At 73.7% G+C, this 56,844-nt stretch carries 51 protein-coding genes and 1 riboswitch (2 of these 52 running past the window's edge); of the genes, 30 read left to right on the top strand and 21 right to left on the bottom strand.

What is annotated here, in order from left to right; all coding sequences use genetic code 11:
- The 3 genes from A4V12_RS20795 to A4V12_RS20785 form a co-directional block, all read left to right on the top strand.
- On the top strand, window positions 1-1,397 hold the 3' portion of the coding sequence (locus tag A4V12_RS20795) for a DNA/RNA non-specific endonuclease (protein ID WP_064070834.1). 487 nt of this gene lie to the left of the window's left edge; only the last 1,397 of its 1,884 coding nucleotides appear in the window; its start codon lies off the left edge, out of view; the stop codon is at window positions 1,395-1,397.
- A 295-nt stretch (window positions 1,398-1,692) separates the two neighbouring features.
- On the top strand, window positions 1,693-1,959 hold the full coding sequence (locus tag A4V12_RS20790) for a peptidoglycan-binding domain-containing protein (protein ID WP_064070833.1): 267 nt from the start codon (window positions 1,693-1,695) through the stop codon (window positions 1,957-1,959).
- 13 nt (window positions 1,960-1,972) lie between these two features.
- Entirely contained in the window at window positions 1,973-3,064 is a 1,092-nt protein-coding gene (locus A4V12_RS20785; RefSeq protein ID WP_107415452.1) for a hypothetical protein, read from the top strand.
- Window positions 3,065-3,227: 163 nt separating this feature from the next.
- On the opposite strand, the gene A4V12_RS20780 is transcribed toward A4V12_RS20785, so the two are convergent.
- The gene (locus tag A4V12_RS20780) at window positions 3,228-3,575 is read right to left on the bottom strand and encodes a lytic transglycosylase (protein WP_079137192.1); all 348 of its coding nucleotides are present in this window, start codon (window positions 3,573-3,575) and stop codon (window positions 3,228-3,230) included.
- A gap of 254 nt (window positions 3,576-3,829) precedes the next feature.
- Between A4V12_RS20780 and A4V12_RS20775 the strand changes: the two genes are divergently transcribed.
- Window positions 3,830-4,687 (top strand): class I SAM-dependent methyltransferase, encoded by an 858-nt coding sequence (locus A4V12_RS20775; protein ID WP_079137191.1) that lies wholly within the window; start codon window positions 3,830-3,832, stop codon window positions 4,685-4,687.
- 130 nt (window positions 4,688-4,817) lie between these two features.
- Here the strand turns inward: A4V12_RS20775 and A4V12_RS20770 are convergent, their stop codons facing one another.
- Window positions 4,818-7,124 (bottom strand): ABC transporter permease, encoded by a 2,307-nt coding sequence (locus A4V12_RS20770; RefSeq protein ID WP_064070831.1) that lies wholly within the window; start codon window positions 7,122-7,124, stop codon window positions 4,818-4,820.
- Window positions 7,121-7,831: an ABC transporter ATP-binding protein gene (locus tag A4V12_RS20765; protein WP_064070830.1), complete on the bottom strand. Its 711-nt coding sequence runs from the start codon at window positions 7,829-7,831 to the stop codon at window positions 7,121-7,123. The genes A4V12_RS20770 and A4V12_RS20765 overlap by 4 nt, the downstream gene beginning before the upstream one ends.
- Before the next feature lie 154 nt (window positions 7,832-7,985).
- Between A4V12_RS20765 and A4V12_RS20760 the strand changes: the two genes are divergently transcribed.
- The gene (locus A4V12_RS20760) at window positions 7,986-8,813 is read left to right on the top strand and encodes a sensor histidine kinase (protein WP_064070829.1); all 828 of its coding nucleotides are present in this window, start codon (window positions 7,986-7,988) and stop codon (window positions 8,811-8,813) included.
- Window positions 8,810-9,520 (top strand): response regulator, encoded by a 711-nt coding sequence (locus A4V12_RS20755; RefSeq protein ID WP_064070828.1) that lies wholly within the window; start codon window positions 8,810-8,812, stop codon window positions 9,518-9,520. The genes A4V12_RS20760 and A4V12_RS20755 overlap by 4 nt, the downstream gene beginning before the upstream one ends.
- Before the next feature lie 77 nt (window positions 9,521-9,597).
- Here A4V12_RS20755 and A4V12_RS20750 read toward each other — a convergent pair whose 3' ends face one another.
- Window positions 9,598-10,713, bottom strand: a complete 1,116-nt coding sequence (locus A4V12_RS20750) for an AI-2E family transporter (RefSeq protein ID WP_064070827.1) — start codon at window positions 10,711-10,713, stop codon at window positions 9,598-9,600.
- A 56-nt stretch (window positions 10,714-10,769) separates the two neighbouring features.
- Complete coding sequence (locus A4V12_RS20745) at window positions 10,770-11,849, bottom strand: magnesium and cobalt transport protein CorA (RefSeq protein WP_199831339.1); 1,080 nt, start codon at window positions 11,847-11,849, stop codon at window positions 10,770-10,772.
- Between the two features lie 271 nt (window positions 11,850-12,120).
- On the opposite strand from A4V12_RS20745, the gene A4V12_RS38970 reads away from it, so the two are divergent.
- The 4 genes from A4V12_RS38970 to A4V12_RS20730 all read left to right on the top strand — a co-directional run bounded on the left by A4V12_RS38970 (window position 12,121) and on the right by A4V12_RS20730 (window position 15,892).
- A complete protein-coding gene (locus tag A4V12_RS38970; RefSeq protein WP_234372263.1) occupies window positions 12,121-12,591 on the top strand; it encodes a hypothetical protein in 471 nt (156 codons plus the stop codon).
- Window positions 12,592-12,708: 117 nt separating this feature from the next.
- A complete protein-coding gene (locus A4V12_RS20735; protein ID WP_064070826.1) occupies window positions 12,709-14,187 on the top strand; it encodes a hypothetical protein in 1,479 nt (492 codons plus the stop codon).
- 42 nt (window positions 14,188-14,229) lie between these two features.
- Window positions 14,230-14,367, top strand: a complete 138-nt coding sequence (locus A4V12_RS35380; protein ID WP_267893213.1) for a substrate-binding domain-containing protein — start codon at window positions 14,230-14,232, stop codon at window positions 14,365-14,367.
- Window positions 14,368-14,557: 190 nt separating this feature from the next.
- Window positions 14,558-15,892, top strand: coding sequence for an ABC transporter ATP-binding protein (locus A4V12_RS20730; protein WP_064070825.1), 1,335 nt, complete (start codon window positions 14,558-14,560; stop codon window positions 15,890-15,892).
- Between the two features lie 87 nt (window positions 15,893-15,979).
- Here the strand turns inward: A4V12_RS20730 and A4V12_RS20725 are convergent, their stop codons facing one another.
- Complete coding sequence (locus A4V12_RS20725; protein WP_064070824.1) at window positions 15,980-17,299, bottom strand: ROK family protein; 1,320 nt, start codon at window positions 17,297-17,299, stop codon at window positions 15,980-15,982.
- A gap of 187 nt (window positions 17,300-17,486) precedes the next feature.
- Here A4V12_RS20725 and A4V12_RS20720 point away from each other — a divergent pair, with 187 nt between their 5' ends.
- From A4V12_RS20720 to A4V12_RS20700, 5 genes are all read left to right on the top strand, one after another.
- Window positions 17,487-18,806 (top strand): ABC transporter substrate-binding protein, encoded by a 1,320-nt coding sequence (locus tag A4V12_RS20720; protein ID WP_064070823.1) that lies wholly within the window; start codon window positions 17,487-17,489, stop codon window positions 18,804-18,806.
- Between the two features lie 14 nt (window positions 18,807-18,820).
- Window positions 18,821-19,816, top strand: a complete 996-nt coding sequence (locus A4V12_RS20715; protein WP_064070822.1) for a carbohydrate ABC transporter permease — start codon at window positions 18,821-18,823, stop codon at window positions 19,814-19,816.
- 28 nt (window positions 19,817-19,844) lie between these two features.
- On the top strand, window positions 19,845-20,684 hold the full coding sequence (locus tag A4V12_RS20710) for a carbohydrate ABC transporter permease (protein WP_064070821.1): 840 nt from the start codon (window positions 19,845-19,847) through the stop codon (window positions 20,682-20,684).
- 50 nt (window positions 20,685-20,734) lie between these two features.
- Complete coding sequence (locus A4V12_RS20705; protein ID WP_064070820.1) at window positions 20,735-22,093, top strand: GH1 family beta-glucosidase; 1,359 nt, start codon at window positions 20,735-20,737, stop codon at window positions 22,091-22,093.
- Window positions 22,094-22,220: 127 nt separating this feature from the next.
- Window positions 22,221-22,607: a VOC family protein gene (locus tag A4V12_RS20700; protein WP_064070819.1), complete on the top strand. Its 387-nt coding sequence runs from the start codon at window positions 22,221-22,223 to the stop codon at window positions 22,605-22,607.
- 51 nt (window positions 22,608-22,658) lie between these two features.
- Here A4V12_RS20700 and A4V12_RS20695 read toward each other — a convergent pair whose 3' ends face one another.
- Window positions 22,659-25,964, bottom strand: coding sequence for an amidohydrolase family protein (locus A4V12_RS20695; RefSeq protein ID WP_079137190.1), 3,306 nt, complete (start codon window positions 25,962-25,964; stop codon window positions 22,659-22,661).
- A 193-nt stretch (window positions 25,965-26,157) separates the two neighbouring features.
- Between A4V12_RS20695 and A4V12_RS20690 the strand changes: the two genes are divergently transcribed.
- Window positions 26,158-26,871 carry a ribonuclease H family protein gene (locus A4V12_RS20690; protein ID WP_064070818.1) on the top strand — a complete coding sequence of 238 codons (714 nt, stop codon included), beginning with the start codon at window positions 26,158-26,160 and terminating at the stop codon, window positions 26,869-26,871.
- A 127-nt stretch (window positions 26,872-26,998) separates the two neighbouring features.
- Here A4V12_RS20690 and A4V12_RS20685 read toward each other — a convergent pair whose 3' ends face one another.
- The 4 genes from A4V12_RS20685 to A4V12_RS39810 all read right to left on the bottom strand — a co-directional run bounded on the left by A4V12_RS20685 (window position 26,999) and on the right by A4V12_RS39810 (window position 29,732).
- Window positions 26,999-28,231: a hypothetical protein gene (locus A4V12_RS20685; protein WP_064070817.1), complete on the bottom strand. Its 1,233-nt coding sequence runs from the start codon at window positions 28,229-28,231 to the stop codon at window positions 26,999-27,001.
- Between the two features lie 327 nt (window positions 28,232-28,558).
- Window positions 28,559-29,017 carry an RrF2 family transcriptional regulator gene (locus A4V12_RS20680; protein WP_064070816.1) on the bottom strand — a complete coding sequence of 153 codons (459 nt, stop codon included), beginning with the start codon at window positions 29,015-29,017 and terminating at the stop codon, window positions 28,559-28,561.
- A 7-nt stretch (window positions 29,018-29,024) separates the two neighbouring features.
- A complete protein-coding gene (locus tag A4V12_RS20675; RefSeq protein ID WP_064070815.1) occupies window positions 29,025-29,300 on the bottom strand; it encodes a hypothetical protein in 276 nt (91 codons plus the stop codon).
- Between the two features lie 81 nt (window positions 29,301-29,381).
- Window positions 29,382-29,732 carry a MerR family transcriptional regulator gene (locus A4V12_RS39810; RefSeq protein ID WP_064070814.1) on the bottom strand — a complete coding sequence of 117 codons (351 nt, stop codon included), beginning with the start codon at window positions 29,730-29,732 and terminating at the stop codon, window positions 29,382-29,384.
- Between the two features lie 61 nt (window positions 29,733-29,793).
- Here A4V12_RS39810 and A4V12_RS20665 point away from each other — a divergent pair, with 61 nt between their 5' ends.
- Window positions 29,794-30,360: an RBBP9/YdeN family alpha/beta hydrolase gene (locus A4V12_RS20665; protein WP_064070813.1), complete on the top strand. Its 567-nt coding sequence runs from the start codon at window positions 29,794-29,796 to the stop codon at window positions 30,358-30,360.
- An 88-nt stretch (window positions 30,361-30,448) separates the two neighbouring features.
- On the opposite strand, the gene A4V12_RS20660 is transcribed toward A4V12_RS20665, so the two are convergent.
- Window positions 30,449-30,631 (bottom strand): hypothetical protein, encoded by a 183-nt coding sequence (locus tag A4V12_RS20660; RefSeq protein ID WP_064070812.1) that lies wholly within the window; start codon window positions 30,629-30,631, stop codon window positions 30,449-30,451.
- Window positions 30,632-30,809: 178 nt separating this feature from the next.
- Between A4V12_RS20660 and A4V12_RS20655 the strand changes: the two genes are divergently transcribed.
- Entirely contained in the window at window positions 30,810-32,138 is a 1,329-nt protein-coding gene (locus tag A4V12_RS20655) for an ROK family transcriptional regulator (RefSeq protein ID WP_064070811.1), read from the top strand.
- Window positions 32,139-32,199: 61 nt separating this feature from the next.
- Here the strand turns inward: A4V12_RS20655 and A4V12_RS20650 are convergent, their stop codons facing one another.
- Window positions 32,200-34,398 carry a discoidin domain-containing protein gene (locus A4V12_RS20650; RefSeq protein ID WP_064070810.1) on the bottom strand — a complete coding sequence of 733 codons (2,199 nt, stop codon included), beginning with the start codon at window positions 34,396-34,398 and terminating at the stop codon, window positions 32,200-32,202.
- A 195-nt stretch (window positions 34,399-34,593) separates the two neighbouring features.
- On the opposite strand from A4V12_RS20650, the gene A4V12_RS20645 reads away from it, so the two are divergent.
- The 5 genes from A4V12_RS20645 to A4V12_RS20625 all read left to right on the top strand — a co-directional run bounded on the left by A4V12_RS20645 (window position 34,594) and on the right by A4V12_RS20625 (window position 38,272).
- The gene (locus A4V12_RS20645; RefSeq protein ID WP_064070809.1) at window positions 34,594-35,064 is read left to right on the top strand and encodes an MSMEG_6728 family protein; all 471 of its coding nucleotides are present in this window, start codon (window positions 34,594-34,596) and stop codon (window positions 35,062-35,064) included.
- A 171-nt stretch (window positions 35,065-35,235) separates the two neighbouring features.
- Window positions 35,236-35,730, top strand: a complete 495-nt coding sequence (locus tag A4V12_RS20640; protein WP_064070808.1) for a DUF2617 family protein — start codon at window positions 35,236-35,238, stop codon at window positions 35,728-35,730.
- Window positions 35,727-36,143, top strand: coding sequence for a DUF4247 domain-containing protein (locus tag A4V12_RS20635; RefSeq protein WP_064070807.1), 417 nt, complete (start codon window positions 35,727-35,729; stop codon window positions 36,141-36,143). Before A4V12_RS20640 ends, A4V12_RS20635 begins: the two co-directional genes overlap by 4 nt.
- A gap of 82 nt (window positions 36,144-36,225) precedes the next feature.
- Window positions 36,226-36,663 (top strand): DUF350 domain-containing protein, encoded by a 438-nt coding sequence (locus A4V12_RS20630; protein WP_064070806.1) that lies wholly within the window; start codon window positions 36,226-36,228, stop codon window positions 36,661-36,663.
- Between the two features lie 7 nt (window positions 36,664-36,670).
- Window positions 36,671-38,272, top strand: a complete 1,602-nt coding sequence (locus A4V12_RS20625) for a polyamine aminopropyltransferase (protein ID WP_079137189.1) — start codon at window positions 36,671-36,673, stop codon at window positions 38,270-38,272.
- 438 nt (window positions 38,273-38,710) lie between these two features.
- Here the strand turns inward: A4V12_RS20625 and A4V12_RS20620 are convergent, their stop codons facing one another.
- The 3 genes from A4V12_RS20620 to A4V12_RS20610 form a co-directional block, all read right to left on the bottom strand.
- Complete coding sequence (locus tag A4V12_RS20620; RefSeq protein ID WP_064070805.1) at window positions 38,711-39,493, bottom strand: LysM peptidoglycan-binding domain-containing protein; 783 nt, start codon at window positions 39,491-39,493, stop codon at window positions 38,711-38,713.
- 4 nt (window positions 39,494-39,497) lie between these two features.
- A riboswitch (cyclic di-AMP (ydaO/yuaA leader) is annotated at window positions 39,498-39,665 on the bottom strand.
- A 319-nt stretch (window positions 39,666-39,984) separates the two neighbouring features.
- Window positions 39,985-40,596 carry a cupin domain-containing protein gene (locus A4V12_RS20615; protein WP_107415468.1) on the bottom strand — a complete coding sequence of 204 codons (612 nt, stop codon included), beginning with the start codon at window positions 40,594-40,596 and terminating at the stop codon, window positions 39,985-39,987.
- A gap of 73 nt (window positions 40,597-40,669) precedes the next feature.
- A complete protein-coding gene (locus tag A4V12_RS20610; protein ID WP_064070803.1) occupies window positions 40,670-43,462 on the bottom strand; it encodes a SpoIIE family protein phosphatase in 2,793 nt (930 codons plus the stop codon).
- A 439-nt stretch (window positions 43,463-43,901) separates the two neighbouring features.
- Here A4V12_RS20610 and A4V12_RS20605 point away from each other — a divergent pair, with 439 nt between their 5' ends.
- Entirely contained in the window at window positions 43,902-45,014 is a 1,113-nt protein-coding gene (locus A4V12_RS20605; protein ID WP_079137187.1) for a S1 family peptidase, read from the top strand.
- 130 nt (window positions 45,015-45,144) lie between these two features.
- Here A4V12_RS20605 and A4V12_RS37620 read toward each other — a convergent pair whose 3' ends face one another.
- Window positions 45,145-45,321 carry a hypothetical protein gene (locus A4V12_RS37620; protein WP_159028905.1) on the bottom strand — a complete coding sequence of 59 codons (177 nt, stop codon included), beginning with the start codon at window positions 45,319-45,321 and terminating at the stop codon, window positions 45,145-45,147.
- 192 nt (window positions 45,322-45,513) lie between these two features.
- Here A4V12_RS37620 and A4V12_RS20600 point away from each other — a divergent pair, with 192 nt between their 5' ends.
- Together A4V12_RS20600 and A4V12_RS20595 are read left to right on the top strand one after the other, a co-directional pair.
- The gene (locus A4V12_RS20600; protein ID WP_079137186.1) at window positions 45,514-46,767 is read left to right on the top strand and encodes a DUF3419 family protein; all 1,254 of its coding nucleotides are present in this window, start codon (window positions 45,514-45,516) and stop codon (window positions 46,765-46,767) included.
- Between the two features lie 14 nt (window positions 46,768-46,781).
- Window positions 46,782-47,507, top strand: coding sequence for a class I SAM-dependent methyltransferase (locus A4V12_RS20595; protein WP_064070802.1), 726 nt, complete (start codon window positions 46,782-46,784; stop codon window positions 47,505-47,507).
- Here the strand turns inward: A4V12_RS20595 and A4V12_RS39540 are convergent.
- From A4V12_RS39540 to A4V12_RS20575, 4 genes are all read right to left on the bottom strand, one after another.
- A complete protein-coding gene (locus tag A4V12_RS39540; RefSeq protein WP_159028904.1) occupies window positions 47,480-49,708 on the bottom strand; it encodes an MMPL family transporter in 2,229 nt (742 codons plus the stop codon). The genes A4V12_RS20595 and A4V12_RS39540 overlap by 28 nt on opposite strands.
- Before the next feature lie 175 nt (window positions 49,709-49,883).
- Window positions 49,884-51,464 (bottom strand): glycosyltransferase, encoded by a 1,581-nt coding sequence (locus A4V12_RS35370; protein ID WP_079137185.1) that lies wholly within the window; start codon window positions 51,462-51,464, stop codon window positions 49,884-49,886.
- Complete coding sequence (locus A4V12_RS20580) at window positions 51,465-52,286, bottom strand: glycosyltransferase family 2 protein (RefSeq protein WP_064070800.1); 822 nt, start codon at window positions 52,284-52,286, stop codon at window positions 51,465-51,467.
- 38 nt (window positions 52,287-52,324) lie between these two features.
- The gene (locus tag A4V12_RS20575) at window positions 52,325-53,485 is read right to left on the bottom strand and encodes a hypothetical protein (RefSeq protein ID WP_064070799.1); all 1,161 of its coding nucleotides are present in this window, start codon (window positions 53,483-53,485) and stop codon (window positions 52,325-52,327) included.
- Window positions 53,486-53,821: 336 nt separating this feature from the next.
- Between A4V12_RS20575 and A4V12_RS20570 the strand changes: the two genes are divergently transcribed.
- From A4V12_RS20570 to A4V12_RS20555, 4 genes are all read left to right on the top strand, one after another.
- Window positions 53,822-54,502, top strand: a complete 681-nt coding sequence (locus tag A4V12_RS20570) for an ATP-binding cassette domain-containing protein (RefSeq protein WP_064070798.1) — start codon at window positions 53,822-53,824, stop codon at window positions 54,500-54,502.
- Window positions 54,499-55,188 carry an ABC transporter permease gene (locus A4V12_RS20565; protein WP_234372261.1) on the top strand — a complete coding sequence of 230 codons (690 nt, stop codon included), beginning with the start codon at window positions 54,499-54,501 and terminating at the stop codon, window positions 55,186-55,188. The genes A4V12_RS20570 and A4V12_RS20565 overlap by 4 nt, the downstream gene beginning before the upstream one ends.
- A gap of 238 nt (window positions 55,189-55,426) precedes the next feature.
- Complete coding sequence (locus A4V12_RS20560; RefSeq protein ID WP_064070797.1) at window positions 55,427-56,239, top strand: hypothetical protein; 813 nt, start codon at window positions 55,427-55,429, stop codon at window positions 56,237-56,239.
- A protein-coding gene (locus A4V12_RS20555) for a Moenomycin biosynthesis protein MoeN5 (protein WP_079137184.1) crosses the window boundary here: on the top strand, window positions 56,236-56,844 show its 5' portion. 252 nt of this gene lie beyond the right edge of the window; only the first 609 of its 861 coding nucleotides appear in the window; the start codon lies at window positions 56,236-56,238; its stop codon lies off the right edge, out of view. Before A4V12_RS20560 ends, A4V12_RS20555 begins: the two co-directional genes overlap by 4 nt.

The following is a 56,844-nucleotide window of genomic DNA, read 5'->3' as shown; positions in this document are numbered from 1 at the left end:
ACGTCCTCAACGGCCGAGGGGGCGAGCCCGGCGACGCGGTCGTCCAGCCGGGGACGGAGGACGACAGCCGCCTCGCGCTGAACCGCATCGGGACGCTCAAGCGCGCCCACCTCGGCAGGATCGGAGACTGCGCCGTGTCGACGATCACGGACCGCGACTTCACCACGGACATCCTCGGTCTGGACGTCACCCCGGCGAAGCTCGGTGAACCGCAGATCGACGACGCGGTGGTCAAGAGCGGCCGCACCACCGGGGTCACGCACGGTGTGGTGACCCGGCCGTTCGCCAAGGTGAGCGTCGACTACGGCGCGCAGGTCGGAGTGCGCGAGATCGAGTGCTTCGAGATAGGGCCCGACCCGAGGCATCCGGCCGACAACGACGAGATCAGCAAGCGCGGCGACTCCGGTTCGGTCTGGATGTTCACCACGCGCACCGGCAGGCCCACGGACGTCCTGGCCGGGCTGCACTTCGGCGGCGAGTCGGAGAACGACCCCGAGGAGCGGGCCCTGGCGTGCTTCCCGCAGGCGGTCTTCGGCGAACTCAAGATCACCCTCACCCGTCCCGACCCCGAGTCGATGGAGGCCGTGAGCGGGTACGACCCTGGCTTCCTCGGGGTCCCGGTCGGCACACCGCGGCTCAACCCCTCGATCAAGGAGGACGCCGTCCGCCTCGACGGGTCCGAGGTTGTCCCCTACACGCACTTCTCGCTCGCCCTGAGCGCGTCGCGGAGGTTCGCCCGCTGGGTGGCGTGGAACATCGACGGCGGCTCGATCAGGAAACTGGACCGCAAGGGCATCGACTTCGTCAAGGACCCGCGTCTGCCCGCCGCCGCGCAGGTCAGCAACGAGCTGTACAAGGGCCGCACCAACCGGCTCGACCGCGGGCACATCGCGCGCCGCGCCGACGTGGTGTGGGGCACGCCGGCCGAGGCGGAGAAGGCCAACCGGGACTCGTTCTTCTACACCAACATCACCCCGCAGATGGACGACTTCAACCAGAGCGCCCGCAACGGCATCTGGGGCCACCTGGAGGACGCGGTCTTCGAGGACGTCGAGGTCGACGACTTGAGGGTGAGCGTCTTCGGCGGCCCCGTCCTCCACGACGACGACCGCCTGTTCCGCGGGGTCAGGATCCCGCGCGAGTTCTGGAAGGTGCTCGTGTTCTCCGAGGGCGGCACGCTCAAGTGCAAGGCGTTCCTGCTGACCCAGAGCCTGGACGTGACCGAGGCGCTCGAACTGGACGAGTTCCGGGTGTTCCAGGTGGGACTGCCGGAGATCCAGAAGCGGACCCACCTGCGCTTCCCCACCGCCATGGTCGAGGCGGACACCCTGGTGGTGCCGGAGTCGCTGGAGGACAGGGCGCCGCTGGAGCGCCGGTCCGACATCGACTGGAGCTGATCCGTCTCCCGCCGGTCCGGCCCGGGCGGCAGGGCAGTCCCGCCCGGGCGCCCGGGCCCCAACTCCCGTACGAGCGGCGGGAGAAGATGCAAATCGTAAACCAGACATGTAGCATGAAAAGGAAGAATTGGCGCAGGCTCCGTGCCGCGCCGCCGGCGCAGGGCACCCTGTGACGGCCGTGTGCGCCGGACCCGTACGCCCCCACGCCCCCCACGCACGGTGCCGCACCGGGCGCCGTGCCCGGGCGTCCGCCCACCGAGATCCGCGGAGGACCGCTGCGAGACAGGAGCGCGCCATGCCCCCCGACATCTGCACCCACACCAAGACCCGGCCGACCATCAAGATCGGCTCCTCGGGAGTCGCCGTCAAACAGGCGCAGTGCTACCTCAACAGCTCGCTCACCGGTGAGGGCCTCGCCGTCGACGGCATCTTCGGGCCCCTCACGGACGCCGCGGTGCGGCGGTTCCAGGGGTGCGCGGACATCACGGTCGACGGCCTCTGCGGCGCACAGACCTGGTCCCACCTGACGTTCTGGGCCAACAGCCCGGACTTCGCCTGCTGAAGCCTGTTCCCGGATGGCAGGGCGAACGTGGTTCCGCGACCGCCGCGGGGCCGGCGCGTACGAGAAGGGTCTCTGGGAGCTGCGGGAAGGTCTGGCCTCCCGCATCAGTGAACTGGAGGCGCTGCTCCGCTCCAAGACGGCGCGCGACGGCATGCCGGCGGAGGGGCAGGCGCTCGCCGCCGAGGCGTTCAAGGAACTGGAGGAGGCGAGGAGCACCCTGCGCCACGATCACCGCAGGCGCCTCCCCGCGGCGCACCTGGCTGTCGCGCAGACCCGGTTCGACACGGCGCACACCCTGATGCTGCGCCTCTCCTCGCTCGACGAGGTCACGGCCATGATGCCGGGCCTCGTGGCCTACGTCCGTGAGCACCTGCCCGTGAACGACGAGCGCAGGGTGCAGGTCGAGGAGATCGCCCTCGCGATCCGCAGCGGCACCGCGCTGCAGGAGATACAACGCCAGGTGGTCGTCGACGCGGTCGCCGTGGCCCGCCAGTCCCACCTCCGGGAGAACCTGCGCGTCCGGAGCTTCACCTACGTCGTCTACGGGATGGCCGTCGCGCTGTCCGTCATCGTGGCTCTCGTCGCCCTCTTCGGCGCCCTGGCCCCGGACACGGTGCCGCTCTGCTTCCGCCCGGAGAAGATCGGGGTCGTCTGCCCCACCGCCAGCGACATGTCCTCCGCGAGCACCCAACCGGACGGGGACATCGACGACCTCTACGCGATGGTCGCCTCCCGGTGGGACTATCCCGTCGTCGTCTTCACCGGCATCGTGGCGGCCGCCGTCGCGGCCGCCACGTCGCTGCGCCGCATCAAGGGGACCTCGACCCCGTACAACGTGCCGGTGGCGCTGGCCCTGCTCAAGCTGCCGACCGGCGCGCTGACCGCCGTACTCGGCCTGCTGCTGATGCGCGGCGAGTTCGTCCCCGGCCTCCAGGCCCTGGACTCCTCCGCCCAGATCGTCGCCTGGGCCGTCATCTTCGGGTACGCCCAGCAGTTGTTCACCAAGCTCGTCGACAACCAGGCGCAGACGGTGCTCAACTCCGTCGGCGGGCCGCACAACGCGCCGGGGAAACCGGCCCGTGACCCCCAGGCGCCCGCCGGCTGACCCGGCCGAGATCCGCATCCGCCCCGAGCCGACCGACGGTCGAACGACGGCGTGCGTGCGTGCGTGGGGGCCGTGGTTCCCGGAGTGGAGAGGGAACCGCGGCCCCCACGGGCATGCGTTGTCGGGGTTGTCCTGTCGGGATCGGCGCCGCCTTCCTCCGTGCTCACACCGACGACACGAGCTCGGACCTGGCGACGACGAGCCGCTGGCCGACCTTGATGACGTCGGGGTTGCTGATCTTGTTCCACTTGACGAGGCGTTCGACCGTCGTCCCGTAGCGCGCGGCTATCGCGGTGAGGGTGTCACCGGGCCGGACCGTGTAGAAGGTCTCCTGGGGTGCGTCCGCCTTGGCGACGACGAGCCGTTGGCCGATCTTGATGACATCGGGATCCGGAATGCCGTTCCAGTGGACGAGCTGCGCCACCGTCGTCCCGAAGGCCGCGGCGATCGAGGTGAGGGTGTCGCCCGTCTTGACCGTGTAGAGCGTCACGTTTGTCTCTTGTGCAGTCATATTCCATATGATATGGCGTGTTGCGTCGTTCTGCCCGTCGAGCGCCGCACAACGACAGCCCGTTCCGGCTGTGTTCGGCGACGGATCGCCGCGACCCACCGGCGTACGCACGCCCTTCACGCGTCGGTGCCCGTCCCATCGGCCGGTCGGGCCCCCGACCGGCGTGCCTCGCCCGCCGGAGGGGCGGAGCGTGCAGGATCGATGCGGCGGCGGCCGTCCGCCGCCCCCGTCCGCCGCCCGTGAAGGGGACCATCGTGGAACCGCCCCACCCCCCGCCCTCCTCCCACGACGGCACCGGCGACACCGGCGACACCGGTGACACCGGTGAGGGCCGCTACGGCGAAGCGGTGTTCCCGCCGGAACGGGCCGGCGAGGACGAGCGCATCGACCTCGGCGCGCTCGCCTACGACGAGACCACCCTCGCCCGGCTCGAACGGCTCGGGGCCGGACCCGGCTGGCACTGCCTGGAGGTCGGCGCCGGAACGGGCACGGTGGCCCACCGCCTGCTGGACAGGACGGGTGTCGAGTCCGTACTCGCCGTCGACCGGGACGTACGGTTCCTCTCCGCGCGGCCCGCACCGGGGCTCACCGTCATGGAGGCCGACATCACCGCGCCGGACTTCGACCCGGGGCGCTTCCAGCTCGTCCACGCGCGGTTCGTCCTGATGCACCTGCCCGCGCGCCGCGAGCTCCTCGCGAGACTGGCCGGCCTGCTCGCCCCCGGAGGCGTACTCGTCCTCGGCGACGCCGTCGACCTGACCTCGGCCGTCGCGGCCGACACCCCGTACACCCGGACGATGCGCGCGATGTGGCAGGGCCTGAAGGACACCATCGGTACGGACGTCACCTGGGTGCCGGAGTACCCCCGCCTGCTGCGCGAGGCCGGGCTGGCCTCGGTGGCGGCGGAGATGTACGTCCCCCCGCTGCTGCCCGGCAGCGCGATCAGCCGGTTCTGGGCCGACACGTGGAGCCGGGCGCGGGAGTCGATGACCGCGACGGGGCTCGTCGACGACGCGACGGTCACGGAGGCGATCCGCTGCCTGGAGTCGCCGGACTGCGCCGAGTTGTCCGCCGGGCTGATCACCGCCTGGGGGCGCCGCCCCGGAGGGTGAGGAACCGGTTCCCGGTGCGCCCGGGGCATCTCGGCGCCCCGGTCACCGAAAAGCGCCTGCCGACGGCGCCGAACCGTACGCCCCCGACGAACGGCACGAGGACGCGGCGGTCAGCGCCGACGGGCAGGCGTCACTCGTTGTGCAGCACCTTGGCGATGGTGAGCCGTGCCGCGGACCTCGCCGGGACCAGTGCTCCGAGGACGGCGATCGTCACACCCGCCACGACCAGAGCGGCAAGCTGCGGGAGGTGCCAGACCTGCTTCATGGACTCCGGGAACGCAACCACTCCCACGTGGTCCACGACCAGCCGGTGGGCGACGATTCCGGGAGGAATTCCCAGCAGCCCGCCGATCACTCCCGGAACCATGACCGACGACACGGTCATCACCGTGACCTGGCGCGGTGTCATGCCTATCGACTTCAGCATGCCCAGGTCGCGCCGTCGCTCCCGGACGTTCAGCAGAACGGTGTTGAACACACCGAGCGCGGCGACGACGGTCAGCAGTACGGTGAACACCGAAGCGAAGCCGACGACGGTCGTGGTGGCGGCGTTGTCCGAGCGCAACAGTGCGGCGCGGAGGGACGGGTCGGCGGCCTTGACCGCCGCGATGTATTTCCGGGCGTCGGCGCCCGGTGCGAGCCGGACCGTGTACTCGGCGGCCTGCGCCGTCGGGTCGAGTCGGAACAGCGTCTGCCAGGTGGACTCCAGCGCCTGGGCGTTGCCCTCCATCGTCTTGCCCACGATGGTGACGGGTGCCTCCTTGCCGTTCAGCCGGACGGTGACGCGGTCGCCCACCGACACCCCGTGCTGGTGGAGGAACGCCGGACCGGCCGCGGCCTCCCCGGCACCGGCCGGCCAGCGCCCCTCGACGATCTCGGACGCGAGGGCCCGGGTGTCCCCGCGGTAGAAGTTGGCGAACACGGTCTGCGTGTGCCCGCCGAGGCTCACCTTGGTGAGCGCGCGAACGGTCACCTGATCCGCCCCGGGCAGTGAGCGCAGCAGTCGTTCGGTCCGCCGGTCGCTTCCCGCCGGAGCGGTCCGGCCGCGTGCGGACGAGCCGGCCTGTACGTCGATCCTGGGCGCACCGTCGCTCTTGCCGGCCTGTCCGTACGCGACCATGGTGCTGGTCAGACCGGTCGTCAGGGTCACGGTGGTGACCCCGAGGACGATGGCCGCCATGGTCAGCAGGGACCGGGCCGGCCGGGCCAACGGCTGCCCCATGCCCAAGCTCACGGCACGCGGCAGCCGGCTCCCGCCGAGCCGGCGCTGGACGCGCAGTCCGCGTCCGGTCCGCGGTGCGCTGCCCGCCGCGATCGCCCGGGCCGCGGACAGGCGGTGCGCCCGCGCGGCGGGGATCAGCGCGGCGACGGCGACGAGGGCGGGCATGCCGAGCAGGCAGACGACGGACGGCCACCGGCTGACGCCGACGGAGGCGCTGCCCGTCTCGACACCGGAGAAGGCCACCCGCAGCAGCGGTCCCGCCACGGCGTTGCCGCTCACGACGCCGAGAACGCAGCCGATGAGCGCGGGGACGGAAACCATCGTCAGGTAGACCGCGACCACCTGGTTCGGGGTGAAGCCCAGCGACTTGAGCACACCGATGTGCCGGTGCCCGGAGACGACCGCCCCGCTGACGACGTTCCCCACGATCAGTACGGAGACCAGAAGGCCGAGGACGCCGAAGAGGGTCATGAACGGCAGATACGCGTCGGCCTGGGCGGAGAAGGCCCGCTTGAGGGTGAGGTAGGACTGCGCGGTGCCCAGCGACCCGGCGGGAAGCCCGGCGGTGGCCGTGGTGAGGCCGGTGCGCAGCTCCCGCTCGGTCGCGGCGTTCGTGAAGCGGTACAGCATCTGGGCGGTGGTCGGGTGCATGCGGGCCATCTGCTCGGGCGAGACCCAGGCCCCGGCGGACTTGCTCATGCTGGTGGCGAAGCCGACGACGGTGAGCGGCGGGGCTCCGCGGGGCTCGAGCCGGGTGCCGAGCCGGCCGGGGCCCGGCGTGCCGTCGACCGGCCAGTTGACGACGATCTCACCGGGAGCGGTGGCCCAGCGGCCCTCGAGCAGACGGATGCGGTCCACCGGACCGTTCGGATCGGCCCGGCCCACGACACCGAGGGACCCGGCCGACATCCACAGCCAGTCGTCGGGCATCTCCAGGACGGTCTGCCCGAAGGGCCCGGCGGCGGCCTCGACACCGGGGCGGCGGGCCGTCCGCACCAACTGCTCGGGCGACGCCTTCGCCGGGTCGAAGGCCGCCACCGTGTGGGCCCCGCGCTGCTCGTCGAAGGCCCTGTCGAAGGGCGCCGAGGCCGCGGCGAGCAGCCCCAGGGCGAGCAGGACGGTCGTGGTCGAGCACAGGACCACGAGCCCGATGACGAAGGTCTGGAGCCGGCGGCGTTTCACGGCCGCTCGCGAGGCCCTCCACACGGCGCTCATGCGGTGGGCTCCAGCGTGCTCTCGCGGGCCACTCGGCCGTCGGCGACCTCGATCAGCCGGCTGGCGCAGCGGGTGGCCAGGTGCGGGTCGTGCGTGACGATCAGCAGGGTCTGCCCGATCTGGTTGAGGTCGATCAACAGGTCCATCACCTGCTCGCCCGAGCGGCTGTCCAGCGCGCCGGTCGGCTCGTCGGCCAGCAGCAGGGCCGGGCGGTTCATCAGCGCCCGGGCCACGGCCACTCGCTGGCGTTCACCCCCGCTCAACGCCGCCGGATAGGTGTCCTTGCGGCCGGCGATGCCCAGTTCGTCGAGGAGTTCCAGTGCCCGGCGGCGGGCCTGCCGGGCGGACGTGCCGGTCAGCTGGGCGGCCAGCGCGACGTTGTCCAGCGCGGGCAGGTCGTCGATCAGGTTGAAGAACTGGAAGATCATGCCGACGTGCCGTCGCCGGAACAGCGCCAGCCCCGTCTCGTTCAACCTGCCCAGGTCCTCACCGTGGACCCGGACCGTTCCGGACGTCGGGCGGTCCAGGCCGGCGACCATGTTGAGCAGGGTGGACTTGCCGCACCCGGACGGCCCCATCACGGCGACCGCTTCTCCGGCACGGATCTCCAGGCTGACGCCGTCCAGGGCCTTCGCGTCGCCGTAGTCCTTGTGGACGCCCTCCAGCCGGACGACGACCTGCCGGGAGCTGTCAGAATCAGTTGTCATGGCATGAACCTAGGAGCGGCACGACCGGTACGACGTCCCCCACCGGATGTAACCAGCCCCGCAGGTCATCCTGGGGATGTAGGGAACTGCGTCCGGAGCATGACGCGGGCGGGCATGCCGGGCTGCCATGCTTGTGCGGGTGGGGAGTTCGGGGTTGATCTGGCTGGTCGCGGCACTGGCGACGGCGTACACCGCGGTCGTCGTCCTGGGTGCGGCGCTCGTCCGGGCACGCCGGCGCCACCGGGCGGCCATCGACGAGCGCGGATGGCTGCTGGAGCGGGAGCGGGAGAGCGCGGCACGCACCGCGGTCGACGCCGAGCGGGCCAGGATCGCGGCCGAACTCCACGACATCGTCAGCCACAACGTGAGCCTCATGGTGGTCCAGGCCGGGGCTGCTCGTGAGGTGCTGGCCACCATGCCCGACGAGGCGGAGGCCGCACTGGGGGCCGTGGAGGGCGCCGGGCGGACCGCGATGACCGAACTACGGCACCTGCTCGGCCTGCTCGCCCCCGCGCAGAACGGTGATGAGGAGCCCCACGGCCAGGATCTGTCACCGCAGCCCAGCCTGAGCCGGCTCAGCCCGCTGATCGACCGGATCTCCTTCGCCGGCCTGCCCGTGGAGGTGCGCATCTCCGGAGAGCCCCGCCCGCTGCCGACCGGCATCGACGTCACCGCCTACCGGATCATCCAGGAGGCGCTGACCAACGCCCTCCGGCACAGCGACGGAGCCGGAGCCGAGGTGACGGTGCGGTACGCGGAGCACTGCCTGCGCGTCGAGGTCCTGAACAGCGGCCCGAGCGTCCTCACCGGCGACGCGGCCGGGCGCCGAAGCCGTCCGGCCGCGGCCCGGGCACACGGGGCGGGGCGGGGGCTGCTCGGCCTGCGCGAGCGGGTCGCCGTCTACGGCGGCGACCTGGACGCCCGGCGCCGCCTCGGCGGGGGCTTCCGCGTCCGCGCCCGTATCCCGCTGGACCGGCCGTGACCGCGCGCACCGACGCGGCCCCCCGCGTCGTGATCGCCGACGACCAGGAGCTGGTCCGCACCGGCTTCCGCCTGATCCTGACCGCACGCGGCATCGACGTGGTCGGCGAGGCCGCGGACGGGGCCGAGGCGGTGGAAGCCGTTTGCCGACTCCGCCCCGACGTCGTCCTCATGGACATCCGGATGCCGAACATGGACGGTCTGGAGGCCGCCCGCCGGATCCTCGCCCACGTCCCGGACTGCCGAGTGATCATGCTGACCACCTTCGACCTCGACTCCTACGTCTACGCCGCCCTCGCCGCCGGTGCCAGCGGCTTCCTGCTCAAGGACGTCACCCCCGCACATCTCGCAGCCGCCGTGCGCCTGGTCGACACCGGCGACGCCCTGCTCGCCCCCTCGATCACCCGACGCCTGGTGGAACGCCACGCCTCCGGCGCCGTACGGACCGCTCCGGCCTCCGCACATCCCGCCGTCCACCGCGACCTCGCGGCGCTGACACCCCGGGAGCGCGAGGTACTGACACTCATGGGCAAGGGCCTGTCCAACGCCGAACTCGCCCGGGAGCTGACGCTGAGCGAAGCGACGGTGAAGACCCATGTGGCCCGGATCTTCGCGAAGCTGACGCTGCGGGACCGGGCCCAGGCCGTCGTCCTGGCCTACGAGACGGGACTCGTCGCACCCGGTGGATCCGCCGGCCCGGATCACTGAGCCGGGGCCGGGCCACGGGCGGTGCCGTGGTCGGCGGGCATGGCGGCCGGGCCGTCACCCGCCGGCGCGGGGGACCACTACGACGGGACGGCGGCACCCGTGGGCGCGGCATCGGTTTCCGGTTCCCGCGGCGGCTCGGCGAGCTGCTCGCGCAGGTAGTTCCAGACCACCGCGATCAGCGCGGCGACGGGTACCGCGAGGAGGCTGCCGACGACGCCGGCCAGGCTGCCGCCGAGCGTCACCGCGAGCAGGACCACCGCCGCGTGCAGGCCCAGACCGCGGCTCTGGATCATGGGCTGGAACACATTGCCCTCGAGCTGCTGCACCACGACGATGATGGCCAGCACGATCAGTGCGTCGGTCAGGCCGTTGGACACCAGCGCGATGAGCACGGCGACGAGGCCCGCGAACAGCGCGCCCACGATGGGCACGAAGGCGGAGACGAAGGTCAGCACCGCCAGCGGCAGCACCAGCGGAACACCCAGGATCCACAGGCCGAGGCCGATGAACACCGCGTCGAGCAGGCCGACGACGGCCTGGGAGCGGACGAAGGCGCCCAGGGTGTCCCAGCAGCGGGCGGCCACGACCGGTACGTCGGTGGCCAGCCTGCCGGGCAGCTGGCGGGTCAGCCACGGCAGGAACCTCGGCCCGTCCTTGAGGAAGAAGAACATCAGGAACAGCGCCAGGACGGTGGTGACCACCCCGCTGAACACGGTGCTCATGCCGGTCACCACGGCGGTGACCATGCTGCCGACGCTGTTCTGGACGCGGTCGACACCCGCGTCGAAAGCACCCGATATCTGCTCGTCGCCGATGTTCAGCGGCGGCCCTGCGGCCCACTCGCGCAACGTCTGCACGCCCTCGGCCACCCCCTTGGCCAACTCGCCGGACTGGGAAGCGACCGGGACCGCGATGAGCGCCACGACGCCCGCGACGACGAGCAGGAACAGCACGGTCACCGTCGCCGCGGCCGGCGCCGGGCGCCACCCGTGCTGCCGCAGGAAGCGCGTCAGGGGCCAGGTCAGCGTGGTGAGCAGCAGCCCCACGACCAGGGGCCACACGATCGACCACATCCGGCCCAGGAACCACACGGCCACCGCCGCCATGACGAGGACCAGCAACAACTCGGCGGAGACACGCGCCGATGTGCGCAGCGCGGCGGCGGCTTTCGTGGCGTTCAACGAGGCAGACATGGGCGTCAGCCTACTGACACCGTTCACCCCCGGTGACCGGCGAGGCGGCGCCCCCGCTACAGCCAGCCGTTGCGGCGGAATCCCCGGTGGATCAGGAAACAGGCGACGGCGATGACGCCGAGGGCCAGCGGGTAGCCGTAGGTCCACCGCAGCTCGGGCATGTGGTCGAAGTTCATGCCGTAGACACCGCAGACCATGGTGGGTACGGCGATGATGGCCGCCCACGCGGTGATCCTGCGCATGTCCTCGTTCTGGGCGACGGTCAGCTGAGCGAGGTGCGCCTGGAGTATCGAGTCGAGCAGCGCGTCGTGGGCGGCGATCTGTTCGACGACCCGTGTCCGGTGGTCCGCCACGTCCCGGAAGTACGGCCGTACGTCGGGGGCCACCGGCGCGACCGGCGCGGTGGCGAGCGTGTGCAGGGGCCGGTCCAGGGGAGCCACGGCCCGCCTGAGCTCCAGCAGCTCCCGTTTGAGCTGGTAGATCATGCCCGACTCCCTGCGTGTCGCCGGCTCGGTGAAGACGACCGCCTCGACGTGGTCGACGTCGTCCTGGAGGGCGTCGGCCACGGTGAGGAAGTCGTCGACCAGCCGGTCGGCGACGGCGTGCAGTACGGCGGAGGGACCCTTCGCGAGCTGCTCGGGGGACTCCTCCAGCGCCTCCCGGAGCGGACCGAGCGAACCGTGCGGGCCGCGCCGGACGGTGATCACGAAGTCGGTCCCGGTGAGGACCAGGATCTCCCCGGTGTCCACCACCTCGCTGGTCGCCGTCAGTTCCGTGTGCTCGACGTAGCGGCACGTCTTGAAGACGGCCAGGAGCGTGTCGCCGTACGACTCGACCTTGGGCCGCCGGTGCGCGTGCGCGGCGTCCCGCCCGACCGGCGGGTCCAGCTCGAACAGCTCGGCGATCCCGCCGAACTCCTCCTCGGACGGCTCGTGCAGACCCAGCCACACGAACCCGCGGCCGGACCTGCGCACCCGGCGGACGGCCTGTTCCACGGAGCGCGGCCCCGGCTGCCGGACGCCGTCCTCGTACACCACGCAGTTCATCACCGAGGAGCCGAGCGGCGAGCGGGCCGGATGGCTCAGGTCCACGGTCCTGCGATACGCACGGCGCACGGCTCGGCGGATACTGCGCATCACGGGCACTGCGGAACTCCTTCGGACGACCGGCGGGCCAGTGTGCCACTGGAACGGCCGAGTCCGGTCCGCCGGTGAGCGTCCGCCCCGCTGCGACAAGCAGGTCTCATCCTCGGTGATGCCCGCGGGCCCGGGCAAGCCGCCGTGCGTCCCCGGCCGGGTCCCCCGCCGCCGGAACGGACGAACCGGACAAAAGCCACGTGCTGCCTCCGAGTTGACCCGATGGGACGGTGGCCGGAGTGAGTCGGGCGTGCCGGGGCACTCGGACGCCATGCAGGGACTCCGCGCGTTCGTCACGCCCACCGCAGCACCGTCGTCGGCCCGCCCCGCGGGGCCGAGCCGGGAGACCGTACGCCGACGTGCCCGGCACCGCCGCCCGAGCCGGCCCGGGAGCAGGTGGCACCGCCTGGTCGTCGCCTACCGCGACATCGACCTGGTGTCCGGACCCCGCGCCCCGGGCGCGGACGGCGGTGTGCAGGACCTGCTGCTGGTGCACGTCCGGAAGGTCGTGGGACGGGTGACGTTCCGGGTCTGCCCCGCCTGCGCCACCGGGACCATCACCGCCGTGGAGGTGGACGGCTCCCTGGTGAACACGGGGCTGCCCACCCGGGCCCTGGCGCACCTGCGCAGCCGGTACCCCGGCCTCGCCTGGAGCACCACCCTGCAGCGGCGCCTCACGCGGGACCTGTTCCGGCGCATGCGCGTCCTCACCGCCGCCGACAGCCGGTGCCCGCACGGGTGACCGGCCGGCGGGGCGGGGGCGGCCGGGACCGGCCGCCGGGGGCCTCGGTGGTGTGTGGCCGCCGGGAGTGGGAGGCTGGAGACGGAGATCCATGCCGAGGGCACTCGGGAGGGCCGCATGGGACGAGACGTCCCGGCGCTGGTGTTCACCCGTGACGACCGTCGCCGGTTCCGCGACAAGACCCACGCCTGCCTCGAAGCGTTCTCCCGCATGCTGCGGGAGTCGCGGTTCGACTTCGAGCGGCCCCAGGTCGGCCTGGAGATCGAGCTGAACCTCGTGGACGCCGCCGCCGAACCCGCCATGCGCAGCACCGACGTCCTGGAGGCGATCGCCGACCCGTCCTGGTCGAGCGAGCTGGGCCGGTTCAACCTGGAGATCAACGTCCTGCCCCGGCGGCTGACCGCAGGCGGACCCGACTCCTGGGAACGGGAGATCCGCGACGCGCTCAACCACGCCGAGGCGAAGGCCGCCGACGTCGGCGCGCACCTGGTCATGATCGGCATCCTGCCGACGCTGGAGCTGAAGGACGTGGGCCTGGCGGCGTTGTCCGAGAACCCCCGCTACCACCTGCTGAACGAGCAGATCTTCTCCGCGCGGGGGGAGGACCTGCTGATCGCGGTGGACGGGGTGGAGCGGTTGCGCACGTACGCGGACACGATCACTCCCGAGGCCGCGTGCACCAGCACCCAGTTCCACCTCCAGGTCTCGCCCGACGCCTTCGCGGACTACTGGAACGCGGCACAGGCCATCGCCGGGGTGCAGGTGGCGCTGGCGGCCAACGCGCCGTTCCTCTTCGGCAAGGAGCTGTGGCGCGAGACGCGCATCCCCCTGTTCGAGCAGGCCACCGACACCCGCTCGCAGGAGATCAAGGTGCAGGGGGTGCGGCCCCGGGTGTGGTTCGGCGAACGGTGGATCACCAGCGTCTTCGACCTCTTCGAGGAGAACGCGCGCTACTTCCCCGCCCTGCTGCCGCTGTGCGAGGACGAGGACCCACTGGCCACGCTGGACGGCGGCGGCACCCCGGACCTCGCCGAACTCACGCTGCACAACGGGACGATCTACCGCTGGAACCGCCCCGTGTACGCGGTCGTCGACGGCGTGCCGCACCTGCGGGTGGAGAACCGGGTGCTGCCCGCCGGCCCCACGGTGGCCGACGTGCTGTCCAACGGGGCCTTCTACTACGGCCTGACCCGTGCCCTGGTCGACGAGGACCGGCCCGTGTGGTCGCGGATGTCGTTCTCCGCCGCGGAGGACAACCTGCACACCGCCGCCCGGCACGGGATCGACGCGCACCTGTACTGGCCGGGCATGGGCGAAGTGCCGGTGACCGAGCTGGTGCTGCGGCGCCTGCTGCCCCTGGCGCACCGCGGACTGGAGCGGTCGGGCATGGACGCGGCCTGGCGCGAACCGCTGCTCGGCATCATCGAGCAGCGGTGCGTCACCGGCCGCAACGGCGCGGTGTGGCAGGCCGAGATGTTCCACCACCTCCAGGACATCGCCCATGAGGACCGCCACCAGGCGCTCCGGCGGATGACGCGCCAGTACATCGACTACATGCACCTCAACGCCCCCGTCCACACCTGGCCGGTCGACTGACGGCGGCGCCTCCGGTCCCGGCCGTGCCTCCGGGCCCCGCCCCTGACGACGGTGCGCCGGCCCGTCGAGAAGATGGCCGTGGCGACGGCGGAACTGCTCGCGGCACGCCTCCAGGGTGCCGACCCCGAGCCCGAGCGCCTGCTCCTCCGGCCCGAACTGGTCGTCCGCGCCTCGGCCTGACCGGCCGCGTCAGCACCGACGGGCCGCCACGTCCCTGACCCGTGCCGCGGCGCCGGTACGCGGCGGATCCCGGCTTCTCCCGGTGCGTACGAAACCGTTCCGCGGCGCCCTCCCATGGGCTATTTTCAGCCGCACCCCCCTCGCTCCTGTCTCTTCTGTCTCCCCTGTCTCCCTACTCCGGGCGGATGCCATGAGTCGCGCCATCGTGCTGCGAGATGTGAGCAAGAAGTACGACCGCGGCTCCTACGCGGTCCACCGGGTCTCCCTGGCCGTCGAGCCGGGGGAGTTCCTGGTCCTCCTCGGTCCCTCGGGATGCGGGAAGTCCACCGTCCTGCGGATGATCGCCGGGCTCGAGGACGTCAGCGAGGGCGAGCTGCTGCTGGACGGCTCGTACGCCAACGACGTACCGCCGCGCGAACGGGACATCGCCATGGTGTTCCAGAACTTCGCGCTCTACCCGTCCATGACCGCCCGCGACAACATCGGGTTCCCGCTCAGGCTCCGGGACCCAGGGGCGGACCACGGCCTCCAGGTGGACGCGACCGCGCGGATGCTCGCCATCGAGGACCTGCTCGACCGGTTCCCGTCCCAGCTGTCGGGTGGTGAACGCCAGCGTGTGGCGATGGGCAGGGCGGTGTCCCGCCGGCCGTCGGTCTTCCTGCTGGACGAGCCGCTGTCCAGCCTGGACGCCAAGCTCCGCAGCCACCTGCGCGCCGAGATCGCCCGCCTCACCAGGGAACTCGGCGTCACCACCGTGTACGTGACGCACGACCAGTCCGAGGCCATGTCGCTGGGGGACCGGGTGGCCGTGCTGCGCGACGGCGTCCTCCAGCAGGTCAGCCCGCCCCGGGAGCTGTACGCCCGGCCGGCGAACGTGTTCGTCGCGGCCTTCATCGGCACCCCGCGCATCAACCTGCTGGACGCGGTCGTGCACGCCCCGCTGGACGGCAGGATGACGGTCGAGCTGGGCCACCAGAGTCTCGCGCTGCCCGAACCCCTGAGCGTGGAACACCAGTTGCTGCGCATCCAGCAGGGCCGCCGGGTGGTCGTCGGCCTGCGGTCGGAGGCGGTGCGCATCGCCCCGCCGAGCCGGGCGCGGCCGGGGGAGGCGCCCCTGGTGGGCGTCGTGGAGCACGTCGAGTACCAGGGGCACGAGGTGCTCGTCCACCTCGACACCGGGTCGCGGCGCGCGGGCGTGGCCGACCTGGAGGCCTCGCGCCCCCGCACCGCGGGTCCTCAGCGGCACGCCTCGCGGCAGGGCGGGCTGCGCCGGATGCGGCAGCGGGTGGCCGCCCGGATGTCCGGCGGGGTGCCGGCGGCCGGCGAGGCCGCCCACGTCCCGCCCGCGCCGGAGCGCCGGACCATGGTCCGCAGCGACCTCGTCCTGCGGACCGGCCCCCACGGGCGCGTCAGGACCGGCGCGCAGGTACCGCTCCTGGTCGACCTGGCGCAGCTGTACGTCTTCGACCACCGGGGGCGGAGGATCTGCCCGGCGCCCGACGACCTGCCGGGCCTCGACCAGTAGCGGCCCCCGCCCCTCCCGCCCGGGCCCGACGTCACGCCACCGGCCGGGCACCCGCTCACGGGGCGACGCGGGCCGGGCGAGACACCCCTATGGGGCGGTCCGCTGCCGGAGCGCGGCCTGCCAGGCGGGTGCGGGTTCCTCGGTGTCGGGGCGTCCGCGGCGGCCTCCGCGGGCGAAGAAGTCGGCGAGCGGGAGGATGGCCGCGCCGACGGTGACGGCGTCGGGGCCCAGCGTCCCGAGTTCGACGCGGACGCGGGTGGCCGGGTGGGACAGGGCGTAGGACGTCGCGTACGCCCGTACCGAGTCGAGGAAGCGGGCGCCGAGCTGGAGTCCGGCCCAGCCTCCGACGAGGATGCGTTCGGGCTGGAAGAGGTTGATCAGGTCGGAGAACCCGGCGCCGAGGTACTCGGCCGTCTCCTCCAGCACCGCGAGGGCGGTGGCGTCCGGCTCGGCACCGGGTCCGGCGCCGGGATCCGGGTAGGCGGCGGCCAGCATCGCGGTCAGCGCCGCCTCCTCGTCCGCCCCGGCCGGCGGCCGTCCGCCCGCCTCCGCCCAGCGCTCCAGCAGCGCCTCGGCCCCCGCGTACGCCTCCAGGCAGCCGAGCGCGCCGCACCGGCAGCGGCGCCCCCGCACCCGTACCGTCAGATGCCCCCACTCCACCGCCCGTCCGGACCGCAGGTCGTCGGTGACCACGCACGCGCCGACACCCGAACCGAACAGCACCACCACGGCGTTGTGCGCACCGCGCCCGGCGCCGAACCACATCTCCGCCTGCCCGAGCGTCTTGGCCCCGTTGTCGATGAAGTACGGCACGGAGGGCGGCAGCCGGGCGGAGTCCCGCAGCAGCCGTTCCAGCGGCACGGCGTTCCAGCCGATGGTCTGACCGTGCACCACCGCGCCGTCCTCCGGGGTCCTGGCGACTATCCCGGGCACCCCGACGCCGACGCCGAGCAGCCGTGCCGGGTCCACACCGGCCTGCCGGACCACCTGCTCGACGCCGTCGCGCACATGGCCGACCACGACGGAGACGTCGTATCGGTCCACGCGCCGGGGCCCGTTGGCGGTCAGGGGCATCTCGACCCGGGCGAGTTCCGTGAGCGCCAGGTCGAAGAGCTCCACCCGGACGCGCGTCTCCCCGATGTCGACGCCGATCATGCACGCGCTGTGCTGGCTGACGCGCAGGAGCGTACGGGGGCGGCCGCCGGCGGAGTCCACGCTGCCGGCCTCCTCGACCAGACCCTCCGCGACCAGCTCCGCCACCACGTTGCTGATCGACCCCGAACTCAGGCCGGTGGCGGGGCCCAGCGAGAAGCGGCTCAAGGGGCCGTCGAAATACAACCGTTGCAGAACAGCGGTGCGGTTCTCCCGCCGCAGGTCACGCACCGTACGGCCGCTGCGCACTCTCACGGGCACCCTCTTCCCTAGGTCCTGGCTCGCAACATACCCCTGCGACACCTCTTGACGCGACCTTCGCTTGAGGTTTAACTCACATCCTAAATTAAGCCGAGAGGTTCTTCAGAGGCCGAACGCGGGACATCGCGCACCCTCTCCCTCCCCGGCTTCCACCCCTCCCCTGAAAGGGACACGAGGAGCCATGCGCAGAATCAGAGCCGCAGCCGTCGGCGCCGTCACCCTCTCCCTCGTCCTCTCCGCGGCGGCCTGCGGCGGCGGCTCCCCGTCCGGCGGCTCCGGCGACAACTCCCGGCCCGGGACGCTCACCTACTGGGCGTCCAATCAGGGCGCCAACCTCGAGGTGGACAAGAAGGTCCTCCAGCCCGAACTCGACAAGTTCGAGAAGAGGACGGGCATCAAGGTCAAGCTGGAGGTGGTGCCCTGGTCGGACCTCCTCAACCGGATCCTCACCGCGACCACCTCCGGCCAGGGCCCCGACGTCCTCAACATCGGCAACACCTGGAGCGCCTCCCTCCAGTCCAGCGGCGCCCTGCTGCCCTGGGACGAGAAGAACTTCGAGAGGATCGGCGGCAGGGACCGCTTCGTCGAGTCCGCGCTCGGCTCCACCGGCGTCCGGGGCCAGGACCCCGCGGCCGTACCGCTCTACTCCATGGCCTACGCGCTCTACTACAACAAGAAGATGTTCGCCGAAGCGGGCATCACCAAGCCGCCGGCCACCTGGGACGAACTCGTCGCCACCGGCAAGAGGCTCACCAAGGACGGCAAGGCCGGCATCGGGGTCGAGGGCTCCAACCTCTCCAACAACATCCACCAGGTCTTCGTCCTCGGCAAGCAGCACGGCGCCGACTTCTTCACCCCCGACGGCAAGGCCGACTTCACCTCCGACGGCGCCGTCGCCGCCGTCAAGCAGTACGTCGACCTGATGGCGGAGCACAGGATCGTCGCCAAGGGCAACGCCGAGTACGCCCAGAACCAGTCCCTGAGCGACTTCGCCAAAAACAGGACCGCGATGGTGCTGTGGCAGACCGCCGCCGCCACCTTCAAGGCCCAGGGCATGGACGACTCCGCATGGGGTGTCGTGCCAGCACCCGTGCCGTCCGGCAAGCCCGGACGGGGAACCGCCGTCAACTCCATGGTCGCCGGCATCAACCTGGCCGTCTTCAAGAACACCAAGAACATCGACGGTGCCATGAAGTTCGTGGAGTTCATGACCGGCGACGAGGAGCAGAAGATCCTCAACAAGGCCTACGGCTCCATCCCGCCCGTCACCTCCGCCCAGGCCGACCCCGCGTTCAACACCCCCGCGCTCGCGCCCCTCCGCCGGACCCTCGCCACCAGCGCCGCGGCCCTGCCGCAGGTACCGGAGGAGTCGCAGTTCGAGACCGTCGTGGGCACCGCGGTCAAGGAACTGTTCGCCGACGCGGCCGCCGGCCGGCCGGTGACCACCGCATCGGTCAGGGCCAAGCTCGAAAAGGCCCAGCAGCAGATGCCCAACACGTGAGCCCGGACGCCACCATGACCACCACCGCCATCGAGAAGACCGGCGGGCGGACCGTACCGCAGCGCGACCCCGGGGCGGAGCACGGACCCCGCCGCCCCGGGCGGCTCCGCGCCCTGGGCCTGCCCTACCTGCTGCTGCTCCCCGCCCTGGTCCTGGAGATCCTGGTCCACCTGGTGCCGATGCTCATCGGCATCGTCATGAGCTTCAAGGAACTCACCCAGTTCTTCATCCGCGACTGGGGCACCGCACCCTGGGCCGGGCTCGACAACTACGCCGTCTCCGTCGACTTCGACGCCCCCGTGGGCGAGGCACTGCTGAAGTCGTTCCTCACCACCTGCCTCTTCACCCTCCTGTCCGTCGGCCTGTGCTGGCTGATCGGCACCGCGGCCGCCGTCTTCATGCAGGAGACGTTCCGCGGCCGGGGCCTGCTGCGCACCCTCTTCCTCGTCCCGTACGCCCTGCCGGTCTACGCCGCCGTCATCACCTGGGCCTTCATGTTCCAGCGGGACAACGGGCTCATCAACCACGTCCTGCACGACCAGCTCGGCCTCACCGACAGCCCGCCCTTCTGGCTGATCGGCGAGAACAGCTTCATCACCCTGCTCGTCGTCTCCGTGTGGAAGGGCTGGCCCTTCGCCTTCCTCATCATGATGGCCGGCCTGCAGAACATCCCCCGGGAGATCTACGAGGCGGCCGCCCTTGACGGCGCCGGGGTGTGGCAGCAGATCCGCCGCATCACCCTGCCGTCCCTGCGCCCGGTCAACCAGGTCCTCGTCCTCGTCCTGTTCCTGTGGACCTTCAACGACTTCAACACCCCCTTCGTGCTCTTCGGCAGGGCGGCGCCGGAATCGGCCGACCTCATCTCCCTGCACATCTACCAGTCGTCCTTCCAGACCTGGAACTTCGGCACCGGCTCGGCCATGTCGGTCCTGCTGCTCCTCTTCCTGCTCGTCGTCACCGGCCTCTACCTGACGCTCACCTCCCGGGGAAGGAAGTCCGCCGATGCCTAGCCCCACCCGGCCGGCCCCCCGCTCGCCCATGGCCGCCCCGCGCTCCTTCCTCTGGAGCCGCGCGGTCTTCCTGACCCTCCTCACCGGCTTCGTCCTGCTGCCCGTGTACGTGATGGTCTCCAGCTCCCTCAAACCGCTGGCGGACGTCTCGGGGAAGTTCCAGTGGATCCCCTCGGGCCTGACGCTCACGCCGTACCGGGACATCTGGAAGACGGTCCCGCTCGCCGACTACTTCGTGAACTCGCTGGTCGTGGCGGGCGCCGCCACCATCTGCTCCGTCATGATCGCGGTCTTCGCCGCGTACGCCGTCAGCCGCTACACCTTCCGCGGCAAGCGGGTCTTCACGGTCACGGTGCTGTCGACGCAGATGTTCCCCGGCATCCTCTTCCTGCTGCCGCTGTTCCTGATCTACGTCAACATCGGCAACGCCACCGGAATCGCCCTCTTCGGCTCGCGCGGCGGCCTGATCCTCACCTACATGACCTTCTCCCTGCCGTTCTCGATCTGGATGCTCATCGGGTACTTCGACTCGGTGCCCCGGGACCTGGACGAGGCGGCCAAGGTCGACGGCTGCGGCCCGCTCGGCGCGCTCTTCCGGGTCATCGTGCCCGCCGCCGTCCCGGGCATCGTCGCCGTCGCCGTCTACGCGTTCATGACCGCCTGGGGCGAAGTGCTCTTCGCCTCCGTGATGACCAACGACACCACCCGCACCCTCGCCGTCGGCCTCCAGGGCTACGCCGGCCAGAACGACGTGTACTGGAACCAGGTCATGGCCGCCTCGCTCGTCGTGAGCGTGCCCGTCGTCGCCGGTTTCCTGCTCCTCCAGCGCTACCTCGTCACCGGTCTCACCGCGGGCGCCGTCAAGTAGCGCGCCCCGCACCGCCGTCCGCTCCCACCCGCATCCCCGAGAGGTTCCCCGTGTCCGATCCGATCGACCTCGCCGCCTTCCCCCGCGACTTCGCCTGGGGGACCGCCACGTCCGCCTACCAGATCGAGGGAGCCGTCGCCGAGGACGGCCGGAAGCCGTCCATCTGGGACACCTTCTCCCACACCCCGGGCAAGGTGGACAACGGCGACCACGGCGACCGGGCCTGCGACCACTACCACCGGTGGCCCGAGGACATCGCCCTGATGCGCGCCCTCGGCACCGACACCTACCGCATGTCCGTCGCCTGGCCGCGGATCGTGCCCGACGGGGACGGCCCCGTGAACACCGCCGGCCTCGACTTCTACGACCGGGTCGTCGACGGCCTCCTCGACGCGGGCATCACCCCCTCCGTCACCCTCTACCACTGGGACCTCCCGCAGGCCCTCCAGGACCGCGGCGGCTGGACCGTGCGCGACACCGCCGAACACCTCGCCGCCTACGCGTCCGTCGTCGCCGACCGGCTCGGGGACCGCGTCACCCACTGGGCCACCCTCAACGAGCCGCTCTGCTCCGGCTGGATCGGGCACCTGGAGGGCCGCATGGCCCCCGGCCTGACCGACCTCACCGCCGCCGTCCGCGCCTCCTACCACCTCCTGCTCGCCCACGGGCTCGCCACCGCCGCGGTCCGCGCCGCCGCACCGGGCGCGCGGATCGGACTCGTCACCAACCACTCCACCGTCGAACCCGCGTCCAGCCGCCCGGAGGACATCGCCGCCGCCGTCCGCATGGACGGCCACACCAACCGCTGGTGGCTCGACCCGGTCCACGGCCGCGGCTTCCCCGCCGACATGCGCGAGCTGTACGGAGTGGAACTCCCCGAGCGCCCCGGCGACCTCGGCACGATCGCCGCCCCGCTCGACTGGCACGGCCTCAACTACTACTTCCCCGCCACCGTCGCCGACGACCCCCACGGCCCCGTCCCGCACGCCCGCGAGGTCCGCCTGCCCGGTGTGCCCCGCACCGGCATGGACTGGCAGATCGACGCCGGAGGCATCGAGGCCCTCCTGATGCGCCTCACCGACGACTACGGCGTGCGCCGGCTGTACGTCACCGAGAACGGCTCCGCCTTCCCGGACACCGTCGGCCCCGACGGAGCGGTCGACGACCCCGAGCGGACCCGCTACCTGGAGGAGCACCTGGCCGCCTGCGCCCGCGCCATCCGCAAGGGCGCCCCGCTCGCCGGGTACTACGCCTGGTCGCTTCTGGACAACTTCGAATGGGCCTACGGCTACGACAAGCGCTTCGGCCTCGTCCACGTCGACTACGCCACCCAGACCCGCACCATCAAGGCCAGCGGCCACCGGTACGCCGACATCATCCGCGCCCACCGCCTGGCCACGGCCGGCTGACCCCGCCCACCGCCTGGCCGCGGCCGGCCGACCCGCCCGGCCGGGCCCGTGCCCCCGTACCGATGGCATGCTTGCCCGGACCGAGTCGGCATCCGGTACGGACCGGAGCAAACGGAGGGGGAGGCCCATGAGGGTCAAGGATTTCGATCACGTGGTGCTCAACGTGCGGGACGTCGAGCGTTCCCTGGAGTTCTACTGCGGACCGCTCGGGCTGGAGCCCGTACGGGTCGAGGAGTGGCGGGCGGGCAAGGTGCCGTTCCCGTCCGTCCGGGTCACACCCACGATGATCATCGACCTGTTCGCCCGCCCCCGCGGCGAGTCCAACGTCGACCACATCTGCCTCGTGGTCGACCCCGTGGACTGGCAGGAGGTCATCGACTCCGGCACGTTCGACGTACTGGAAGGACCGGTCAGCCGCTTCGGCGCGCGCGGCACCGCCCAGTCGGTGTACGTGAAGGACCCCGACGGCAACACCGTCGAGCTGCGCTGGTACCCGCAGGACGCCGACGCCTGAGCACCCCGCCCGCCGCCCGCCCCCCCGACGAACGGGGGCCGGCGGCGGCGGTCACCCGTGGCCCTGTACCGGCGAGCAGCAGCCGTCACGGCGCATCCCCCGGCCGACCTCCAGCCAGTCCGGCGCGCCCCGCCCCCACCGGTCGCCGCCCTCCCGCACCGCCGGCCCCCGGAACGCCCCGCCCAGGGCGGCCCGTTCGTGCGGGACCCCGCCCTTGAGCACCGCGACCGTGCGCACCAGCGAGTCGAAGTCCGTGAACGGGTCACCGTCCACCACCGTCAGGTCCGCCACCTTGCCCACCTCCGCCGTCCCGAGGTCCCGGTCCAGCCCGAACGCCCGCGCCGGGAGTGCCGTCGCCGTGCGCAGCGCCTCGGCCGGCGACATCCCGCCGAAGTGCAGCGCCCGCAGGTTCAGGTGCAGGGACAGCCCCACCGGGACGATCGGCGCGTCCGTGCCCAGCGCCACCACACCCCCGGACGCCAGCACCCGCCGGTACACGCCGACCTCGGTGCGCAGCGCCTCCAGGTACGCGGCACCGGGCGGCTGCTCCGCCATCTGCCGTACGAGCGCCGCGTCCCACGGCGGCATGATCGACTCCACCCGCTCGTCCCGTACGAGCCCCGGATCCGCCCCCACCAGCCACATCGCCGAGAACGGCGTGGCGATCAGGGTGAAACCGCTCCCGGCGGCGGTGTAGAGCTCCCGCACGTCCTGGTACGACCGGCCGGAGGCGGTCACCGCGTGCCCCGCCTCCCCGCGCTGGGTCGCCTGGAGGTGCGTCGTCATGTCCTGCCCCGTGTGCAGTCCGGGCGAGCAGAAGTGACTGCCCACCCGCACCCCCAGCCGCTCGTGGGCGAACCGCGCCGCCTCCTCCATCACCCAGTCCGGCGCCCTGACGTACGTCTTCACCACGTCCCAGTCGAGCGCCGCACCCCGTTCCAGGGACCGGCGCAGCCCCTCCCGCGTCCGGTGCGCCCTGCCCATGCTGTAGGCCACCCGGGAGCCGTCCAGCAGCTCGCCGCAGCTCAGCAGCCGCGGCCCGGCCAGCTGCCCCGCCTCGACCGCCTCCCGTACGCGGGCCTGTTCGTGGGCGAAGCCGCCGAGCGACACGGCGGTCGTGATGCCGTACGCCAGCTGACACGCCGTCTGCCGGCCGCCGTACGTGTACTGCCAGGGGTGGGTGTGCGCGTCCCAGAGCCCGGGCAGGACCGTCCGCTCCGAGGCGTCGACCCGCCGTGCCGCCGGCCGGTGCCGCCCCGGCCGGTGCGGCTCCACCGCCGCGACGCGCCCGCCGCGCACGACGACGTCCACGTCCTCGCGGACCGACGTCCCGTCGCCGGTGCCGTCCCAGAACCGCCCGGCGCGCACGACCGTGTCGGCGGGCTCGGCGCGCCGGTAGTCCAGCGGTACGCGCACCGTGCGCGGGCCGCCTCCGCCGATCCCGGTCAGCCGCAGCCGGGCGCCGGACAGGTACAGGAGCGTGCGCGAGTCGCCGGACCAGGTGGGGGTGTCGGCGGGTTCGGCGGAGAGCGGGCGCGGCGGCCCCGCGGGCCGGCCGTCCGCCGTCACCGGCAGCAGGCACAGGGCCGACTCCACGACCATCGCCATCCAGCGGCCGTCCGGGGACCACACCGGCCCCGAACCGTACCGGTCGGAGATCGACGTGTGCGGGGCCACCGCGTGCAGCCGGGCCGCGCCGGTCGCGGCGTCCACGACCCGGATCAGGTTGTAGCCCTCGCGGAACCGCTGGTTCAGCCGGTTCCGGTCGCACAGGGCGAGGAAGCGGCCGTCCGGGGACCAGCTGGGCCGCCCGGGCAGCCCGCCCCCGCCCAGCGGGGCCGCGAGCACGCGCTCGGTGCCCGTCCCGAGGTCCTTGACCACCAGCCGGCCCGTCAGGTCCAGGCAGGCGAGCCGGCCGCCGTCGGGGGAGAGGACCGGGTGGACCCGCCCGCCCGTCGCCAGCGCCGTGCGCGTACCGGTCGCGAGGTCGTGGCGGTACACGCCGAGCAGCCCGTCGCTGTCGTCGGCGTACACCAGCGACCGCCCGTCGGGCGCCCACACCGGCCCCAGGAGGTACCGCGTCGGCTCCGCGCGCACCAGCCGGCGCGGGGGCCGGCCGCCCGTGGTGTCCGCCAGCCACAGGGAGTTGAGCGCCGCGAACGCGAGACGGCGCCCGTCGGGCGCCAGCGCCGGCAGGTGCACGCCCCGCACCGGCCGCGTCCGGCCGCCGTCGGCGTCGTACGCCTTGGACCGGTAGCGCGGCCGGCGCACGCGCACGCTCCCCTCGAACGGGATGCGCTCCGCCGATCCGGGTGCCTCCGGGCGTACGAGGGTGAACCGGCCGTCCACGGTGAGCAGCAGCGCGCCCCCGGCGGTCCAGCGCGGCGGCACGGGCGCGACGTCGCCGGGCACGGCCACCGGCTCGCCGTCGACGACCAGGGTGCACGCGCCGTGCGGCGCCGGGGTGACCCGCAGGTAGGCGAGCCGCCCGTCCGGCGCCGGTGCGGGCGCCATCACCTGGGCGGACGCCGTCCCGGTGTGCTCGACGCGCACCGGCCCGCCGCCGTCCGCCGGCACCGAGACCACCGTCCGGGCGTCGAGGGCCGTCCCCGAGGAGGTGGCCGTCACGGCCGCCCGGACGAACAGGATCCGCTCGCCGTCCGGGGACCACGCCGGGTCGAAGTCCTCCCACGGCCCGTCCTGCGACGGTCCCGCCTGCTCCGGCAGACCGCTGACGGCGGTGAGGGCCCCGGTCCGCAGGTCGAGCACATGGATGCGGTAGGGGGCGCCGGTCACCGGGTCGCCGCCGCGTTCGGACGCGAAGGCGAGCCGGCTGCCGTCCGGCGACCAGGCGGGCCCCCGGTCGTCCCACGGCCCGTCGGTGCGCCGCCGCAGGTCCGAACCGTCCGGCCGCATGGTCCAGATGTGGAACCCCCCGCCCCGGTAGGCGCAGAAGGCCACCAGGGAACCGTCGGGCGAGTGGACGGGGCGGTTGGGCTCCAGCGGGGCGGGGGTGAGCGCGACGGCCGCGCCGCCCGCGCGGGGCACCGACCACAGGACGTGCTGCACCTCGGCGATCAGCCGGTCGCCGGACGGCGCGAGGTCGGCCGCCCCGTTGGTCGCCGCGGTGTAGCGGAGGGACACGATCCGGTCCCTGGCGTCCGCGGCCGCGGCTGCCGCCGCCGGTGCCACCAGCGCGGCCCCCGCCGCGGACCCGGCGCCCGTGAGGAACCGGCGGCGGGACCACGGGTCCGGGGGCGGCGGCCCGGGCGGAAGGTCGCCGCCCCGCGGGTCGGCGGGCCGCGCCGGCCCCTTCGTGGTCGTCCTCGGCTCCCGGCCCGTCCCCTTGGCGTCCAACAGTCCTCCCGGTCAGGAAGGTCGGCCCCGCCCGGGCCCGGCCGCCCTGCGTACGGATGCCGACACGGAGCACATGATTCCGCACAGGGGGCGCCCGAAAGGCGCGGACACCACATCCGGCCGTGCCCTGGCCGGAACCGGTCCACCGGGTCCCCCGGCCGGTGCGGGGCCGGGCATAGGGCATGATCGAGGGATGTCCGATCGCATCATCGCCGCCTGTGACGGGGCGGCCAAGGGAAACCCCGGCCCGGCCGGCTGGGCGTGGGTCGTCGCCGACGCCGACGGCAGCCCCCGGCGCTGGGAGTCCGGACCGCTGGGCCGGGCCACCAACAACGTCGGTGAACTCACCGCGCTGCTGCGGTTGCTGGAGGCCGTCGACCCGGAGTCCCCGCTCGAGGTGCGCATGGACTCCCAGTACGCCATGAAGGCCGTGACCCAGTGGCTGCCGAACTGGAAGCGCAACGGCTGGCGCACGGCGGCGGGCAAGCCCGTCGCGAACCAGGAACTCGTGCAGGGCATCGACGCCCTGCTCGCCGGCCGGGACGTCGAGTTCCGCTACGTCCCCGCCCACCGGGTGGACGGCGACCCGCTGAACGCCATCGCCGACCAGGCGGCCAGCGATGCCGCCGTCACCCAGCGGGCCGCCGGCACCGCGCTCGGCGACACCGACGTCCCGGAGCCGGCGCCGGAGCGCAGCGCCCCGGCACGGCCGAAGACCGCTGCCGCGCCCCGCAAGCGGGCGGCCCGCGCCGCGACGGGAGCGGCCCCCCGCACCATCAAGGCCAAGTACCGCGGCACGTGCCCGTGCGGCCGGACGTACGCCGCCGGCGAGGAGATCGCCAAGCTCGGCACCCGCTGGGGCCACCCCGGCTGCGGAACCGCGACCCCCGCGACCGCCTCGACCTGACGCCCCCGCCCGCGGCCACCCGGGCGCCCGCCCCGGCCGCGCGTTCCCGCCGCGCGGCCGCTTCCGCCCGTGGCGCCGCCCGGCCCACGCGTCCGCTCCGGCCGGGAGGGGCGGGCCGGGGCCGGTCTCACCGGCCGGCCGCCGCCAGACGGTGCGTGCCGTTGAGGTAGTGCTCCCCGATGTCGCGCAGCCGGTGGGCCGTCGAGCGGTGGGCCGTCAGCACCCGGGCGTTGCGCCAGAACCGGTCCAGGCCCGGGGTGTCGGCCAGCTCCAGCACCCGGGTGGTGACGTGCAGGGCGGCCCGGGCCGTGACGGTCTCGGCCGTCGCCACGAGGGCGGCCACGTCGGCGGGTTCCTCCGGATCGACCTGCGGGCCGGCCTCCAGGGCCCGGGCCATGGTCTCCGTCGCCCGCTCGACCAGGACCGCCGCGGTGCGGGCGGCGGACGCCAACTCCCCGTACGCCAGGAGCAGGTCGGGGTCCTTGGCGGGCAGCCGGTCGTGCGCCGGGGCGCCGGCCGCGGGCCGGGGGACCGGGGCGTGCCTGCCGGTGTCGCGGGCCTCCGCCAGGGCGCCTTCGGCGATGCCCAGGCCGACGTGGCACAGGGCCAGCCGCAGCGCGGGGTCGGCGAGCGCGGTGTGGGGCGGGGTCGACTCGGTGTCGTGCGGCCGGGGGCCGAGCACCTGCGCGGGTGCGACGGTCACCCGGTCGAAGACGACGTCCCCCGCGCCGGCGACCCGCTGGCCCAGGCGGTCGGACGCGGGCTCGACGGACACCCCGGGCCGGCCGGGCGGCACCCGTACGACCAGGAGGTCTCCGGTCACGGCGCAGACCGCGTCCACGACGATCTGGTCGGCGACGGTCACCGCCGTGTCCACCGCCACGCGCCCGTTGAGCAGGTGGCCGCTGTCGAGCGGGGTGAGGGTGAGGCCGGGGCCGCCGCCCTCCGGCGCCGCGCCGTGCACGGTGCCCGCCCACAGCCACTGCTCGCGGGCGGTGTCGCGTTCCAGGGCGGTGGCCCGGTGGGCGGCGGTGCCGTAGAAGCGCCCGCTCCAGGTGTGCGCCCAGTGGCGGGCCAGCAGTTCGCCGACCGAGCTGTCCGCCGTGGCTATCTCGCGGACGACGGCGCAGCCGGTGCGCCAGTCGACGCCGTACGTGCCGCCGGGAGGCACCAGCGCGGCCGGCAGCCCGGCCTCGCGCAGCCGGGCCACCTCGTCGGTGGGCGGCAGGCCGGCCCGGTCCCGGGGCACGGCGTCGGCCGCGAGGTCGTCCGCGACCTCCCGCGCGGTGCGGAGCAGGTGTCGCGCCCGGCCGGCCGGGTCGGTGGCCGGGTCCGGGTCGGTGGTCGCCGTCGCGGGCATGGCGGACGTCACCGGCGGGCCCGGGCGCCGTGGGGGGTGGCGATGGTCATCCGAGGTGCTCCAAGGGTCGTGGGGGCGCCGGTCGGACACGGAGGCGACAGGACCCCGGCAGGGTCAGGGGCATGACACGCGACTCCTGCCGCCGGTCCCCGCCCCTCGGCCCCCTGGCCGCGTCCCTTCCCCGTCGTCGCCCTCCCGGCGCGACTTCCCTACTGTTTTGGTAGGAATACTTGCCGGGAAGGGGCGACGTCGGCAAGGGGGCGACCACATCGTGGTCAACTCCGTCTCGCCGTACGGGAATCCGCAGCTCAGTGAGGTGCGCCGGTCTCAGGGGTTGGACCAGGCGGCCGGGTCCTCCGTCAGCGCGTGCGCCGACTCCGGCAGCCGGCCGGACGCCACGTCCGCCAGCGAGACGCCCTCCAGGATGCGCCGCACGTTGGCCCGCAGAGCGATCCACAACGGCAGCAGCGGCTCCGCCGGCCCGCTGTACGACAGCTCCGGCGGCCGCACGCCCCGCACGGACACCAGCGGCCCGTCCACCGCGCGCACCACGTCCGCCACGCTGATCCCCGCCGCCGGACGGGCCAGCCGGTAACCGCCGTTGACCCCCCGCTGGCTGACGACCAGCCCGCCGCGCCGCATGTCGTTCAGGATGCCTTCGAGGAACTTGTGCGGGATCTCCTGCGCCTCGGCGATGGCCTCCGCCTTCACCGGCCCGTCCCGCTCCCCGGCAGCCAGCACCAGCGCGGCGCGCACCGCGTAGTCCGCCCTGGCCGAAATCCGCATGCGGGCATTATCCCGCACGGCCGCCGTGCGACGGACCGCGGCGGAGCACGTGGCACCGCTGCCGCGCGTCGGGCGGGCCGAACGCCGGCCCGTTCTCGTCGAGGGCGTTGAACACGGTCACCGGTCCCGGCCCGAGGACGAAGCTCACGTCGACGTTCCCGTCGGCCGCGTCCCCGCCGGCCCACTCCGGCAGGTCGACCCCGGTGAGCGGCAGGCCCCGCAGGGCGAGCAGCCCGGAAAGGGGGTCCGCGCGCCCCTCCCGGCCGAAGCCGGGCCACCGCACCGGGGCGCCGGGATCGATCGTGTTCCGCAGCGCCCCGCGCCCGCACCCGTGCCACCGGCGCGCTCCAGGGCCCTGCGCGCCTCAGGCCCCCGACACGAGCGCGCTCAACCGGCGCCGCTGCTCGCGCAGTTCGGCCTGCCGGGCGTCGAGGCGCCCGGCCACGGCGTCCAGCTCCGCCCGCAGGTCGGGGCACAGCTCCAGGAACGTGCCGTGGTCGCCGGTGCGCGCGCAGTCCAGGTACCGCCGGATCACCGAGGTCCCCAGACCGGCGGCGATCATCGTCCTGATCCGGGCCACCAGGGCGGCGTCGGACGCGGAGTACTCCCGGTACCCGCTGCTGTTGCGAGCCGGGACCAGCAGGCCGCACTCCTCGTAGTGGCGCAACGCCCGTGCGCTCACCCCGGTCAGCTCCGCGAGCTCGCTGATCAGCACCGTCGATCCCTCCTCGTGGACTTGACCTTCACGCCGGTGTGAACCCTTACCGTCCCCTGGCATGACGACGGGAACAACACAGCGACGTGCTTCGATCATCCACGGATACGGGGCGACCCCCGAGGACCACTGGTTCGGCTGGCTCGCCGGACGACTCGACGCGAACGGCATACGGACCACGGTCCCGGCCCTGCCGAACCCCCTGGACCCGGACCCGGGGCAGTGGGCGGACGCCGTGCGCGACGCGGTGGGGATCCCCGACGAGAACACCACCGTCGTCGCGCACAGCCTGGGCTGCCTGACGGTGCTGCGCCATCTGCGCTCGCTCCGCGCCCCCTGGAACCTCGGGACCCTGGTCCTGGTCGCCGGATTCGTCGACCCCCTGCCGGCCCTCCCGGAACTGGACACCTACATCGGGGACGGCTGCGACGTGCGCGGGCAGGGCGACCGCATCGGCCGGCTCACCGTGATCAGGTCCGACGCGGACCCGTACGTCCCGACCGGCCACACCGACCGTCTCGCCCGCCTGCTGGGGGTGCGGGCCGAGGTGGTGCCCGGTGCCGGTCACTTCCTGGCGTCCGACGGCGTCACCTCGCTGCGCCACGCCCTCGACGCCGTCATGCCGTGAGGCAGCCGGGCGCGGCGGCGCGCGGCGACGGCGGGCGCGCGGGCGGCGGTGACCCCGCCCCCGCGCGAGCAGGTCCCGGACGTACGCCTCAGGCGTCGGTCGCGCCGTCCTCGTCGTCGGCGTCCCGGCTCTCGGGGGAACCGGCGTCGCCCGTGCTGTTCGACGGGCCGTCCAGGGTGGCGGCGTGGGCGGCGGGGGGCGCCGGGCTCAGGGCGGCGATGGCCGCTCCGGTGATGAGGGACGCGACGGCCAGCATGCTGCGCTTCTTCATGCCCGGTTCAACTGCGAGCCGCGCCCGACGTCACGACCGCACACCCCTCGAACGCATGTCGCACGCCGAGGTGCCCCGGACCGCCGCACCGGACGTGACCGTCGCCGGACCGGGCTGGAGCCCGGCGCCGGACGAAGCGGAGGTATGTTGCGGTGAGGACTTCCGAAGAGGGGGCTGGGTGACAGTGGGCAATGGCCGGACGGTCCGTGACCTGCGGCGCGAGAACCGCACCGCCGTGCTGCAGTGCCTGTACTTCGACGGGCCGCTGAGCCGCTTCTCGCTGGGCCCCGCCACCGGCCTGAGTTCGGGGTCGATCAGCAACGTGGTGGCGGAGCTGGTCGCGGAGGGCCTGGTCGAGGAGGCCGGCAGCGTGGACTCCGCCGGCGGGCGGCCCCGCACCCTGCTGCGCATCAGCCCCGGCAGCGGCTGCATGATCGGCGTCGACGTCGGCGAGACGCGGGTGCGGATCGAGCTCTTCGACCTCACCCTCACCGAACTGGCCCGCACCGAGCGGCCCCTCGGGGCCGGCGCCACCGGTGCGCACGGGCGCTACGACGTCGATGTCGTCGTGGACCACCTGCGCGACGGCATCGCCGAGGTGCTGGACCGTGCGGACGTCGACCCCGGCCGGCTGCTGGGCGTCGGGGTGGGGGTGCCCGGCATCGTGGCCGGGACGCCGGAGGACGGCGCGGTGGTGCACGGTCAGACCATCGGCTGGGACGCCGTGCCGCTGGAGCGGCTGCTGCGCGCCGTGGTACCGCTGCCCGAGTCGGTGCCGTACTTCATCGACAACGGGGCCAAGACGCTCGGGCAGGCGGAGATGTGGTTCGGCGCCGGGCGCGGTGCGCGCAGTGCCGTGGTGGTGCTGTTCGGTTCGGGTGTCGGCGCGTGCGTGGTCACCGACGACCTGCGGTCCGGGCGGGCGGTGGAGTGGGGGCATCTGACGGTACGGGTGCGGGGGCGCCGCTGCCGGTGCGGCGCGCTCGGCTGCCTGGAGGCGTACGCGGGGGCCGAGGCGCTGCTGGAGCGCTGGGCGGAGGCGGGCGGACGGCCGCCGGCCGGGGCGGACGAGGAGGCGGCGCTGACCGCGATGCTGGCCGCCGCCTACCCGGATGCCGGCGCCGGACCCGGGGCCGAGCCGGATGCCACCGCCCTCGCGGTGCTGGAGGAGACGGCCGAGTACCTCGGCGCCGGGTTCTCCGACCTGATCAACCTCTTCCAGCCCGAACGCATCCTGGTCGGAGGCTGGGCCGGACTCCAGCTCGGCGCCCGGTTCCTCGACTCGGTACGGGACCACGCCATGTCGTACGCCCTCGCCTATCCGGCGGCCCGTGTCCGCATCGAGATGGGGACGCTGGGCCCGGACGCCGTCACCGTCGGCGCGGCCATCCTCCCGCTCGCCGACTTCTTCGCCCGCGGAGGCCGCCGGGCAGGGGCCGGGACGGAGCCCGTCGAGCAGGCCTCGCCGGCCTGGCGGGCGGCGCTGCGGGACCGCGCCGCCCAGTGAACACGGTGGCGCGGGCCCGGCCGCTCGAAAGAGCACCGGACCCGCGCACCGCCGCGGCCGTCTACGGGAAGGACACGACGGTGGAGGGGACGGTCGAGGTGCCGGCGGGCACCGTCGACGCCCCGGTCTCGTTGATGACGTGGTTGTAGTGGCCCATGCCGCCGAGGGACACCACCAGGAGGCTGTGGAACTTCACCCCGGGCTTGACCGGGGTCTTGAAGCCGTGGTCCTGGCGGATGCCCGGGTCCACGTTGTAGTTGCAGTAGCTGCCCAGGCCCCAGGCCTCGTGGGTGTTCACGGAGTCGTCCACCCGGTAGGCGGCGTAGCCCTTGGTGGTGCCGTTCTGGATGGCTGCCTGGTCGGGCGCGTCGTAGGCCTTCTCGTTCTGGTAGAAGATCGTCCGGCCCCGCTCGCCGTACCACTCGACGTCGTACTTGTTGAAGTGCTCGACGAACAGGCCGGTGGCCAGGACGTCGTCGCCGTTGACGCGGACGCCGTAGTCGGCGCGGTTGGTCTCCCAGCCCACGCCGTCACCGTGGTCGGCGCGCCAGACCCAGGTGTGGTCGATGATCGTGTCGTCGCTGTTGACCACCATGCTGGTGGTGGCCTTTCCGGGGCCGGCGCCACCGATACGGATGTAGACGTCCTGGACGGTGGTGGGGTTGGCGGCGTGGTCGGCCGCGGCACCCTGCGGGCCGATCTCCAGCAGCGTGGGGGAGTTGACCGCGCCGGCGTCGATGAGGAAGCCGGCGAGCCGTACGCCGCCGACGTCGGCGACCCGCATCGCGGTCACCCCGTTGTCGGGAATGATCGTGGCGAGGCCGAGGCCGAGCACGATGGTGTTCGCGCGGTTCACGTCGATGGTCCGGTCGACGTGGTAGACGCCGGGCGTGAACAGCAGGTGCAGGCCCTGGGCCAGCGCCCGGTTGATCGTGGCGGCGGTGGCGCCCGGCTTGACGACGTAGAACCGGCTGAGCGGGATCGACTCGCCCTGCGGGGTGCCGTTGGCCCAGGTGGTGCCGCGGGCGTTGGTCCGCTTCGCGGGCGCGAAGACCTTGTACTCGTTGCCGTCGAGGTAGAGGAAGGGCTTCTCGCGGGAGATCGGGGTGGTGGCCAGCGTGGTGTAGCGGGGCTCCGGGAAGCCGGTGGCCGGGGCGCCCTCGACGCCGGAGAACACCTGGTTCCACACCGAGTTGGACCAGCCGCCGATGGCGCTGTCCCGCGTGTACCACTGCTGCTGCGAGTAGTTGCCGATCTGGCCGTCCACCTTGCTGTCGGCGATGTACCCGCCGCTGGCCCAGCCGTAGCCGTCGGGGGCGAGGTTGAGGCCGCCCTTGACGTGCATGCGACGGAACGACGCGGCCTGCGAGACCGCCCACCGGTTGGTGCCGCTGACCGGGTTGAGGGTCAGGCCCTCGGCGCCGCGCCAGAAATTCTGGGTGGCGTTGCCGTTGAACCAGCCCGCGTCGACCGTCACGTCGCCGTTGATGGTGGTGTCGCCCGGGCGCAGGCCCAGGCCGGCGATCTGGGTGTAGAACCCGATCTGCGCGTTGAGGTTGTGGTACGTGCCGGGCTTGAAGAGGAAGGCGTGCCGGCCGCTGCCGAACTGCGCCGACTCCTGCTGCCGGAACACCTCGTCGAGCTTCGCCTGGATGCCGGGCGTGGCCGGGTCGAAGACGTGGACGTTCGGCCCGAGGTCACCGCCGCCGGGCAGCACGGGACCGCCGTCGCCGTTCCCGTACACCCGGAACTCCCAGAGCGAGTAGCCGTACCCGGTCGCCCGGGTCACGCCGTGCATCCGGACGTAGCGGGCGGTGCCGGTGACCGGGACGGTCTCGGTGCCACCGGCGCCGGTGGTCGTGGAGTGGGCCGTCGACCAGTTCGTGCCGTCGGTGGAGAGCTCGATGCGGTACGCCTTCGCGTACGCCGCCTCCCAGCGAAGGACGACCTGGCTCACGGCGGCCGGGCCGCCCAGGTCCACCTGGAGCCACTGGGGGTCGGAGAAGCCGCTGGACCAGCGGGTGCCCGCATTACCGTCGACGGCCGCGGCCGCCGGGGTGCCGCCGTTCTCCTGGCTGGACGCGGTGGCCGGGCGGCCCTGTGACAGCAGCACCGGCGCGGCCTCGGCGGCGGGGGCCGGCACGAGCGCGAGCAGTGCGGCGACGAGTGCGGTGACCAGCGCGCCCGTCACACCCCGGCGGAGGGTGAGGGGTGGTCGGCGCGCGGGTGGTGGGGCGACGGGTACGGCGGCTGCGGGCATGGTGGGGCTCCTCGGGGATGGTGGGGGTGATCGCGTGGGGAGAGCGCTCTCGCGGTGACTGATGCTGGCGGCCCCTCACCACGCCGGTCAATATCCGTGCACGTCTTTTCTTTTGGCTTTCATTAAGTGGAGATTCACCCCGGCGGGGCCGGGCCCGGCATGCGGAGGCGGGGCCGGGACGGTAGACACAGGGATGTGCAGACCTTCCTGCCGTTCCCCCGGTTCTCGTCGTGCGCGGAGGTGCTCGACCCGCGCCGCCTGGGCAAACAGCGGGTCGAGGCGCTCCAGGTGCTCCGCGGCCTGACCGTGCCCGGCTACGGCTGGCGGCGGCACCCGGCCGTCCGTATGTGGGTCGGCTACGAGGAGGCCCTGGTCCGCTACGGGCTCGACATCTGCGGCGCGTGGACCGCCTTGGGCCACCGAGACACCTGCGCGGTCACCCTCCTCGCCGACTTCCAGGCCGTCCGGCCCGGCGCACCGGTCCGCCGCCAGGACGAGCTGGCCGAGGCGGGGGAGGTGCCGCCCTGGCTCGGCGACCCCGACTTCCACCGGAGCCACCAGTCGGCCCTGCTGCGCAAGGACCCCGACTTCTACGCGGTCCGCTTCACCGGCGTCCCCGACGACCTGCCGTACGTGTGGCCGGGCTCCGACCGGGAAGCGGCCTGACGCTCTCCGCCGGCCTGACGCGCTGCCCGGCCCGGCACCCTCCCCGAGGGGCGATTTCCGGCTGTGCCATACTCGGCCGCGCTCCAAGCACTACGCAGTCGGGGGAACATCGTTGAGATTCACGCCTGCCGTCCTCGCCACGGCACGGGGCAGAGGTCCGGGCGGCGCCGGATGAGCGGCATAGCACTGACGGCCCCGTACCTGGACACGGACGCCGATCAGCTGTCGTTCGTCCTGGGACGCCCCGCCCGCGAGGCGCTCGCCGTGCGTGACCTGACCGTCGGCGGACTCGACGTACAGCTCCGGCTGCTCGGTGCCTCGCACCAGGTGTTCGCCGGACCGGTCCGGGAGACCGTCGCCTGCCTGCCCGGCGTCGAGGGCGGCCTGCCGGACGCGGCGGCACAGGACTTCGACGACTGGCACTACGCCTTCACCGCCCGCGTCGCACGTCTCGGCCCGGCGGAGTTCAGCGCCCGGGTGGCCCGGATCCGGGGCCGCTGCGAGGACCATCCCCGCGCGCTGCACGGGGTCTTCCCCGGCTCGCCGGAGGCGGTCACCGCGCTGACCGTCGAGCCGGAGAGCGCCGGGCTGAGCTGGCGCACCTGGCACACCTACCCGCAGAGCCGCCGGATCGTGGCGACGCACACCCGGCTGGAGGCCCGATGAAGACCGCTCGACGCATCAGCGTGATGCTCCTCGCCACACTGGCCCTCGCCGCCTGCTCCAGCGAACCGGACGACGACGATGACGGCAACCACGTACCGTCCGGCTGGATCCGCGGCCAGTACTCCTCCAGCGGCGCGGACTACGTCGACAGGACCGACGCGACGTCCAAGGTCGCGGGCGAGATCGACGGCAACACCCCGGCCGTCGCCCGCCTTACCGACGGCGGCAAGGAGTTCCTCCGCTACCGGGACGACATCGTCGCGATCAGCCCGCACACCAGCGGCACCGGCAGCCTGATCGAGATCGCCGACTACCGCACCGGCTACCACCGCTGGCGCACCCACCTCGGCTCCTCGTGGCCGGACCCCGACAGCGCCGCGTTCCGCGGCGGGGGTCCCGGCTCCGGCAAGTGACGTGCCGTACCCGTACGCCTGATCCACCCTTCCGTTCCCGTCTTCCCCCGCACCCCTCGACGACGTCCCCGAAAGGCACACCGTGGCAGAGATCTTCGAGTCGGCAGGCATCGCCCTGCTCTACGGCATGGTCGGCTTCGTCGTGATGGCGGTCGGCTTCATCGCGCTCGACCTCGTCACCCCCGGCAAGCTCGTCCACGTCGTGTGGACCGAGCGCAACCGGGGCGCCGCCGTCCTCCTCGCCGGTCAGACGATCGCCATCGGCCTCGTCATCGAGCAGTCCATCCGGGCCAGCGAATCGGAACTGGGCCTGTCGCAGGGTCTGTTCAGCACCCTGCTGTACGGTCTCGCCGGCGTCGTCGTGATGACGCTGATCTCCGTCGTCGTCGGGCTGCTGACCCCCGGCCGCCTGGGCCACGCCGTCCTCGACGACAACGGGACCAGCCCCCACCCCGCCGCCTGGGTCCAGGCCGCCATGTACCTCGGCACGGCCTTCATGGTCGGCGCCGCCGTTTCCTGACCCCGGGATGAGCACCACCGTCCTGGACCGTGACGCCCCGGCCGCCGGCCCGCGACCGCCGAGGTCGTACGCCCGCGGCACGCGCTTCCTGCTGCTGCTCGCCGTGTTCGTCTGCGCGGCCTGCGGTCTGGTCTACGAACTGGCGCTGACGGCGCTGGGCAGTTACCTCATCGGCAACTCCGTGATGCAGACCTCCGTGGTCATCTCCGTCATGGTCTTCGCCATGGGCATCGGTTCCCTGGCCGCCAAGCCGCTGCAACGCCGCGCGGTCGGGGCCTTCGCCCTCGTCGAGATCCTGCTCGCGCTCGTCGGCGGCCTGTCGGTGCTCATCCTGTACGTCGCCTTCGCCTGGCTGCGGCTCTACATGCCGGCCATGGTGGTCGTCTCCTTCGTCGTCGGCCTCCTGGTGGGGGCCGAGATACCGCTGCTGATGACGCTGCTCCAGCGGATCCGGCGGCAGGAGGCCGGCAGCGCCGTCGCCGACATGTTCGCCGCGGACTACGTCGGGGCGCTGGTGGGCGGCCTCTGCTTCCCGCTGCTGCTCCTGCCCGCGTTCGGCCAGCTCAAGGGCGCGCTGGTGGTGGGCGCGGTCAACGCGGTGGCCGGGGTCGTGGTCGTCCTGTGGATCTTCCGCCGGGAGACCCGGCCGTTCGTGCGGAACGGGTTGCTGGCCGGTGGGGCCGGTGTCCTCGCGCTGCTGGCCACGGTCTGGGTCCTGGCCGACGACATCGAGGTCACGGCCCGCCAGCAGCTCTACCGCGACCCCATCGTCCACGCCGAGACCACGCCCTACCAGGACATCGTGGTCACCCGCTCCACCGCCTTCACCGGCGAACCGGACACCCGGCTCTTCCTCAACGGCGACCTGCAGTTCTCCTCCGTGGACGAGTACCGCTACCACGAAGCGCTCGTCCACCCGGCGCTGGCGGGGAAGCGCTCCTCCGTGCTGATCCTGGGCGGCGGCGACGCGCTCGCCCTGCGCGAGGTCCTGCGCTACGACGACGTCGACAGCGTGACCCTGGTCGACCTCGACCCGGCGATGACCCGCCTGGCCCGGACCTTCCCGCCGCTGCTCGACCTGAACGACCGCGCGCTGTCCGACCCCCGGGTGACGGTCGTCCACGCGGACGCCTTCACCTGGCTGCGCGACGCCGGCCGGCGCTACGACGCGGTGCTCATCGACTTCCCCGACCCCGACACCGCCGCCCTGGCCAAGCTGTACAGCGTGGAGTTCTACCACCTGCTCGGCCGCGTCCTGGGTCCCGAGAGCCGTGTCATGGTGCAGGGCGGGTCACCGTTCTTCGCGCCCAAGTCGTACTGGTCCATCGCCGCCACCATCGGCGAGGCCGGGTACGCCACCACCCCGTACCAGGTCGACGTCCCGAGCTTCGGCAACTGGGGCTTCGTCCTCGCCGTCCCCGGCGCCGACGGCCCCCCGCCGCCGCTGCGCCTGGCGGCCGACGTGCCGGCCCTGCGCTTCCTCGACGACGACGTCCTCGCGGCGGCCACGGTCTTCCCCGTGGACCGGCGCCCCCGGGACGTACGGGCCAGCACCCTGATGGACCCGGCCGTGCTGGAGTACACCCGCCACGAGTGGCAGAACTACTGAGCGTGCGCGGAGGCCCGCCGGGACGGAACGGCGGAAGGCCCGTGTTCTTCCCGCCGGGTCGCTGCCGGGAGCCGCGGGGCCGGCGGAGCGCCGGTGCGGCGGGGCGGCGGGATCATGCGCGCCCGGGGCGCTGGCAGGTCGGGCACGGTGCGTCGTGACCGTGGATGTCGATCACGGTGCCCCATTCGCCGCAGTCGTGGCAGTTGCGGGCGGAGGCGGTGTTGATACGGAATGCGGGGGTGGGAGTAGTCGGATCGGCTTCGTGGGCCATGCGGGGAAACTCCTCGTAATGCGCGGTATGGCAATTATTGTCATACCTTGCATGGTTATGCAACGGCTTTCGGCCGGTTCGCACGGCACACGGCGGCGGGGCCGGCCGCTGGTGTGCGGCCGGCCCCGGCGTTCCGTCCCCCGGCGTCCCGCGGGGGCCGGTGCGGACTAGTACGGGCCGTTGACGTTGTCGATGGAGCCGTACCGGTCGGCCGCGTAGTTGCAGGCGGCGGTGATGTTGGCGACCGGGTCGTACGGGTCCGTCGCCGTGCCGGGCACGTGGTACGCCTCGAAGGTCGGCGCGATGACCTGGAGGAGGCCCTTCGACGGGGTGCCGTTCACCGCGTTGATGTCCCAGTTGTTGATGGCGAACGGGTTGCCCGAGGACTCGCGCATGATGTTGCGGTGGATGCCCTCGTAGGTGCCGGGGATCCCGTGCTTGGCCATGACGTCCAGCGCCTCGCGGATCCAGCCGTCGAGGTTGTCCGGGTACGTCGTGGCCTTGGCGACGGCCGGCACGGCCTTCCGCTCGGCGGAACGGTCGGCCCGCTCGGGTGCCGCGGCCCGCTGGGCCGTCGCCTTGGCACCGATCGTCAGCTTCAGGCCGGGACGGATCAGCGAGGGGTCGGATCCGACGGCCTCCCGGTTGTCCTCGTACAGCTTCTTCCAGCCGCCGCTCACCCCCTGGTCCCGCGCGATCCCCGAGAGGGAGTCGCCCGAAACGACGGTGTACGTGACCGGACCGGCCTTCGCGGCGAGGGCCGCGCTCGGCGCGGCGGCGGCCGCGGCGGCGACGGAGTGCGCGGTGGCGGGGACCGCGCTCGGGGCGGCCTCCGCGGCGGTGGCGCCGATCATGGGCAGCGCGAGCGCGGCTCCGCCCGTGCCCGCGGCGACGAAGCGGCGGGTGAGCGGGCTGCTCTTGGGACGACGGTGCTTACCCTTTGCGGGCATGGCGAATTCCTCTCCGTCGCCTGCGAGGTGAGCTGTCGGGTTCGGACGGGAGATGTCCGGCCGCGGCCGAGGCCGCGACTTCACCCCTAGCCGGTCCGGTGGTCGTCCGGGCCGGCGGCTTACCTGGGTCCCCCGCTCCTGCCGTACGTACGTGAGTGGGTGGGGTCACCGGACGGCGGCAGGATTCGGCGGTCCATCCGGATTGAGGGGACCGTAAGCGAGAGGGGCCGGAAGGAACAAGGCTCGATTCGCACCCGCCAATCCCCGGCCGCCGGGTGGCGGATCGTCAACTCCGCTGTGTGCCAGCGGGGAAAAGGGCTGTTCGGCGGAGCGGCGCCGGCACCGTCCGGTGATTCTTCTCACGCACCTCGAACCGGCGGCGCAAGTCCCCTATGTGCACCTGAACATGGGTGGTCGGGGCGATAAGCGCGTAACCCCCATGGGTGGCTAAAACCGGACGTTAGGGGCGCGCCGGTCGAGGGGCCGGACGCTCACCGCTCCGGCGCGGCACGGTCGGGGCGCCGGCGGGACCGGGCCCGGACGTGCACCCGCTCGCCCTGGCGCCCGAAGAGGGAGAGGATCTCGACCGGGCCGTCCCCGGTGCTGCCGAACCAGTGCGGCAGCCGGGTGTCGAACTCGGCCGCCTCGCCCGCCGCCAGCACCAGGTCGTGATCGCCCAGCACCAGCCGCAGCCGGCCGGACAGCACGTACAGCCACTCGTGACCCTCGTGCGCGCAGGGCCGGGGGGTGTCCCGGTCGCGCGGCAGGACCATCTTGTACGCGGCCTGCGGCCCGGGCCGGCGGGTCAGCGGCACCACGGTGTTGCCGTGCACGGTCCTGGGCCTGAGCCGTACCCGGGGGTCGCCCACCTCGGGCGCCCCCACCAGCTCGTCCAGCGGGATGCCGTGGGCCTGGGCGAGGGGAAGCAGCAGGGCGAGACCGGGACGGCGGCGGCCGGACTCGAGCCGGGACAGGGTGCTGGTGGAGATGCCGGTGGCGGCGGCGAGCGCCGCCAGGGTGACGCCGCGCCCCTCGCGGATGCGCCGCAGGCGGGGACCGACTCCGTCGAGGGTCCTGGCGATGGCTTCCGAAGGCGTGTCCATGCCGTCCATCGCAGCTGCCGGGCTCCGCGCCCGGCAAGGAAAGTTGCCGGAACGGCAAACCCGCGCACCGCCGTCACCAGGACACGTCGTCCAGCAGCAGCTCCACCGGCTGCCGGGGCCCCGCCCCCGGGGACTGCTCCGTCCACATCACCTTCCCGGTCGGGGTGTACCGGGTGCCCCACCGCTCCGCGAACTGCGACACCAGGAACAGTCCGCGGCCGCCCTCGTCGGTGGTGGCCGCCCGCCGCAGGTGCGGGGAGGTGCTGCTGCCGTCCGACACCTCGCAGACCAGGCAGCGCTCGTACAGCATCCGCACGTGGATCGGCTCGGACCCGTGGCGGATGGCGTTGGTGATCAGCTCGCTGAGCATCAGCTCGGTGCTGAACCCGATCTCGTCGAGCCCCCACCGCTCCAGCTGGCGCCCGCACGCCGCCCGGACCCGGGCCACCGCCGCGGGGTCGGCGGGCACGTCCCAGTCGGCCACGAGGGACCGGTCCAGCATGTTCGTCCGCGCCACCAGGAGCGCGATGTCGTCCCGCCGGTGCGGTGGCAGCATCGCGCTGAACACGGCCTGGCAGGTCTCCTCCGGGGTGCGGTCCGGGTGCCCCGCCAGCGTCTCGTGCAGCACCCGGAGCCCGGTGTCCACGTCACGGTCGCGGTGCTCGATCAGCCCGTCGGTGTAGAGGACCAGCTGAGTGCCCTCCGGCAGCTGCAGCTCGGCCGTCTCGAACGGCAGGTTGCCCAGGCCCAGCGGCGGGAAGACCGGCACCTCGGGGCAGTCCACCCTGCCGTCCGGCAGCAGCAGGGCGGGCGCGAAGTGCCCGGCGGTCGCCACGCTGCACCGCCCGGACGCCGGGTCGTAGATGGCGTACAGGCAGGTGGCGCCGGTGATCCCCTCGCCGTCGTCGCCCTCCGCCTCCTCCTGGTCGATGCGGGTGACCAGCTCGTCCAGGTGGCCCAGCAGCTCGTCGGGCGGCAGGTCCAGCGCGGAGAAGTTGTGCACCGCCGTCCGCAGTCGCCCCATCGTCGCCGCGGCGTGCAGCCCGTGCCCCACCACGTCGCCCACCACGAGGGCGACCCGCGCCCCGGGCAGCGGGATGACGTCGAACCAGTCCCCGCCCACCCCCGCCTGCGCCGGCAGATAGCGGTACGCGATGTCCAGCGCCCCCTGCTCCGGCAGGACCCGCGGCAGCAGGCTCCGCTGGAGGGTGACGGCCATGGCGTGCTCGCGGGTGAAGCGGCGCGCGTTGTCGATGGCCACCGCCGCCCGGGCGGCCACCTCCTCCGCGAAGGCGAGGTCCTCCTCCTCGAACCGCTCGGCCCGCTCCGAGCGCCAGAAGTTGGCCATGCCCAGCACCACCCCGCGCGCCTGCAACGGCACCGTGACCAGCGAGTGGATGCCGTACGCCAGGGCCTCGTCGGCACCCGGCGGGTCCTGCGCCCGCCACCCGTGGGCGACGTTCAGGTCCGCCTCCAGCACCGCGTGCCCGCCGGCCAGGGCCGCCGCCATCGGCGTCGTGGGGACGGCGAACCGGATCAGGTCGCCCACCGGCTGGAGCGGGTGGTCCTGACGGATGCCGCTCACCGCCGTGCGCCGCATCTCGGTGTGCGTGCCCGTCGGCTCCTCGCCGCGCAGCACGGGGTCGAGCAGCTCCACCGTGACGAAGTCCGCGAACCCGGGGACCGTCACCTCCGACAGCTCCTCCGCGGTCCGCACCACGTCCAGCGACGTCCCGATCCGCACGCCCGCCTCGTACAGCAGCTTCAGCCGCTCCCGGGCCACCTCCGCCATCCCGGACACCGCGCGCAGCTCGGTGGTGTCGCGCAGCGTGGCGACCGTGCCGGACCCTCCGCCGTACGGGGCGGTGGGCCGGGTGTTGACGGCCAGCAGACGTTCCCCGGCCAGGTGCACCTCGTCGGTCACCGTACGGCCCGAGGCGAGCAGCTCGGCGGTGCCCTCGTCCAGGCCGAGGTCGGTGACCGGGCGCCCCTCCGCGTCCGGCGGCAGCTCCAGCAGCCTGCGGGCCTCGTCGTTGGCGAGCGTCAGCCGCCCGTCGTCCCCGATGATGAGCACCCCTTCGCGCGTCGCGTGCAGAACGGCGTCGTGGTGTTCGTACATCCGGGTCATCTCGGTGGGGCCGAGGCCGTGGGTCTGGCGGCGCAGCCGTCGGCTCACCAGCGCCGAGCTGCCCACCGCCAGCGCGAGCGCGGCGGCCGCCGCCCCGAGGAGCACCGGCAGGTGACGGTCGAACGCGTCCCCGACGTTGTCGATGCTGACCCCGGCGCTCACCAGGCCCACCACCGTGCCGTCCGCGTCCTGGACCGGGACGACGGCGCGGGCGGCGTCGTTCGGGGCACCCTCGAAGATCTCCGTGAACCCGCTCCCCGTCGCGGCCCGCTCCACGCCCTGGGCGCGCCTGCCGATCAGCGACGACTCGTTGTCGGCCACGCGGACCCCGTCGGGGGTCATCACCGCGATGAAGTCCAGCCCCGAGCCGTCCCGGGCCTTGAGGACCGACGGCTGGAGCGCGGCGGTGGGGTCGGGGGCCTTCAGCGCCAGCACGGTGCCCGGTGCGTCGGCGAAGGACTCGGCGGCGGCGAGGGAGCGGTTCTGCGCGTCCTTCTCGCTGTCGTACCGCGCCTGGAGCGCCAGTCCCGTCACGGCCACGGTGATCAGCAGCACCGCGACCAGGACCTGGAGCAGCAGCACCTGGCCGGCGACCGTGCGCACGCCCAGCAGGGACCGCACTCCGCGCCGCGCCGGCCGCCGCGCCCTCGGGTGCCGGGGCCGCTCAGGAGCGCTCGGGACGCGTCCCGGGGCCGGGCGGCCCGACGCTCGCCTGGTCCGTCCGAGACGTCCGCTCATGCCCCATTTCTAACATCGCACCGTCTCCCGGAGCGACCCGCGCCGACCGCACCGGTGACCGGCCGGACGCGCCACGCCGCGGGCGCCGGGGCCGGGGCGGGCCGGGGCGGGCGCCGGAGCTCCGGGGCGGTCGCCCGCGCGCGGCGCGTCCGGGAGGCCGCGCACAGCCGGGCCGGCCCAGCTCCCCGGCGCCCCGGCGCGGGCGCGGGCCGCCGTGCCGGAGGGCCGCTCGCCGCGCCGCGAGACGCCGCCGGGTGCGGGGAGCCACCCGGGGCGCGGCCCGCGCCCGCCGCTGACGCGGCACCCGGCCGGACACGCACCGGCGAACCGCTCACCGCCCCGCTGAACACAACCGCCGCGCCGTCCGTACCAAGGGGCGGACGCGTCCCCCGGTCGCCGACGGCCACCGGAGTCCGAACCAGCAGCAGGAGCAGCGGAGTTGAGTCACAGGCGCATACCCAAGCGTAAAGCCGTCCTCGCAGGAGCCGGGGCGGTCGGCATTGCCGCGGCGGCGATCCTGCTGCCCAACGCCAATGCCTCCCAGTCCGGACCGGAACCCGGAAAGGTGACCGCCAAGACCCTGAGCGCCGCGTCCGCCGCGCAGGTGGCCAAGCAACTGGGCGCATCGCTCGGCGACTCCTACGGAGGGGCGTACTACGACACCGCGAAGCGTCAGCTCGTGGTCAACGTGGCCGACGCCGACGACGCGGAGAAGGCCCGGGTCGAACAGGCCGGCGCGGTCGCCCGCCCGGTGGACAACAGCACCGGCGAACTGACGTCCGCCACACGGACGCTGTCACAGAAGGCGGGCATCCCCGGGACCGCGTGGGCCGTCGACCCCAGGACGAACCAGGTCCTCGTCACCGCCGACCGCACGGTCACCGGCGACCGCTGGGACACCCTGGAGTCCGCGGTCGAGTCCCTGGGGCCGGGGATGGCCCGGATCCAGAAGTCCAAGGGCGAGTTCAAGCCCTTCGTCGACGGCGGCGACGCCATCTTCGGCGGCGGTTCCCGCTGCTCGCTGGGCTTCAACGTCACCACGCAGGACGGGCAGAACGCCTTCCTCACCGCCGGGCACTGCACCGCCGCCTCGCAGCAGTGGACCGATGAGAACGGCCAGACGCTCGGCTCCGTGCAGGAGAGCGTCTTCCCCGGCGAGGGCGACTTCGGCCTCGTCACCTACGACGACCCGAACGCCGAGGCCCCCAGCGTCGTCGACGTGGGCGGGGGGCAGAAGCTGGAGATCCGGCAGGCGGCCGAAGCGGCGGTCGGACAGCAGGTGTTCCGGATGGGCAGCACCACGGGGCTGCGGGACGGGCAGGTCACCGGCCTGAACGCCACCGTGAACTACCCCGAGGGCACCGTGACCGGGCTGATCCAGACCAACGTGTGCGCCGAGCCCGGTGACAGCGGCGGCTCCCTGTTCACCAGGGAGGGCGACGCCATCGGCCTCACGTCCGGCGGCAGCGGCAACTGCGACGTGGGCGGCGAGACGTTCTTCCAGCCCGTGACCACCGCCCTCGCCGCGGTCGGCGCCCGCATCGGCGGCTGACACCCGGCGGTCACCGCGCCCGGCGCCGCACCGGGCCGCGACTCCCGGCGCCCGCCCCGTGCCCTCACCCGGGGCGCCGGGGGCGGGGGCGGGGGGCGCGGCCCGGGCGTGCGGGCCCGCCGGGGCGGGACTACGCGCCGGGGATGAGGAGCAGGGGGGTCCAGCGCTTCTCCGGGGCACCCCCGCGCGCCACGGCCCGGCGGGGCGGGCGCTGCCGGCCGCGTACCAACAGGGTGAGCGCCGTCAGCGTCACGGCGGTGCCCACCAGGTGCAGGGGCGTCACGCCCGGCGGTCGCTGTCGTCCCACGGTGACCACTCCCTCGCTCGGTCCGCACCGGACAGGGTCCCCCGCCGGGCGCGCACGCGGGGCCCCGACCGCCCGCACGGTGCCGGAAACCGCCCGGCCGGCCCAGCGGATCACCACCCGCCGTTGGGCCGGCCGGGGGAATCCGGGTGTCTCCGCACGGGCCGGACCGCTCGATCCAGCATGGTGAGGGGCATGCCCTCGTACCCCTCCACCGACGTGACGCCGGTCGCCGCGCCCTCCCCGGCGCTGCCGGCCCCCCGCGCGGGCACCCCGTTGGCCGGGCGCATGTTCACCGCCCTGCACGACCGGAAACTGGTCTACAACGCCTGCTGGGAGGACCCGGCGCTCGACCGCGCGGCCCTCGGCATCCGGCCCGACGACCACGTCCTGGTCATCACCAGCGGCGGCTGCAACGCGCTGGACTACCTGCTCGCGGGAGCGGGCAGGGTGACGGCCGTCGACGTCAACCCGCGCCAGAACGCCCTGCTGGAACTGAAGGCGGCCGGAATCCGGCGCCTGACGCACGGCGAGTTCTTCGAACTGTTCGGGACCGGCCGCTCCGTACGGGCCCACGAGATGTACCGCGACGCGCTCCGCCCCGACCTGTCGCCCTTCGCCCGGCGCTACTGGGACGGCTACATCGAGGCCTTCGCCGGGCGGGGCTGGCGCAACTCCTTCTACTACCGGGGCACCTCCGGCCTCCTCGCCAAGGGCCTCATGCTCTTCCTGCGCCGCTTCCAGGGCCTCGGCCCGGACCTGGAGGAACTGCTGGCCGCGCCCACCCTCGCGCGGCAGCGGTACGTCTACGAGTCCCGGCTGCGCGACCGGCTCTGGTCGGCGGCCCGGCTCGGTGCCCAGCCGCTCGCCCTCAGCTTCGCCGGGGTGCCGCCCCAGCAGCGGCGCGAGATCACCGAGGAGTACCCCGGGGGCACGGTCCAGCTCATCCACGACGGGTTCGACGCGATCTTCGGCCGGCTGCCGCTCGCCGACAACTACTTCTGGCGCGCCTACATCACCGGCTCCTACACGCCCGCGTGCTGTCCCGAGTACCTCAAGGCCGCCCACTTCGACCGCCTGCGGGACGCCCTCCCGCGCCTGGACGTGCGCACCACGACCGTCACCGGATTCCTCACCGGGGCGGGGCCCCGGCCCGACGTCTCGAAGTTCGTGCTGCTGGACCACATGGACTGGATGGGCTGGCGCGACCAGGCCGCGCTGGCCGAGGAGTGGCAGGCCATCGTCGACGCGGCCCGCCCCGGCGCCCGCGTCATCTACCGCAGCGCCGGACTGCGCACCCGCTACCTCGATCCCGTGAGCGTCGTCCACGAGGGCCGGACGCGACGGCTGACGGAACTGCTGCACCGCCACCCGGAACTCGCCGCCCGCCTGCACGAACAGGACCGGGTGCACACCTACGGCAGCTTCCACATCGCCGACCTGCCCTGACCGAGGGAGCGTCCATGGGAATCCGGTCCGACCTGCGCACCATCCGCCACATGGCCTTCCCGCGCCTCACCGGCGCGACGCCCTTCGAGCGCATGGAGTCCTACTACCGCTCGACGGCCGGTGACTACGACGCCTTCCGCGAACGGCTCCTGCACGGCCGGCGCGACCTGATGGGCCTGCTGCCGGCCGCGCCGGGCGGCCACCTGGTCGAGATGGGGGCGGGCACCGGCAGCAACATCGCCCACCTCGACGAGCGGCGCCGCAAGGAGTTCGGCACCATCACCCTCGTCGACGTCTCCACCTCGATGCTGGAGGTCGCCCGCCGCCGCGTCGAACGGTCCGGCTGGGACAACGTCGAGACCGTGCTCGCGAGCGCCACGGACTACCGGCCCCGCGACGGCTTGGCCGACGTCGTGGTGTTCTCCTACGCGCTGACGATGATGCCCGACTGGTTCGCGGCCGTGGACCACGCCCGGTCCGTCCTGCGGCCCGGCGGGACGATCGCCGTCTGCGACTTCTACGTCGCGCGCAAGCACCCCGCCGGCGGCGCCCGCCACGCCGCGTGGCGCCGGCACCTGTGGCCGGCCTGGTTCAGCCACAACGACGTCTTCCTCTCCCCGGACCACCTGCCCTACCTCCGCGCCCGGTTCACCGCCGTCCACGTGCGCGAAAGCCTCTCGGCGGTGCCCTACCTGCCCGCCCGCGTGCCGTACTACCTCTTCATCGGCACCAGGGACTGACGGGCCGGCCGGAGCGCCGGCACCCACCAGTTGGCCCGGCCCAGCAGGGCCATCAGCGCGGGCGCCAGCAGCAGCCGGATCACCGTGGCGTCCACGAACACCGCCACCGCCAGCCCCACCCCCACCACCTTCAGCAACAGCAGACCGGACGAGGCCAGCGCGGCCATCACGACGATCACGACCAGCGCGGACGCCGTGAACAGCCCCGCCGTGCGCTGCACGGCCCGCGCCACCGCCTGGCGCGTGGAGGCGCCCGCCCCGTACTCCTCCACCGTCCGCGTCAGCAGCAGCACCTCGTAGTCCATGGACAGCCCGAACGCCACGCACAGCACCAGCACGGGTACGACGGTGTCCGTCACCCCCGTCGCCGAGAAGCCGCCCAGCCACCCGCTCAGGTGCCCCTCCTGGAACACCAGCACCATCACCCCGAACGTGGCGCTGAGGCTCAGCACATTGAGGACCAGCGCCTTCAACGGCAGCACCACGCTGCGCGTGCACCACCCCAGCAGCAGCAGCGTCACCACCGCGATCAGCGACAGCGCCGGCACCACCCCGGCCCGGACCGCGTCCCCCAGATCCGCGAGCCACGCCTGCGTGCCGCCCACCAGCGCGGGGACCGGCGCGGACACCGCCCGGACCGCCCGCGCCACCCGAGCACCCTCCGCCGTCTCCGGACCGACGTCGGTGACGACCGCCGCCCACACGCCCGCCGGCGACGCGTACCCGCTGTCCGGCGCCACCGGCCCCACCCGCCGGCCCTCCCGGTACGTACCCGTCGCGGTCTCCACCCGCGCCACGTGCTCCAGCCGCGCCAGCCGCCGGGCGTAGCCGTCCAGCGCGGGGGCGCCCGCCCGGGCGTCCAGGCCCGGCAGCGCCACCTGCACCGGATGCAGGGCGTGGTGGTCGAAGTCCCGACGCACCGTGTCCGTGGCCAGCCGCGTCGCCGAACCCGCCGGCAGCGCCCGGTCGTCGAACGTGCCGAACCGGGCACCCGCGAACGGCAGGACCAGCGCCGTCAGCAGCACGCCCAGCACCAGTACCACCGGCACCGGGCGGCGCATCACCCCGTGCGCGAGGCGGTACCAGCGGCCGCCGTCAGGGACGGCCCAGGGGCGCCGGCGGCGTACCGACAGCGCGTCGATCCGCGGGCCCAGCAGGAGCAGCGCGGCGGGCAGGGCGGTCACCGCGAGCAGCGCGCTCAGCGCCACCACCGCGATGCCGCCGTACGCCACGGACCGCAGCATGCCGAGCGGGAAGACCAGCAGCGCGGCGAGGCTGCCCATCACCGTCAGCGCCGAGCACACCACCGTACGGCCCGTGCTGCACACGGTGGCCACCAGCGCCTGGTGCACGGCCTCGCCCGGATCGCATGCGTCGCGGTACCGCGCCCGCTCCTCCCGGTAGCGGGCCAGCATGAACAGGCCGAAGTCGACCGCCAGCGCGAACCCGAGCGCGGTGGTGAGGTTGAGCGCGATCACCGACACCGTCGTCAGGTGGGACAGCCCGCTCAGGAACGCGACGGCGCCCACCACCGCGCAGACCCCGACCAGCAGGGCGAGCGCGGCCGCGACGACGCCGCCGAAGACGACGACGAGGACGGCCGCCGTCAGCGGCGCCGCCAGCAGTTCCGTACGGTGCAGGTCCAGCCGGCTCTGCCGTTCGATGGCCAGCCCCACCGGCGTCGGCCCGGTGGCGGCGACCGACAGCGGGCCGTGACGGCCGGTCAGCTCGCGCAGCAGCGGCTCGACGTCCCGGTGCGCCGTCGCCTCACTGCTCGCCACCCGCAGCAGCACCAGCGCCGACCGTCCGTCCCCGGCGCGCAGCGCGGCGGGACGCCCCGTCCAGTACGACCGCACCCCCACCACTCTGGGCAGCCCGCGCGCCCGCTCGGCGAGCCGCGTCCCGGCGCGCACCGCCGCCGGGTCGTCCACCGAACCGCCCCCGCGCGCCGTGGCCACCAGCGTCACCGTCGGGCTGCCGCCGCGGAACGCGGTGGACAGCGTGTGCTCGGCGCGCGCCCACTCGGAGCCCGGGGGCGTCGTACCGCCGTGGTGCAGCTTCCCGGTCACCCCCACCGCCGCCACCGCGGCGACCAGCAGCGCGCAGCCGGTCAGCGCCAGCGTACGGACGGGGAAGCGCAGGACCAGTGCGGCGAGGGCGCCCAGCGGGTCGCCGGACGGCAGACCCGGGCGCCGTTTCACGATCCCGGACCGCACATCTGTCTCCTGACGCCTTCGCCCCGCCGTCCCCGGGCCGGACTCGGACTCCTCAACCTTCCACACGTGCCGCCGGTGCGTGCGGCGCGACCCGTCGGGTGTACTCGGACGGCGGAAGCACGGTTCGGACGCCGTCCGGCCGGGGGTCGGACCACGGGCGTCAGGGGTACAGCACGCCCTGCCGCACACTGCCCGCCAGAAAGCCCGCGAGGCGCGCCGCGTACCGGACCCAGCGCCGCCGCAGCCGCCGGGAGCGCACCAGGTCCGGCAGGCGGACCAGGAGGAGCAGCCAGTTCGCGGCCGCGACGGACGAGCGGCGGCGGGCGAAGCCGGCGTGCCGGTAACGGGCGTAGAGACGGGCGCCGGAAAGCCCGTAGTTCCACTTCTGGCGGGCCAGGGCGGCCAGCCCCTCCCGCAGCCGGTAGTGCATCAGCGCGTCGGGGGCGTACGCGAGCCGGTACCCGCACAGCTGGGCCCGCCAGGACAGGTCCATGTCCTCGCCGCCGCCCCGGTACGACTCGTCCCAGCCGCCCACGGTCACCAGGACGTCCCGCCACGCGGCACAGTTGGCGCCGCGGGCGAAGGGCAGGAAGTCGCCCTGCTCGGTCAGCGGCACCGGCTGTTCGTCGGCGTACGCGGGGGAGAGCAGCCCGACGTCCAGCGCCCCGCCCACCAGGTCCGCCCCGCCGGCCGCCGCCACCAGGCCCGCGAGCCAGCCGGGGGCCGCCACGTCGTCGGCGTCGCAGAAGGCCACGAAGTCCCCCCGCGCGGCGGCGACACCGGTGTTGCGGGCGTACGCCTCGCCCGGCCGCCCGCCGGCGTCCACGATCCGCAGGCCCGGCAGCCACGCCCGGGCCCGCCCGGCCACGTCCCGCGTGCCGTCGGCGGAGCCGTTGTCGACCACCAGGACCTCCACCGCGCCGGTGTACGTCTGCTCCGCCAGCGCCCGCAGCTGCGCGGGCAGCGTCGCCGCGCCGTCGCGGACCGGGACGACCACCGACACCAGCGCGGGCCGGGCCGGGCGGCGCCCGGGCGCCGTGGACCCGGCGGAAGGGGCGGCCGGGGCCCCGCCGTGCGGTGCCTGCCGCACCAGCAGCCGCGGCACGGCGACGCACCCGGCCGGCTGGGCGGCGGGCGTCGTCAGCAGGTCGCGCCGCACCGCGCACGGAGCGTCGTCGCCCGCGCCCGCGGAACCGCCCGCCACCGGGCCGCCCGCCACGCCGGGCCCGTCCCCAGGGAGGCCCGCGCCGGACAGGAGGGCGTCCCAGGGGGCGGTCGGCCCCGCGCCCCCGGACCGGACGCCCGCGCGCCCGGCGCGTCCTGTGCCTCCCGATCCCACGCGCCCGTTCGGGCCCGGCCCCGGGATCAGCACGCCGCCCACGACCCCGTCCGGCCGGATCCGCACCGCGCCGTACCGCACCACCCCGGCCCGCCCGGGGCCGCCCGCGGCGCTGCACGCGGTCACCACCGCCTCCACCCAGCCCGGCAGCGCCTCGTCGTGCCCGCCCAGACAGGCCACGAAGTCGGCCGGTGTCCGCAGCGCCTCCCGCCGGCACACGGCCGCGGCGGCGGCCGGCAGGCAGTGGGCCACCCGCACCCGCGCGTCGGCCGGCGGCCGGCCCGCCACCCAGGTGACCACCGTGATCGAGACCGGCGGCACGGTCTGGGCGAGCAGACCGCGCACCGCCCGGTCCCACTCCCCGTCGGGCGAGAGGACGACGACCCCCAGCGTCGGCGTCATCTACGCGAGGTCCACCGGGTCGAGGGTGAAGTCGACGTCGTTCGGCGGCGCGATCAGCAGCGGCAGCAGTTCCGCCCGGGACCCGGCCCGGCGCCGCTCCTCCTCCCGGCGCCGCAGGGACTCCGTGTAGGCCCGCCGGGCGTCGGAGCCGAACCCGGTCTCCGGCGCCTGGGTCAGCGAGTCGGGCCAGACGCGGTACCGGTACAGCACCCGCCCCACGTTCCGCAGCCGGTACAGCCGCGCCGCCCGCAGGTGGAAGTCGGTGTCGGCACCCAGCCGGGCCGTCCCGTCGAAACCCCCGAGCCGCCGGAGCACCTCGCCGCGCACCACCGTCGACGGGTGCAGCGCCACGGTCGACCGGCCCAGCCGCATCCAGAGGTTGGCGTTGCGGGGCATCCGGCGGCGGCCGGTGACCCGGCCGGTGGCGTCGATGCACTCGTACCCGCAGCCCACGAGGTCCGCGCGGCCCCGTTCGAGCAGGGCGATCTGGTGCCGGAAGCGGCCGGGCAGGCTGATGTCGTCGGAGTCCTGGAAGCCGACGTAGGGGCTGCGCACGTGTTCCAGCACGGCGTTCTTGATGCGCAGATGGCCCACGTTGCGGGAGGTGCGCAGCACCACCAGGCGGGGGTCGTCCGCGAACGGGCGCAGGGCGGCCGACCAGGCGTCGCCCGGCGAGCAGTCGTCCACCACCACCAGGGTCAGGTCGCGGAAGTCCTGGCCGAGGACGGACCCGGCGGCCTGGCCGAGGTAGGCCGCGCAGTCGTAGTGCGGAAGGATGACGGTCAGGGCGGTCGCCCTCGTGTTCTCAGCCGGTGCCCACACCGCGGCTCCCCTCTCGGTCGTGAGTGCGTCCCGGAGCGTCAGGCCCGGGCCGGTCGTACCGTGGCCGGCCTGCGGAAGGCGCCCTCGTCCCCCCAGGCCACCGAGCGCAGCGGACGGTGCGTCAGGCCGCGCACCACCAGGCCGGAGGCGACGGCGCAGAACCAGCCGAAGTGCACGGCCTTGACGGCCCACCGCAACGCCCCGCGCGCCGGGCCGCGCCGGGCGTCCCACGGCGCCAGCGGCCACAGGCCGTGGAACAGCACGTCCCGGAAGTACCGGACGGCCGTCGCCCTCGGGTAGTCGGCCATGCACGTCACATGGCTGTACAGGGAACGGCGCAGCCGGCGCAGCGTGTCACGGGCCCCGCCCACCCGGTAGGTGCGGCAGTACGCGTCGGGCAGCACCTCCAGGTCGCGCAACGGGTCGCCCGCCGCCGGGTCGAGCAGCTCGAACAGCACGAAACCGTCGTCGGCCAGCCGGCGCGGCGGGATCCCGCCGGCGACCACCGCGGTCTCCACGAGCATGCAGCCCGCCACCGGACAGGCGCCCGGCGGCACGGTGCAGCCGGAGACCCGGTCCATCACCTGCGACGAGGGCGTCGACCGCGGCAGCGCCACCAGCCGGGCGCCGACCGCCCCGGTGCAGCCGCGCGCCAGGAACCGGGTCACGATCCGGGACAGGCACCGCGGGCCCAGCTCCACGTCGTCGTCGATCCACAGCCAGCCCGCGTAGCCCCGGTCGAGGCCGGCCCGCACCGCCGCGTTCACGGTGCGGAGCTTGCCCGGGCCGGGCAGCGCCAGCCCGGCGAACGCCACCGCGGGCGGGGCCACGGACGTGGCCGGACCGGTGCCCCGCCGCGCGGCCCCGGCCAGCCCGCGCAGCCGCCGCACCGCCTCCTCGTACTCTCCCTGCCCGTACTGCATCCCCACCCACAGGGTCAGCGGCAGGTCCGGGTGCGCGGCGCGCACCTCGGCGAGCGCCTCGCGCACGTGCGCGGTCATGGCGGCGTGTTCCTCCTCACCGCACCGGGACACATAGGTCGGCAGCAGGACGCCGAGCCCGCCGGTGGGCAGCGAGTCCGGCCGCTCGCCCGGCGGCAGGACGAACGTGACCGGTGGGCGCACCTCGGGACCCGGGTCGAACCCCCGGGCCACGGCACGCTGCAACCGGGTCCGTCCGTCGTGGGTGCCCGCGCGCATCCATGCCCTCCGCCCGGCCGGTCGGTCCGGAAAAAGCAGCGAACCGTGTAGAAATCGCAGAACAATTGGGTGGCGCCGGTCCGGGAGGCTAGCCAATTCCGCCGAATGATCACAAGGCGGCCTTCCCCGACTTCCCGAGGAATGGCCGGAATTGACGTCCTGGCGTCCTTGCGCCGTTATGGCGGAAAGTCACGGTGCCGATGGCCGGGCGTGGTAAAAAGGCGACCGTTCCCCAGGCGCCGCACGACAGGATCACCGCACGCAGACCGCGCCCCACCCCGTGACCGTCCGGCGGACCGCCCACCGACACCACCACACCCGAGGGGTGACGTACGCATGGTGTATCCCGCGAGTACGCGACCGGCACAAGGGCTGGGGGAGACCCCCGGCGACGACGGAGCGCCCGTCCTGCTCCACGCCCAGGGCATCGTGAAGAGCTACCGCCGCCGCCGCGTCCTGAACGGCGTCGACCTGACCGTCCGCTCCGGAGAGGTGGCGGCGATCGTGGGCAGCAACGGCGCCGGCAAGTCCACCATGCTCAAGATCTGCGCCGGACTCGCCTCCCCCGACCGGGGCCGCGTGTCCGTGCGGGGCCGGCTCGGCTACTGCCCGCAGGACGTCGGCGTCCTGGACTTCCTCACCCCCGGCGAGCACTTCACCCTCTTCGGCGCCGGCCGCGGCCTGCGGCCCGCCGCCGCCTCCCGGCGCGGCCGCGAACTGGCCCGCACCCTCGACTGGTCCGTCGGCCGGCGCACGCTCGCCAAGGACCTCTCCGGCGGCACCCGCCAGAAGCTCAACGTGGTCCTGGCCGCGCTCGGCGACCCCGACGTGCTGCTGCTGGACGAGCCGTACCAGGGCTTCGACCGCGGCTCCTACCTCGACTTCTGGAAGAACGTGTGGGACTGGCGGGAGGAGGGCAAGGCGGTCGTCGTCGTCACCCACATGCTGAGCCGGCTCGACCGCGTGGACCAGGTCCTCGACCTCAGCCCCCGCACCGGCACGGAGGCCACCCTGTGAGCCCGACGTTCCGCACCCTCCGCATGGCGCAGGCGACCCTGCGCGAACTCACGCGCCGGCGCGGCGTCCTCGGACTGCTGCTCCTCGTACCGCTCGTCTTCTACCTGGGCCGGCACGACGAGCCGGGCCAGGCCATCCGGTTCGCCAGCCTCGGCCTGGGCTTCGCCGTCAGCGCCGCCGCCCTGTTCTCCTCCGTCGGCGGCCGCGAGATCGAGCCACGTCTCGCCCTGGGCGGCTTCAGGCCCCGCCACCTCCACCTCGGCCGCAGCCTCGCCCTCGTCGGCGCGGGCCTCGCCGTCTCCGCGCTCTACGCCCTGCTGATCGCCCTCGACCAGGACGTGCGCCACCTCGGGGCCGTGGTGCTGGAACTGGCCCTCACCACGCTCGTCGCCGTGCCCCTGGGCCTCCTCCTGGGGCTGGCCGTGCCCCGCGACATGGAGGGCACCCTGCTGCTCATCTCCGTCATCGGCGCCCAGATGGTCATGGACCCGGCCAAGGACTCGGCGCGCGCCCTGCCGTTCTGGTCCACCAGGGAGATCATCACGTACGCGGTCGACGGCGCGGGCGCCGGGTCCCTCGCCCCCGGCGTCGCGCACGCGGCCGTGACCGCCGCGCTCCTGATGGCGGCGAGCTGCGCCGTCCAGGCGGTACGGCTGAGGCGCCGCGCCCACATGCAATTCGGCTGACCGGCCCCCGAATAGCTTGGTTGAATTTCCCCTCTACCTCGGTCAAACGAACGACTGTAGAGTGAACTCCGCGTGCTCGGGGCCCGATTAAAGCTGCCGGTCGGCCGGAATGCCGAAAGCGACCCGGCGAACGAACCGGAATTCCTGATTTCCGGGCGCTTCGTGCTGCCGGAAAGTTCCGCCCCCCGGTTTCCGGGCGCCCCGCCGCACGCCCATCGAGACGAGAGGGGAGCGCTCCATGGATCCGTTGTCCGACCTCGCACTTCCGGCACGGCACGTACTCACCCGCCTCCGCGACCGGCGGTCCGGACCGGTGCACATCATCGACCCCTTCAAGGTGCCGCCGTCCGAAGCGGTGGAGAAGGCGCGGGCCCTGGACGACCTGGGCTTCCCCTTCGTCATCCTCGCCAGCACCGACTACGAGTCGTTCGAGACCCGCATGCCGCCCTACGTGGCCCGCATCAAAGCGGCCACGTCCTTACCGGTCCTGCTGCACTTCCCGCCCCGCAAGGGCACCGGCTTCCCGCTGACCCCAGGGGCCGACGCGGTGATCCTGCCCGCCCTGCTCGGCTCCCAGGACGACTACTTCGTCTGGAAGAGCTTCCTGGAGACCCTGCTCACCATGCCCGGCCGGCTCGACCGCGAACAGTGGCCCGAGCTCCTGCTCACCGTCGCCCTCACCTTCGGCGAGGACCGCAGGACCGGCGACCTGCTCGACACCGTGCCCGTGGGCACCCGCACCGACCGGCTCGACCGGCACATCGACGTCGCCGTCTCCTTCGGCTTCCACATGGTGTACCTCTACTCCCGCCACTCCCACGTGCCGCCCGACGTCGTCCGCCACTTCCGGGACCGGCTCCACCCCGACCAGATCCTCTTCGTCAGCGGCAACGTCCGCTCACGGGACCGGGTCACGGCCTACCTCGACGCGGGCGCCGACTACGTCGGCTTCGCCGGGGCACTGGAGGACGACGACTGGCGCACCACGCTGGAGGCGCTCGCCGCCGCCCGCCCGGGCCTGGTCCCGCACATACGGGGGGCCCGGCCGTGAACGGCGCCCACAGAGCCCCGCTCACCGAGGAGTACACCGCCGCCATGCTCGCGACCGAGGCGGCCAACCGCGACCGGGTGACCGCCTTCGTGGCCGCGGGCGGCGGCTCGGACGACCTCGTCGCCCATGTCGCCGCCCTCCGCCTCTACCTGCGGGTCCCGCACTTCCTCACCGAATGGATCACCGACCGGGCGGTGCGTTCCGAGACGGCGTCCGCCCTCGCCCTCGACATCGTCGCCATGAAACTCGTCGACGACCTCATGGACGACGACAGCGGCCTCGACCGCGTCGAACTCGCCTGCCTCGCCCTCCACCTGCACCTGACCGCCCTGCGTGAACTGTGCCGCCTCAGCCGCGACGCCCAGGCCGTCACCGACCTCCTGCACCGCGACTTCACCACCATCTGCACCGGGCAGATACGCACCAAGAAGCACCGCGCCCGCACCCTCGACGAATGGCGCACCCACGCCCGGACGTACGGCGCGACGTTCCTCGGCTGCTACGGCTCCCTCGCCGCGCTCGCCGGCCGGCTGCCCGGCGCCCAGGCGCCCGCCCGCGCCTTCGCCGAGGCGTTCGGCACCGTCATCACCATCGCCGACGACCTC

The organism is Streptomyces noursei (assembly GCF_001646665.1).
GTDB classification, from domain to species: domain Bacteria; phylum Actinomycetota; class Actinomycetes; order Streptomycetales; family Streptomycetaceae; genus Streptomyces; species Streptomyces lavendulocolor.
The sequence above is the reverse complement of the archived record's forward strand: the minus strand, read 5'-3'. Positions and strand labels throughout refer to the sequence as shown.

Bases quoted from the DNA above. Each gene is read 5' to 3' on its own strand.
- A4V12_RS20790 (WP_064070833.1), top strand. From the start codon at position 1,693: ATGCCCCCCGACATCTGCACCCACACCAAGACCCGGCCGACCATCAAG.
- A4V12_RS20785 (WP_107415452.1), top strand. From the start codon at position 1,973: ATGGCAGGGCGAACGTGGTTCCGCGACCGCCGCGGGGCCGGCGCGTAC.
- A4V12_RS20780 (WP_079137192.1), bottom strand. From the start codon at position 3,575: ATGACTGCACAAGAGACAAACGTGACGCTCTACACGGTCAAGACGGGC.
- A4V12_RS20770 (WP_064070831.1), bottom strand. From the start codon at position 7,124: ATGAGCGCCGTGTGGAGGGCCTCGCGAGCGGCCGTGAAACGCCGCCGG.
- A4V12_RS20765 (WP_064070830.1), bottom strand. From the start codon at position 7,831: ATGACAACTGATTCTGACAGCTCCCGGCAGGTCGTCGTCCGGCTGGAG.
- A4V12_RS20750 (WP_064070827.1), bottom strand. From the start codon at position 10,713: ATGTCTGCCTCGTTGAACGCCACGAAAGCCGCCGCCGCGCTGCGCACA.
- A4V12_RS20745 (WP_199831339.1), bottom strand. From the start codon at position 11,849: ATGCGCAGTATCCGCCGAGCCGTGCGCCGTGCGTATCGCAGGACCGTG.
- A4V12_RS38970 (WP_234372263.1), top strand. From the start codon at position 12,121: ATGCAGGGACTCCGCGCGTTCGTCACGCCCACCGCAGCACCGTCGTCG.
- A4V12_RS20735 (WP_064070826.1), top strand. From the start codon at position 12,709: ATGGGACGAGACGTCCCGGCGCTGGTGTTCACCCGTGACGACCGTCGC.
- A4V12_RS20730 (WP_064070825.1), top strand. From the start codon at position 14,558: ATGAGTCGCGCCATCGTGCTGCGAGATGTGAGCAAGAAGTACGACCGC.
- A4V12_RS20720 (WP_064070823.1), top strand. From the start codon at position 17,487: ATGCGCAGAATCAGAGCCGCAGCCGTCGGCGCCGTCACCCTCTCCCTC.
- A4V12_RS20715 (WP_064070822.1), top strand. From the start codon at position 18,821: ATGACCACCACCGCCATCGAGAAGACCGGCGGGCGGACCGTACCGCAG.
- A4V12_RS20710 (WP_064070821.1), top strand. From the start codon at position 19,845: ATGGCCGCCCCGCGCTCCTTCCTCTGGAGCCGCGCGGTCTTCCTGACC.
- A4V12_RS20700 (WP_064070819.1), top strand. From the start codon at position 22,221: ATGAGGGTCAAGGATTTCGATCACGTGGTGCTCAACGTGCGGGACGTC.
- A4V12_RS20690 (WP_064070818.1), top strand. From the start codon at position 26,158: ATGTCCGATCGCATCATCGCCGCCTGTGACGGGGCGGCCAAGGGAAAC.
- A4V12_RS20685 (WP_064070817.1), bottom strand. From the start codon at position 28,231: ATGCCCGCGACGGCGACCACCGACCCGGACCCGGCCACCGACCCGGCC.
- A4V12_RS20680 (WP_064070816.1), bottom strand. From the start codon at position 29,017: ATGCGGATTTCGGCCAGGGCGGACTACGCGGTGCGCGCCGCGCTGGTG.
- A4V12_RS20665 (WP_064070813.1), top strand. From the start codon at position 29,794: ATGACGACGGGAACAACACAGCGACGTGCTTCGATCATCCACGGATAC.
- A4V12_RS20660 (WP_064070812.1), bottom strand. From the start codon at position 30,631: ATGAAGAAGCGCAGCATGCTGGCCGTCGCGTCCCTCATCACCGGAGCG.
- A4V12_RS20650 (WP_064070810.1), bottom strand. From the start codon at position 34,398: ATGCCCGCAGCCGCCGTACCCGTCGCCCCACCACCCGCGCGCCGACCA.
- A4V12_RS20640 (WP_064070808.1), top strand. From the start codon at position 35,236: ATGAGCGGCATAGCACTGACGGCCCCGTACCTGGACACGGACGCCGAT.
- A4V12_RS20635 (WP_064070807.1), top strand. From the start codon at position 35,727: ATGAAGACCGCTCGACGCATCAGCGTGATGCTCCTCGCCACACTGGCC.
- A4V12_RS20625 (WP_079137189.1), top strand. From the start codon at position 36,671: ATGAGCACCACCGTCCTGGACCGTGACGCCCCGGCCGCCGGCCCGCGA.
- A4V12_RS20620 (WP_064070805.1), bottom strand. From the start codon at position 39,493: ATGCCCGCAAAGGGTAAGCACCGTCGTCCCAAGAGCAGCCCGCTCACC.
- A4V12_RS20615 (WP_107415468.1), bottom strand. From the start codon at position 40,596: ATGGACACGCCTTCGGAAGCCATCGCCAGGACCCTCGACGGAGTCGGT.
- A4V12_RS20610 (WP_064070803.1), bottom strand. From the start codon at position 43,462: ATGAGCGGACGTCTCGGACGGACCAGGCGAGCGTCGGGCCGCCCGGCC.
- A4V12_RS20600 (WP_079137186.1), top strand. From the start codon at position 45,514: ATGCCCTCGTACCCCTCCACCGACGTGACGCCGGTCGCCGCGCCCTCC.
- A4V12_RS20595 (WP_064070802.1), top strand. From the start codon at position 46,782: ATGGGAATCCGGTCCGACCTGCGCACCATCCGCCACATGGCCTTCCCG.
- A4V12_RS35370 (WP_079137185.1), bottom strand. From the start codon at position 51,464: ATGACGCCGACGCTGGGGGTCGTCGTCCTCTCGCCCGACGGGGAGTGG.
- A4V12_RS20575 (WP_064070799.1), bottom strand. From the start codon at position 53,485: ATGCGCGCGGGCACCCACGACGGACGGACCCGGTTGCAGCGTGCCGTG.
- A4V12_RS20570 (WP_064070798.1), top strand. From the start codon at position 53,822: ATGGTGTATCCCGCGAGTACGCGACCGGCACAAGGGCTGGGGGAGACC.
- A4V12_RS20560 (WP_064070797.1), top strand. From the start codon at position 55,427: ATGGATCCGTTGTCCGACCTCGCACTTCCGGCACGGCACGTACTCACC.